Source organism: Enterobacter sp. DSM 30060, assembly GCF_013375955.1.
GTDB classification, from domain to species: domain Bacteria; phylum Pseudomonadota; class Gammaproteobacteria; order Enterobacterales; family Enterobacteriaceae; genus Enterobacter; species Enterobacter intestinihominis.
Genome location: NZ_CP056118.1, coordinates 859179 through 915630 on the forward strand (window position 1 = coordinate 859179; position 56452 = coordinate 915630).

A 56452-nucleotide genomic window follows, 5' to 3' on the forward strand; every position below is an offset into this window, starting at 1 on the left:
CCCACCGCCGCCATCACCGCCAGAAAAATCAGCCCGGAATCCATGCTGTGGGTGAAGGCGATAAGCGCGCCCATCACCGCCGGCGACAGCGCGCCTGCAAAGTTTCCCAGCCCGTTGAAAATGCCGCCCGCCGTGGCGCTCACCCGGGGATGGGTGGCCTTCGCCAGCAGGGCGAAAATGTTGGGCGCGCCGGTGCCCCACATAAAGGTGCTGAAGCTCATCGCCGCGATGACGGCGAGCGGGGTATCGAGGTGCATTACCGCCGCCAGCCCCACCGCCGCCCCCGCCATCGAGATAAAGCAGGCCGCCGCGCGCTTATCGACCCTGTCCGAGAGCCACGCGCCAATCACTTCCCCCGCCAGCATGGCGATGAACGGCATCGACGACAGCCAGCCTGCATGCTCAAGGTGAATGCCTTTGCCTTTGATCAGGTAGCCCGGCAGCCAGCCGTTGATGCCCCACAGGTAGGTCAGGAACGCGATGTTAAAGATGCAGATGATCCAGAAGTGCGGGCTGACGAACAGCTCGCGCCGCGCGGCACGCCGCTCGTCCTGTGACGCCTGCGAAGTGCCGGGTTTAGCCTCCAGACGGATCCCGCGCAGGCCGATGCGCACAAAGATAAGCACCGGCACGGTCAGCATGGCCATGACAAAGAAGGTGCTCTGCCAGCCGAAGGTGTTCAGCAGCCAGAGGGAGAGCGGGAAGCCAATTGCCGCCCCTACCGGTGTGCCCAGCAGCCACAGCATGGTGGCGCGCGCCTGCAGATGCTGCGGGAAGTTGTGGCGCACGATGGCGAAAGCCAGCGGGAACAGCGGCCCTTCCGCCACGCCCAGCAGGATGCGCAGGACGATCATCAGCGTGTAGTTATGGGTAAAGCCCATCGCCACCATCAGCACGCACCACACAACCATCATCCCGGTGAGCAGGCGCAGCGGCGCGATTTTGTCGCCTAAACCGCTCAAAAATACCGACGAAAAGCCGTAGCTCAGCAGGAAGGCGCTCATCAATATGCCGAGGCGCGTGGTGTCGAAATCAATGCCCATCGCCTGCTGGAAATGGGTATCCGAAAAGAGCGCCGCGATGCTGATTTTGTCGAAAAACGCCAGCAGCACGCAGGCCAGCAGCGACAGCGGGATGGCCCAGCGCACCGCTTTTTCGGGCGTGCGGGTCCCCTCACCGCTCGCCTCAACCGGCGCGGTGTTCGTCTCTAGTGTGGTCATCTCTCCCCCTACGGGTGCGGGTTAGCTATCGCAGTGACATCAGTGAAAATGTCGGGTCGGCAAGCGGTACGTTCGACAGATCCCGCCCCGCCGCCATCCAGCGCTTCGCCAGCTTGACGGTGCGCGCATCGTTGAACGCCACCAGCTGCGTCAGCCGCCCGTTTTCATCCAGCGAGAAGAACAGCGCATCTTCACGCACTATCGTTTTACTCTCCGGCTGCGGAATACCGAGGATCTGAATATTGTGCTGATATTGATCCGACCACAGCCACGGCGCGTCGTCATAACCTGGCGCATCGGGGTTGAGCATCGCTTTCGCCGTCGCCACCGCCTGATTCTGGGCGAAGGCCCAGGACTGGATGCACAGGCCGTAGTGATGGTGCTGGGCGACATCTCCTGCGGCAAAGATGAATGGATCCGAGGTGCGTCCCTGGGCATCCACCACGATCCCGCGCCCGGTTTTCAGCCCCGCATCAAGCGCCAGCTCCAGATTGAGATCGACGCCGATCCCGACCACGACCGTATCAAAGGTTTCACGGTTGCCGTCGCAGTGGATGACCGGCAGTCCGCCGTCGTCCTCCAGCTCCAGCGCGCCGCAGCCGGTACGGATATCCACGCCCTGCTCGCGGTGAAGGGCCTCCAGGCGCTGCGACACCTCGCCGCTCACCGAGCGCATGCACAGCGCAGGCTGCTGCTCGAACAGGGTGACCGCCATGCCGCTTTTCCGCGCGGAAGCGGCAATCTCAAGGCCAATCCAGCCGCCGCCGACGATCGCCAGTTTGTGACTTTCCGCCAGGCGACTTTTCAGGCGCTGCGCGTCCTGCCAGTGGCGCAGGGTATAAACCTGCGGATGGCTGGCCCACGCCTGCGAAGGCAGGCGCGCCCGACCGCCGGTAGCGATTAAAAGGATGTTGTAACTAAGACGTTCGCCGTTGCTTAAACGCACGATTTTCTCTTCACGATCGACTGATTCAGCACGCAGCGGGCGGTACCAGATCAGGTTCAGCGCCTGCTGTGCTTCTTCGCTAAACAGCCGCGGAAGCGCGGAGTCCGGCTCCAGCAGAGACGCTTTTGACAGCGGCGGCCGCTCGTAGAAATCCCATTCCTCTTCCGCTACCACGCAAATCTCGCCGTCGAAGCCCTCGTCACGCAGGGTTTTCGCCGCCCAGCCGCCCGCCTGGCCGCCGCCGATAATGACAATGCGCGATGTCATACCGCCTCCGGCTTTTTCTGCTGACGGCGCGTGTCGTGGTCAATCCCGCCCTCCACCGCCCATTCGGTAAAGGAGACCAGGGAGTGCTCCAGCTCGCGCGGCTGCCAGTTTTCGGTCAGGTAGTCGTCGTTGGTGTAATACTCAAACGCGCCGCCGGTCGGGCTGTTGACGTACCAGAAGTACGCCGACGACACCGGATGACGGCCCGGCCCGATAAAAGTGCTCCAGTCATGTTTATTCATCGCGATACCGCCGCCGATCACCTCGTGGATGTCGCGCACGGTGAAAGCCACATGGTTAAGGCCGCGCTTGCGGTTCGGCAGTTGCAGCAAGAACAGGTTGTGATGGCCGCCACGTGCCCCGCAGCGCAGGAACACGGCGCGGTTGATATAGCGATCCGAGACCTGGAAGCCGAGCACCTCGCGGTAGAATTTCTCTACTGCCGCCAGCTCTTCCACGAAGAACACCACATGCCCCACGTTGATCGGCTGGGCGCGATCGTAAACCGGGCTGGGTGTGTCGATACGGCGGGCGTCGCCCCACTGGTTTATTGGCTCGACGTTAAGCTCCACGTCGGTCTGCTGGGTCACCTGCACGCGCAGCGTCATGCCGTTCGGATCCAGGCATTCCAGCGCGTCGCCCACTTCACGAAAACCTGGCTGTTGCGCCAGCTTCGGGCGCAGCGCATCCAGCTCAGACTGGCTGGCAACCGCCCAGGTCATGCGGCGCAGGGTGTTGCCCGCTTCAAACGCGGGCGGCAGGTCGGGGCTGTCGATCGGGTTAAGCTCCACGCGCGCGCCGCTCAGGGTGGTGAAACGCTGGCCGCTGGCATCGCCCGTCAGGCCAAAATCACGCATAAATTTGGCGCAGTGCGTCAGGTCTTCCACACCAAATTCCAGCTTTTCAATTCCGGTTATACTCATCGTTCATTGCCTCATCTGGCCCAGATTGGGCGTAAAACATGCCCGACGCAGTCAAGCGCCTGAGGTTAACTCACTGATTTAACTGGCCTGTGACAGATACCCTAAGAAGCCAGAAATTTTATCCGCCGCGAGGCGAACCTCGTTTTGCAGGCGCTCGCGGTCGCTCTGTGGGATCTCCTCCGACGGCACCAGAATGCTGACCACCGCCGCCACGCGGCCGCTTCGGTCATACACCGGGTAGACGATGGAAGAGATGCCGTGGCGGAAGAAGGATTCGCCGATGACATACCCACGGGCTTTGTCCTGCTGCACCATCTGCCACAGGGCTTCACGGTCGTGAAGCTGCCCCGGCGTGTTGCCCGGCAGACGCTCATGCGGGAACAGCTGTTCGAAATCAGCGCGGGAAATATCGGTCAACAGCATGCGGCCCAGCGAGGTGCAGTGCACCGGCAGACGGGTACCAATGCTGACCTGGTTGATACGCGACCCGGCGGCGCTGACGCGGGCAATGTAGATAATGTCGCGCCCGTCGCGGATCGCCAGATGGCTGCTGCACTGGCTCACGTCGCGCAATTGCTCGATCACCGGCTGGCCGACCTGCGCCACGTCCAGCGAGGCGATGTACTCAAAGCCAAGACGCAGCACGTTCATGCCCAGCGAAAAGGTATTGGTGCGCGTGTTGCGCTCCAGAAATCCCATGTACTCCAGCGTCTGTACCACGCGATAGGCGGTGGCCTTCGGCATATCCACCAGCCGATGCAGTTCGGCAAAGGTCAGATCGCGATGCTGCTCGCCAAAGGCCAACAGCAGCTGTAAACCGCGCTCCAGCCCCGGCACCAGATACTTCACTTCCTGATCGTTTGCCATCATCGCCCTACCTTAGTTAAAGACAAAACCGCCGTTGACCGGGATCAGCTGTCCGGTGATGAACCGCGACAGATCGCTTAACAGCCAGACCACGCTGCCGGTGACGTCTTCCGGCTGCTGTGCCCCGGTTAACGCGCGGCCGTTTTCGTAGAGTTGATGCCGTTCGGCGGGGACATATTCCGTCGCCTCGACGCGGGTTAGCCCCGGCGCGATGGCGTTAATGCGTATACGCTTTTCACCCAGTTCGCGCGCCATTGAGCGAGTCATGGCAATCACGGCGCCCTTGCTGGCGACGTAGGCCATCAGGCGCGGCGCGCCCCACAGCGCGGTGTCGGACGCGACGTTCACGATGCCCGCCCCCTCGCGCAGCAGCGGCACCGCGGCGCGCGTCACCAGCCAGGTGCCTTTGACGTTGACGCTCATCACCCGATCCCAGAGATCCGGATCGTAATCGAGCATATTTTTGCCGCCGACGCCCGTCGCCATCGCCGCGTTGTTCACCAGACCGTCAATCTGCCCCTGCTCGCCAATCGCGCTGAACACCTGCTCAATGGACTGCGGATCGGCCAGATCGATAACGTGCGATTCGATCGCATATCCCTGCTCACGCAGCCGGTGGGCGCTCTCGGCCAGTTCGCCCTTCAGGATGTCGCACATCACCACCGCCGCGCCCTGCTCCGCGCAGGCCTGGGAAAAGTGGTAGCCCAGCCCGCGCGCGGCGCCGGTTATGACGATGCGCTTACCGCTCAGCAGCCCGTTCATCAGGCGGCCCCCTGCTGTGCTTCACGCATCGCCAGCTGCTCTTTGGCGGCCTTTTGCATCATGCGACGCAGGCGCGAGAGGCCAACGTCGTGCTGATACAGGTATTCATGATCGCGGGCGTTTGGCGCCAGGCTCTCCAGCACCACGCGGTCCTGCTCCAGCACTTCCCAGTGCAGTTTTTCCAGACGGTTGCGGTACATGAAGCGCCACATATCGCGCTGCCAGCCCTGCACCCGGCGAATGCGCCAGAAGAAGACGCGGCAGTTGTCGTTATCTTCCGGCACCACCATACCGACGATAAAGAAGTGGCCGCCCGGCCCGAAACGCTTCTTGTACGGAATGGAGAGACGCATCCAGCAGGTGCCGCTGTTGCCCAGCTCCACCCAGTCGAAGTTGACGCCGCTCTGCCCTTTCTTCTCAAAGATAAAGCCGGTTTTGGTCGGCTGGAGCACCATGTCGGCCTTGCGATCCCCTTCCGCCATCGAGTGCGAGGAGGAGTGCAGATAGGTGCCGTGCATCGGGTCCATCACGTTTTCCAGCGCGTACTGGTAATTGCATTTCCACGCGGCGGTGCAGAGGAAGTTGCTGAAGCTGTCCGTGTCGGCGAGTTCATCCGGGAAGGTCAGTTCGTCCGGCTGCTGATCCGCGGTGACGCCAAACCAGAGGAAGATGGCGCCGTGCGCCTCCTGCACGTTATAGCTGCGCACGCACTGCTGGCCGACCAGCGGACATTTATCCACAGCGGGCACGTCTTTCACCTCGCCGTTGCCCGCCACCTCTACGCCGTGATACCAGCAGGCGATGCGGTCGCCGAGGTTCCAGCCCATCGACAGGCGCGCGCCGCGGTGCGGACAGCGGTCCTCCAGCGCCTGCACCTGGCCGTCTTTGTTGCGCCAGACCACAATCTGCTCGCCCAGGCGGGTGATACCCACAGGAGCAGACTGCACTTCCCAGCTCGCCAGCACCGGATACCAGAGGCCGCGCAGGCCTTTATCCAGATAGTGTTGTACGGTCGTCGTCATCGCGTTGCCCTCAGTAGCCGTTAACCTGTAAGAATGCCTGGAAGCTGGCGTCGCTCCACGGCTCACCCTGCTGGTCGTGCATGCGCACCGCGTTCAGCCCGTTTACCAGCTCCGGCAGGGTTTCAACGCCCTGTTCGAAGAGCTCTTCCAGCGTCGCAATCAGCTTCACCTCCCAGCTTTCCGGCTCGCGGCTGCGGGTCTGCCAGATCAGGTTCTGGTACTCGCCCGGTTTGTAAATGGCGCCATTACCGCCCTCTGCCGGCGGGGTAAACTGGCGGCTTTCCGGCAGCGCCGGGTTGTAGTTCAGCGTGTCGCTCATGCCACGGTCTCCTCAACAAAGGTAATCTGAATCTGGTTTTCAAAGACCCGAACCGGGTAACGGTTGAGGTTGCGTCCTCCGGGGCCGTGCAGACATTGGCCGGTTTTGACGTCGAACACCGCCTCGTGCAGCGGGCATTCCACCTTGCCGTCTTCTACGAAGCCCTGACTCAGCAGGGCATAGGCGTGGGGGCATACGTCTTCCAGCGCGTAATATTCACCGTCGATCAGGTAAACGCCGATCTCTTTCCCGTCGACGTTGCCGCTAAAAGGGAAATCTTCCTGTACTTGTTCTGCGTCACATACGCCTATCCAGCTCATCACGATCCTCCAGGCTTTTGTTTCATATATGAAACTCTGTTTCTTATTTAATACGGTCAATATAAAAGCGATGAATGTTTCGTCAAGCGACAATGTGACGAATTTGTTAATCGATCGGCAATTAATTAACTAAGTGTGCAAGGGATCACGAAAAAATGCAGCGATATGAAATTTTCATTATTACAGCGTGAGAAATACGTTTTTTTAATGGTCTCTTATTTTGAATAAAAGATATTGACTTCCTTTCTTTTTACTCTTTAAAAATAAATTAACGTCACCTCTTTCGCGTTTCACCGGTGAAACTGATTTTTAATTTATCTTTAATAAACAATGAGTTTCATAGGTGAATCATTTTAGCTCCGTGACAATCACATTGATGAAAAATATAAGTTACAAAAAACGTAAGGCGGACATGATGACGGCAAGATGGCAAGGCACGATTGCGCTTTTATTACTCATTATTATTTCGTACGTCGATCGGGTAAATATCTCGGTAATGATTTTAAACCCGGAATTTGCCGAACATTTTCAGTTAAATGAAAACAGAATGTTACAGGGTCTACTCATGACCTGCTTTCTTCTGGGTTATGGTTTTTCCGCTCTATTATTAACGCCGGTTATTGAAAGCAAACTTCATTATCGGCAGGGATTATTAAGCAGCATTGCGATTTGGGCCGCGGTCTGCGCGGTTTCGCCTTTGTTAGGCTCGCTGACGGGAATGGTCATCGCCCGCGAAATAACCGGGGTTTGTCCACACCTTCACGCTGGCCTGGGGAATGTTGCTGCTGCGCATGCGCCGCGCAGCAGCAATCAGCGCGTAAGGCTTATTCGCCTTTTTTCGCCGCCTGGATGTAGAGCATTTCCAGCGCCAGGGTCGCCGCGGCCAGCGCGGTGATCTCGGACTGGTCATAGGCCGGAGCCACTTCCACCACGTCCATCCCGACAATGTTCAGATCCTTCAGGCCGCGCACCAGCTTGATGGCGCGGTCTGACGTCAGGCCGCCGATCACCGGCGTACCGGTACCCGGTGCGAATGCCGGATCCAGGCAGTCAATGTCGAAGGTCAGGTAGACAGGCATATCGCCGACGATCTGCTTGACCTGAGCCAGAATATCGTCCACGCCGCGATCGTTCACCTGGCCCGCGTCGAGTACGGTGAAGCCGTTGTCTTTGTCGAACTCGGTGCGGATGCCGATCTGCACGGAGTGGTTCGGATCGATCAGGCCTTCTTTCGGCGCGGTGTAGAACATGGTGCCGTGGTCGAATTCGCAGCCGTTCGCGTAGGTGTCGGTATGCGCGTCAAAGTGCACCAGCGCCATTTTACCGAAGTGCTTCGCGTGGGCGCGCAGCAGCGGCAGTGTCACGAAGTGGTCACCGCCGAAGGAGAGCATGCGTTTACCGGCCGCCAGCAGCTTCTCGGCGTGCGCCTGCAATTTTTCGCTCATTTCGCGCGCGTCACCGAAGGCGTACACCAGATCACCGCAGTCCACCACGTTCAGGCGCTCGCGCATGTCGAAGTTCCACGGGAAGCGGTTGTGCTCCCAGGCCAGGTTGGTGGAAACCTGACGAATTGCCGCCGGGCCATGACGTCCACCCGCACGACCGGACGTTGCCATGTCGAACGGTACGCCGGTGATCACCCAGTCAGCATCGCTGTCGTAAGGCTGGAAGTTCATCGGAAAGCGTAAAAAACCAAACGCGTTAGATACCAGAGAATTATCGTACTGATGACCTAAAGTGCTCATGTCCTGACCTCTTATAAAGTCGATACATTAAAAACAGATGAAAAAAAATCCCCTCCGCGTCGTTAAACCCGACGAGGAAGGGATTGATTCGTAAATCGCATAGTGGGGCGAATTATCGCCGTTAATTCATACGGGTTCAAGTGAGTATAGGGCATTGTGCGGTCTGTTGCCCTCACCCCGCCCCTCTCCCACGGGGAGAGGGAGTTTACCTACTCATCTTCCAGGTAGGTGTACCCGTACAGACCCGCTTCAAACTCTTCCAGGAACTGCTGCTGCAAGGCATCGTCCAGACCGGTGTTTTTGACCTGATCGCGGAACTGGGTGAGCAGTTTTTTCGGATCCAGCTGAACGTATTCGAGCATATCCGCCACGGTGTCTCCTTCGTCGGACAGCTCAACCTCCACGCTGCCGTCAGGGAAGACAAACACGTCAACCGCTTCGGTATCACCGAACAGGTTGTGCATGTTGCCGAGGATCTCCTGATACGCACCCACCATAAAGAAGCCCAGCATTGGCGGGTTCTCCGGATCGTACTCCGGCATTGGCATGGTCGTAGCGATACCGTCACCGTCGACGTAGTGGTCAATCGCGCCGTCGGAGTCACAGGTAATGTCCAGCAGCACCGCGCGGCGTTCCGGCGCATGATTCAACCCTTCCAGCGGCAGAACCGGGAACAGCTGGTCGATACCCCAGGCATCCGGCATCGACTGGAACAGGGAGAAGTTGACGTACATTTTGTCCGCCATACGTTCCTGCAACTCGTCGATAATCGGACGGTGTGCGCGGTTGCTCGGATCGAGCTGCTTCTGCACTTCATGGCACATGTTCAGATAGAGCTGCTCCGCCCACGCGCGTTCCTGCAGGCTAAAGGTGCCTGAAGAATAACCGACGTGAATGTCGTGCAGATCCATCTGGCTGTCGTGCAGCCATTCGCGCAGAGAACGACGCGTGCCCGGCTCGTGCATCTCCTGCCAGGTTTCCCACATGCTTTGCAGGGAACGTGGGGCATCGTCTGCCGGAGGCGTGGCTTCAGTGATTTCGCTGCGCTCAACGCCGATGATGTTAGAGACCAGCACCGTATGGTGCGCAGTGACCGCGCGGCCGGATTCGGTGATCACCGTCGGGTGCGGCAGGCCGTGCTCTTCGCAGGCATCGCCAATCGCCCAGATAATGTTGTTGGCGTATTCGTTCAGGCCGTAGTTGACCGAGCAGTCAGACTGCGAGCGTGTCCCTTCGTAATCCACGCCCAGGCCACCGCCCACGTCAAAGCACTGAATATTTACGCCAAGCTTGTGCAGCTCAACGTAGAAACGTGCCGATTCACGCACGCCGGTGGCAATGTCGCGAATGTTGGCCATCTGCGAGCCAAGGTGGAAGTGCAGCAGCTGAATGCTGTCCAGACGACCGCGCTCGCGCAGAATTTCCACCAGCTGAAGCACCTGGTTCGCCGCGAGGCCGAACTTGGATTTTTCACCGCCGGAAGACTGCCATTTACCGGAACCCTGCGACGCCAGTCGCGCACGCACGCCAAGGCGTGGGATCACGTTCAGACGCTCGGCCTCTTCCAGCACGATCGCGATTTCGGTCATCTTCTCGATCACCAGATAGACCTTGTGGCCCATCTTCTCGCCAATCAGCGCCAGACGAATGTATTCGCGGTCTTTATAGCCGTTACAGACGATCACCGACCGGGTCATGCCCGCGTGCGCCAGAACCGCCATCAGCTCCGCTTTGGAGCCAGCTTCCAGGCCCAGCGGTTCGCCGGAGTGGATCAGGGACTCAATCACGCGACGGTGCTGGTTTACCTTGATCGGGTAAACGAGGAAATAGTCGCCGTTATAACCATACGATTCCCGCGCGCGTTTGAACGCGGCGTTAATAGAACGCAGGCGATGTTGCAGGATCTGCGGGAAGCAGAACAGTGCAGGCAAGCGCTGACCCTGGGCTTCACGGGCTTTCACCAGCTTAGCGAGATCCACGCGCGCTTCCGGGACGTCCGGATCCGGGCAGACACTGATGTGGCCCAGCTCGTTAACGTCGTAGTAGTTATTGCCCCACCAGGCAATATTGTAAGTGCGCAGCATCTTGCTGGCTTCCTGGGAGCTCATCGCAACCTCCTGCATAGAACGTAGTACACCCTGTTCGCCTGCTGACGAAGGCGAAAGCGAAGACATGTCGTCAGACATAGCGAACCTCAACTCTTTGTATTAAGTGTAAAACAGTTGACTACTATCGCAGCGTTATACGGCGATAACAACCCATTAACGGCTCCATTTCCCAGCAGAGTATGCTGAAATCCAGACCGTGCGACCGGTTTCTTATTCATATCATTGTAAAACACGTATCCGAACTCTGTATGACAAGGTTCGGCGAAACCACGAGAAAACTCCTGTATTAACAAGAGCGCCCTTGTTCAGTTTTCACAAAGCGTGACCGGCTCTGGAATCCTGAGAAGCACCGAGATGGGTATAACATCGGCAGGTGTTTAGACCAGAAGTGCGGGTGGGAATCAAATGCGCGCCAGAACGACTGCGCTGAATGAGCGGAAAACAAGGGTTCATTATCTCGTATCACCTCCACGGCCGCCTCTGCTGAAACGGACCACAAGCCAAAGCTAAAAGTTCACTGCTTAACCCGGCTGGAAGTGGCGACACGATGTGTTCATCGAGCGCTTATTTTATATGAGCCGCGCGCCGCGTTTTATACCGAGAAGGTCGCTAAAAAGCAAAACAAAAATGCGCAGGTTGCCAGCGCCGTCAGGAAAAATTTCCAGCCGTGTTTTCAACGCAGTGAGAGGTGAGTCAAAAAAAACTGGAAATCGGGTGAAGAAGTGACCTAAAATAGACGTCCAGATGTTAATCCATCCATACCGATTAACACTCAGACTGCCAGTGTCAAAATCCTGCAGGCCTTGGTAGAATTATCTCCTTTGGCTATTCCACACAGCAGTTCGAGCTAACCAAATTCCTTTTAGGTGAAATAAAACATGGCAAAACACCTGTTTACGTCCGAGTCCGTATCAGAAGGACATCCTGATAAAATTGCTGACCAAATCTCCGATGCGGTGCTGGATGCGATCCTCGCGCAGGATCCAAAGGCGCGCGTAGCGTGTGAAACCTATGTCAAAACCGGCATGGTTCTGGTTGGCGGTGAGATCACCACCAGCGCATGGGTTGATATCGAAGAGATCACCCGTAACACGGTGCGTGAGATCGGTTATGTACATTCTGATATGGGCTTTGATGCCAACTCCTGCGCCGTACTGAGCGCTATCGGCAAACAGTCCCCGGACATCAACCAGGGCGTTGACCGTGCCGATCCGCTGGAACAGGGCGCGGGCGACCAGGGCCTGATGTTCGGCTACGCGACCAACGAAACCGACGTGCTGATGCCAGCGCCGGTGACTTACGCACACCGTCTGGTGCAGCGTCAGGCTGAAGTGCGTAAAAACGGCACCCTGCCGTGGCTGCGTCCGGATGCGAAAAGCCAGGTGACCTTCCAGTATGACGACGGGAAAATCGTCGGCATTGATGCCGTGGTTCTTTCCACGCAGCATGCTGAAGATATTGACCAGAAATCCCTGCAGGAAGCGGTGATGGAAGAGATCATCAAGCCGGTTCTGCCAACTGAATGGCTGAGCTCTGCGACCAAATTCTTCATCAACCCAACCGGACGCTTCGTTATCGGCGGCCCAATGGGTGACTGCGGTCTGACCGGTCGTAAAATCATCGTAGATACCTACGGCGGCATGGCGCGCCACGGTGGCGGCGCGTTCTCCGGTAAAGACCCGTCTAAAGTGGACCGTTCTGCGGCGTACGCTGCACGTTATGTGGCGAAAAACATCGTTGCTGCGGGCCTGGCTGACCGCTGTGAAATTCAGGTTTCCTACGCCATCGGCGTGGCTGAGCCAACCTCCATCATGGTGGAAACCTTCGGTACTGAAAAAGTGCCTTCTGAACAGCTGACCCTGCTGGTGCGTGAGTTCTTCGACCTGCGTCCATACGGTCTGATTCAGATGCTGGATCTGCTGCACCCAATCTACCAGGAAACCGCAGCGTACGGTCACTTTGGTCGCGAACATTTCCCTTGGGAAAAAACCGACAAAGCCGCCCTGCTGCGTGATGCTGCCGGTCTGAAATAAACGACTGCCAGCAGCTTAAACAGGCCAGCCTTTGTGCTGGCCTTTTTTATGTCGGGTGGCGGCTATGCCTTACCCGACCTACGGGTAGTGAATTTTTGTAGGCCGGGTAAGGCGCAGCCGCCACCCGGCAATGTTTGGAACCGTTTACACCTCACTCTCTATACCCCGCTTTCAGAATATTCTCTTTGCATGATCGCATTTCTTCTGCTGTTACATTCCCTTTCAGTTAAGTCTGAAATTTGTGCAAACGCGATGCATATCAATTAATTTACCTCTATATTTTCAAAGCTTTAATTATTTTTACGGTTACAAACTAGTGTAACCGATTACACCGTTGTGATTTGACTCACATATTTTTATGAGCCGCTCACCTACTCTTAATATCGTAAAAACTGATAACCCAACTGGAGGGCATAATGCCTGACAATAATAAACAGGGGCGTACGTCCAATAAGGCAATGACGTTCTTCGTCTGCTTCCTCGCCGCTCTGGCAGGATTACTCTTTGGCCTGGATATTGGCGTAATTGCCGGTGCATTACCTTTCATCACCGATGAGTTCCAGATTAGCGCACACACTCAGGAATGGGTGGTCAGCTCCATGATGTTCGGTGCCGCCGTCGGCGCGGTCGGCAGCGGCTGGCTCTCCTTTAAGCTCGGGCGTAAAAAGAGCCTGATGATCGGCGCGATCCTGTTCGTTGCCGGCTCACTGTTCTCTGCCGCTGCGCCTAACGTTGAAGTGCTGATCCTTTCCCGCGTGCTGCTCGGTCTGGCAGTGGGCGTGGCGTCTTATACTGCCCCGCTGTACCTGTCTGAAATCGCACCGGAAAAAATCCGCGGCAGCATGATTTCCATGTACCAGCTGATGATCACCATCGGTATTCTGGGGGCTTATCTTTCCGATACCGCCTTCAGCTACAGCGGCGCATGGCGCTGGATGCTGGGCGTCATCATCATTCCGGCCATTCTGCTGCTGATTGGTGTCTTCTTCCTGCCGGACAGCCCGCGCTGGTTCGCCGCCAAACGCCGCTTCCACGATGCCGAACGCGTGCTCTTACGCCTGCGTGATACCAGCGCCGAAGCCAAAAACGAGCTGGAAGAGATCCGCGAAAGCCTGAAGGTCAAACAGTCCGGCTGGGCGCTGTTCAAAGAGAACAGCAACTTCCGCCGCGCGGTGTTCCTCGGTGTGCTGTTACAGATCATGCAACAGTTCACCGGGATGAACGTCATCATGTATTACGCGCCGAAAATCTTCGAACTGGCGGGCTACACCAACACCACCGAACAGATGTGGGGCACCGTGATCGTCGGCCTGACCAACGTGCTGGCGACCTTTATCGCTATCGGTCTGGTGGACCGCTGGGGGCGTAAACCAACCCTGACGCTGGGCTTCCTGGTCATGGCCATCGGGATGGGCGTGCTGGGTACCATGATGCACATGGGCATTCACTCCCCAACGGCACAGTACTTCGCCGTGGCGATGCTGCTGATGTTTATTATTGGGTTTGCGATGAGCGCCGGTCCGCTGATTTGGGTACTGTGCTCTGAGATCCAGCCGCTGAAAGGGCGTGATTTTGGTATCACCTGCTCTACCGCAACCAACTGGATTGCCAACATGATCGTCGGCGCAACGTTCCTGACCATGCTCAATACCTTGGGTAATGCCAATACCTTCTGGGTCTACGCCGGTCTGAACCTGTTCTTTATTGTTCTCACGATCTGGCTGGTTCCTGAAACCAAACATGTTTCACTGGAACACATTGAACGTAACCTGATGAAAGGTCGTCCTCTGCGCGAAATCGGCGCACACGACTGATCCTCCTGCGGGAGGCGCCTCTTGCGCCTCCCCGCTTCCCGCTTTATGCTCTGCCCCTATGAAATCTCCCCGTCTCCCCATCGCCATTCAGCAAGCCGTTATGCGCAGCCTGCGGGAAAAACTCGCCCAGGCCAACCTGAAGCTCGGCCGCGATTATCCTGAACCGAAGCTGGTCTATCAGCAGCGTGGCACCGCGGCAGGCACCGCCTGGCTGGAATCGTATGAGATCCGCCTGAATCCGGTGTTGATGATGGAAAATCAGCAGGCGTTTATCGAAGAAGTGGTGCCGCACGAGCTGGCCCACCTTTTGGTGTGGAAACACTTTGGCCGCGTCGCGCCGCACGGCAAAGAGTGGAAATGGATGATGGAGGCGGTGCTCGGCGTTCCGGCTCGCCGCACCCACCAGTTCGAGCTGGAATCGGTACGCCGCAATACGTTTCCCTACCGCTGCCAGTGCCAGCAGCACCAGCTTACCGTCCGCCGTCACAACCGCGTGGTGCGCGGCGAGGCGACCTATCGCTGCGTAAAGTGCGGCGAACCACTGGTGGCGGAATAATCGCTCGAACTTTCAGGAACTTTCCTGATCTGACTGATTGCATACGGGAACAACATTCGTTACGTTGCGGGCTCGTTTTGACACGGAGTGTAAGATGTCCCGTAATGTTTCTCTCGCAGTCGCTTTTCTGGCGGCGGCGCTCTCCGGCCATGCTCTGGCCGACGGTATTCACAGTTTCTCACAGGCAAAAACCGCAGGCGTAAAGATTAACGCCGACGTACCGGGTGATTTCTACTGCGGCTGTAAAATTAACTGGCAGGGTAAGAAAGGGGTCGTGGATCTGGGATCCTGCGGCTATAAGGTGCGCAAGAACGAGAACCGCGCCAGCCGAATCGAATGGGAACACGTTGTTCCGGCCTGGCAGTTTGGCCACCAGCGCCAGTGCTGGCAGGACGGTGGACGTAAAAATTGCGCAAAAGATCCGGTCTACCGCCAGATGGAAAGCGATATGCACAACCTGCAACCCGCCGTGGGTGAAGTCAATGGCGACCGCGGAAACTTCATGTACAGCCAGTGGAACGGTGGCGAAGGCCAGTACGGTCAGTGCGCCATGAAGGTCGATTTCAAAGAGAAACTCGCCGAACCGCCTGCCCGCGCGCGCGGCAGCATCGCCCGCACTTACTTCTATATGCGCGACCGCTACGATCTCAACCTTTCCCGCCAGCAGACGCAGCTCTTCAATGCCTGGGACAAGCTCTACCCGGTGACGGACTGGGAATGCCAGCGCGACGAACGTATCGCCAAAGTCCAGGGGAATCACAACCCTTACGTCCAGCGGGCTTGCCAGGCGCAAAAGAGCTAACCTACACTACGGCAATTCGCTTATATCGCATGACACATGGAATTTCTGACTATGCGCATCCCTCGCATCTATCACCCTGAACTGATTACCCCAGGCGGCGAAATCGCCCTGTCTGATGATGCCGCAAACCACGTAGGCCGCGTGCTGCGCATGGGCGCAGGCCAGGCGATTCAGCTCTTTGACGGCTCTAATCAGATTTTTGACGCTGAAATTACGCGCGCCGATAAAAAAAGCGTGCACGTGAAGGTGCTGCGTGGCGACGTGGACGACCGGGAATCCCCGCTGCACATTCACCTTGGCCAGGTGATGTCGCGCGGGGAAAAGATGGAGTTCACCATTCAGAAATCCATTGAACTGGGTGTAAGCCTCATTACGCCACTTTTTTCTGAGCGCTGCGGCGTTAAACTGGATGCGGAACGTCTGAACAAGAAGATCCAGCAGTGGCAGAAAATTGCCATTGCAGCCTGTGAACAGAGTGGCCGCAACCGCATCCCGGAGATCCGCCCGGCGATGGATCTGGAGGACTGGTGTGCAGAAGAGGAAAGCGGGCTTAAGCTTAATCTTCATCCGCGCGCCAGCGCCAGCATCAATACGCTGCCGCTGCCCGTTGAGCGCGTACGCCTGCTGATTGGCCCGGAAGGCGGCCTGTCGGCTGACGAAATCGCCATGACGGCGCGTTACCAGTTTACTGATATTCTGTTGGGACCTCGCGTTCTGCGCACTGAGACAACGGCACTCACCGCCATTACCGCCCTACAGGTGCGATTTGGCGATCTGGGTTGAAGCAAAGCCTGACCCATAACCGGAGAAGAACATGATTAAGCTCGGCATCGTGATGGACCCCATCGCAAACATTAACATTAAGAAAGATTCCAGCTTCGCTATGCTGCTGGAAGCGCAGCGTCGCGGCTATGAACTCCACTATATGGAGATGAACGATCTGTACCTGATCAACGGTGAAGCCCGCGCACGTACCCGCATCGTTAACGTCGAGCAGAACTACGAAAAATGGTACGAATTCGGCACCGAGCAGGATATTGCCCTGGCCGACCTTAACGTCATCCTGATGCGTAAAGATCCGCCGTTCGACACCGAATACATTTACTCCACCTATATCCTTGAGCGTGCCGAAGAGAAAGGCACGCTGATCGTCAACAAGCCGCAGAGCCTGCGCGACTGCAACGAGAAGCTCTATACCGCATGGTTCTCTGACCTGACGCCGGAAACGCTGGTCACCCGCAGCAAAACGCAGCTGAAAGAATTCTGGCAGAAGCACGGCGACATCATCATGAAGCCGCTGGACGGCATGGGCGGCGCATCGATCTTCCGCGTGAAAGAGGGCGACCCGAACATTGGCGTGATTGCCGAAACGCTGACCGAGCTGGGGACCCGCTACTGCATGGCGCAAAACTATCTGCCGGCCATTAAAGACGGCGACAAGCGTGTGCTGGTTGTAGACGGCGAGCCGGTGCCGTACTGCCTGGCGCGTATCCCGCAGGGTGGTGAAACCCGTGGCAACCTGGCGGCCGGAGGTCGTGGCGAACCGCGTCCGTTAAGCGAAAGCGACTGGGAAATTGCCCGCCGCGTCGGCCCTACGCTGAAAGCCAAAGGCCTGATCTTCGTTGGCCTCGATATCATCGGCGATCGTCTGACCGAAGTGAACGTCACCAGCCCGACCTGCATTCGTGAGATCGAAGCGGAATTCCCGATCTCGATCACCGGAATGCTGATGGACGCTATCGAAAAACGTTTACAGAAATAACCTGTGACAGCGCCTGTGTTTATCCCCATACTGGGCGCTGTCGCTTTTTAAACCAGGAAACAGTACCTCTGACAATGAATTTACAGCATCACTTTCTTATTGCCATGCCTGCTCTCCAGGATCCGATTTTCCGCCGCGCCGTGGTCTATATTTGCGAATACAACGAAGACGGCGCAATGGGGATTATCATCAATAAGCCGCTGGAAAACCTTCAGGTCGAAGGCATTCTGGACAAGCTGAAAATCCCTGCTGAAGCGCGGCTGCCGGAAATCCGTCTTGATAAACCGGTGATGCTCGGCGGACCGCTTGCAGAAGATCGTGGCTTTATCCTGCATACCCCGCCGGTTTTCTCGTCCAGCATTCGTATCTCCGATAACACCGTCGTCACCACCTCTCGCGATGTGCTCGAAACACTGGGCACGGCAAATCAGCCTTCTGAGGTGCTGGTTGCGCTCGGCTACGCTTCCTGGGAAAAAGGGCAGCTGGAACAAGAAATTCTGGACAACGCCTGGCTGACGGCCCCTGCGGATATGAATATCCTGTTTAAAACCCCTATCGCCGATCGCTGGCTTGACGCGGCAAAACTGATTGGCATTGATATTCTGACCATGCCTGGCGTTGCGGGGCACGCGTAATGAGCGGCACCCTTCTCGCCTTTGACTTCGGCACCAAAAGCATCGGCGTCGCTGTGGGTCAACGGATCACCGGCACCGCCCGCCCGCTCACGGCGCTGAAAGCTAACGACGGCACGCCGGACTGGAACCTTATTGAGCGCTTGCTCAAAGAGTGGCAGCCGGACGACGTGATTGTCGGTCTGCCGTTGAACATGGACGGCACCGAGCAGCCGCTTACCGCCCGCGCGCGCAAGTTCGCGAACAAAATTCATGGCCGCTTTGGTGTCTCCGTTAAGCTGCACGATGAACGTTTGAGCACCGTCGAGGCACGCGCTGGCCTGTTCGAGCACGGTGGCTTCCGGGCGTTGAACAAAGGCAGCGTGGATTCAGCTTCAGCCGTCATTATCCTCGAAAGCTATTTCGAACAGGGTTACTGAGCGCCGGGGCCTACAGCCGCCCCTGCGCCCGTCGCTCCGCCAGACTCTGCTCAAAGTTCTGCATCCCCGCCTGCTGCCCCGTTTGAATAATGCCCGGCAGTTGCCAGGTTTTGCCTTCGCGGATCAGGTTTGCCGCCGCCGACGTATTCACCAGTAGCTCATACAGCGCCACGCGCCCGCCCTGGACATCCTGACGCAGCTTCTGCGCCAGTACCGCACGCAGGCTTCCCGCCAGCTGATTACGAACCGGATCTTTCTCCTGCGCCGGGAAGGTATCGACCAGGCGCTCGATCGCCTGCGCCGCACCGCGCGTGTGCAGCGTGGCCAACACCAGATGGCCAGTCTCAGCCGCCGTCAGCGCCAGGCGTATCGTCTCGCTGTCGCGCAGCTCACCAAGCAGAATCACATCCGGATCTTCACGCAGCGCACTGCGCAGGGCCTCGGCAAAGGACGGGCTATGCTGGCCTATCTCCCGCTGCCGGATGAGGCAACGTTCACTCTGGTACATAAACTCCACCGGATCTTCCAGGGTCAGAATGTGCCCGTCCGTATGGTGATTGAGAAAATCGACCATCGCGGCCAGGGTGGTCGATTTCCCGCTGCCGGTGGCGCCGGTGACCAGAATCAGGCCGTTGTCATTGGACAAAAGCTCCGGGATCGCGCGCGGCACGCCTAGCGCAGAGAGCTGCGGACACGTTAGCGGCAACAGGCGTAGCGCGATCGAAACGCCGTGCATATGCTTAAACGCACTGCCGCGCAGCCGCTGACCGCCTGTGAGGGTAACGGCAAAATCTACCTGCCCGTTTGCCCACCAGGCACCCTGCTGCTCGTCGTTGAGCCACGCTTTTAATAACGCCTCCACATCGGGGGGCGGAAACGGCGCAGGTTCAAGACGGCCTGACCTGCGCCAGCGCGGTGGTGAATCACTGCACAGGTGTAGATCGGAGACGTTATGCTTTACACTAAGGGCCACAATTTCTTCCACATCCATAGACAACTCCTCGGAAAATGAACGACATTGCGCATAACCTGGCACAGGTCCGGGACAAAATCTCAGCCGCGGCAACGCGTTGCGGCCGTGCTTCAGAAGAAATTACGTTGCTTGCAGTCAGCAAGACCAAGCCTGCGAGCGCCATCGCAGAAGCGATAGCCGCCGGTCATCGTGCCTTTGGTGAAAACTATGTGCAGGAAGGCGTAGATAAGATTCGCGCTTTCCGGGAGCGGGGAAATACAGACCTGCAGTGGCACTTTATCGGTCCGCTACAGTCGAACAAAAGCCGTCTGGTAGCAGAGCACTTCGACTGGTGTCACACCATCGATCGTCTGCGTATCGCTACCCGTTTGAGCGACCAGCGCCCTATGGAGATGCCAGCGCTTAACGTGCTGATTCAAATCAACATCAGTGATGAAAACAGCAAGTCCGGCATTACGCTGAGCGAACTGGATGCGCTGGCGGCGGACGTGGCGGCGCTGCCGCGCTTAACCCTGCGCGGACTGATGGCCATTCCGGCACCAGAGTCAAGTTATGAAAGGCAGTTTGCCGTAGCACAGCAAATGGCTGTAGCATTTGAGGCGCTTAAAGCGCGCTATGACACGGTAGACACGCTTTCTCTGGGCATGTCGGACGATATGGAAGCCGCCATCGCGGCAGGCAGCACCATGGTGCGCATCGGCACAGCAATTTTCGGTGCGCGCGATTACACCCAATAATAAGGAAACCTGAGGAACGCCATGAAGACGTTGACTTTCCTGCTTTCAACGGTCATTGAACTGTATACGATGGCGCTGCTACTGCGCGTCTGGATGCAGTGGGCCCGTTGTGATTTTTACAATCCATTCTCACAATTTATCGTGAAAATCACGCAGCCCATTGTGGGGCCGCTTCGCCGCATCATTCCGGCAATGGGGCCGATTGACAGTTCATCTCTGCTGATGGCGTTTATTCTGAGCGTTATCAAAGCGATCGTGCTGTTTATGGTCATCACTTTCCAGCCGATTATCTGGATTTCAGCCGTTCTGATCCTGGTTAAAACCGTCGGCTCGCTGATCTTCTGGGTCCTGCTGGTGATGGCGATTATGAGCTGGGTAAGCCGGGGCCGTAGCCCGGTGGAGTACGCGTTGATTCAGCTGACTGAACCATTGCTGCGTCCGATCCGTAGCCTGCTGCCTGCGATGGGCGGAATCGACTTCTCCCCGATGCTTCTCGTTCTGCTGCTGTACGTGCTGAATATGGGTATCGCGGAACTGTTACAGGCGACGGGTAATATGCTGCTGCCGGGGCTGTGGATGGCGTTATGAGTGCAGTTAGCCCCTGCGCCGACGGGTTGGTTTTACGGCTGTACATTCAGCCGAAAGCCAGCCGCGACAGCATTGTTGGGCTGCATGGCGACGAGCTAAAAGTCGCCATCACTGCCCCGCCCGTTGACGGCCAGGCGAATGCGCATCTGACTAAATATCTGGCAAAACAGTTTCGCGTCGCTAAAAGCCAGGTCATCATTGAGAAAGGTGAACTTGGCCGGCATAAACAGGTAAAAATCCTTAACCCGCAATCTATCCCGACGGAAGTCGCGGCTCTGACAAAACAGGACTAAACCATGCAGAAAGTTGTTCTCGCCACCGGTAACGCCGGTAAAGTGCGCGAGTTGGCCTCGCTATTACATGATTTTGGGCTGGACGTGGTGGCTCAGACCGAGCTGGGCGTGGACTCCGCCGAAGAAACCGGCCTGACGTTTATCGAAAACGCCATTCTGAAAGCGCGCCATGCGGCGCAGATCACCGGGCTGCCCGCGATTGCCGATGACTCCGGTCTGGCCGTGGATTTTCTGGGCGGTGCGCCGGGGATTTACTCCGCCCGCTATTCCGGGGTGGACGCCACCGACCAGCAGAACCTGGAAAAGCTGCTTGTGGCCCTGAACGACGTCCCTGACGAACAGCGTACCGCGCAGTTCCACTGCGTGCTGGTCTACATGCGTCACGCGGAAGATCCCACGCCGATTGTCTGTCACGGCAGCTGGCCGGGCGTGATCACCCGTGAAGCGGCGGGCAACGGCGGCTTTGGTTACGACCCGATTTTCTTTGTCCCGACCGAGGGCAAAACCGCTGCGGAACTCACCCGCGAAGAGAAAAGCGCGATCTCCCACCGTGGACGCGCCCTGAAACTGTTACTGGAAGCACTGCGTAATGGCTAATTTGCCACCTCTGAGTCTTTATATTCACATCCCATGGTGCGTGCAGAAATGCCCGTACTGCGATTTCAACTCGCACGCGCTGAAGGGCGAAGTGCCGCACGATGATTACGTCGCGCATCTGCTGGCCGATCTGGATGCCGATGTACCGTACGCACAGGGACGTGAAGTGAAGACCATTTTTATTGGTGGCGGTACGCCGAGCCTGCTTTCAGGCCCGGCGATGCAGACGCTGCTGGACGGTGTGCGCGCACGCCTGAAGCTGGCAGCGGATGCTGAAATTACGATGGAAGCCAACCCGGGCACCGTTGAGGCCGACCGTTTTGTCGAGTATCAGCGCGCGGGCGTGAACCGTATCTCCATCGGCGTGCAGAGCTTTAGCGAGCCAAAGCTGAAGCGTCTGGGGCGCATTCACGGCCCGGAAGAGGCAAAGCGCGCGGCAAACCTGGCAACGGGGCTTGGGCTGCGCAGTTTTAACCTCGATTTGATGCACGGCCTGCCGGATCAGTCCCTCGAAGAAGCGCTGGACGATTTGCGTCAGGCAATTGAACTGAACCCGCCGCATCTGTCGTGGTATCAGTTGACCATTGAACCGAACACCCTGTTTGGTTCCCGTCCTCCGGTGCTGCCGGACGATGACGCGCTGTGGGATATCTTCGAGCAGGGCCACCAGCTTTTGACCGCGGCGGGGTATCAGCAATACGAAACCTCGGCGTATGCGAAGCCGGGCTATCAGTGTCAGCACAACCTGAACTACTGGCGCTTTGGTGATTATCTGGGGATTGGCTGCGGGGCACACGGCAAAGTGACCTTCCCGGACGGGCGCATTCTGCGTACTGCCAAAACGCGTCATCCGCGCGGGTTTATGGAAGGCCGCTACCTGGAGCGTCAGCATGACGTCGAGGCGGTGGATAAGCCGTTTGAGTTCTTTATGAACCGCTTCCGTCTGCTGGAAGCCGCACCGCGCGCGGAGTTTGCGCTCTACACCGGGTTGTCAGAGTCGGTGATTCGTCCGCAGATTGACGATGCGCTGGCGCAGGGGTATCTGACCGAGTGTGATGAGTACTGGCAGATCACCGAGCACGGTAAGCTGTTCCTAAACTCCCTTCTTGAGCTGTTCCTCGCTGAAAATCCTGAAGGCTGATTCAGGATTTTACATCCCGTTCTGCTGGTTGAGGGAAAGGCTGGCAGAGTGTGGGGATGGAAAAATCAAAACAACTCCGCAAACAAATGACACCCGAAGAATTACGCCTCTGGTATCTGCTCAGAGGTCGCCGCTTCTTTGGGTATAAGTTTCGCCGACAGATGCCGGTTGGGCCGTACATCGTGGATTTTGCCTGCTTTAAGGCGAAACTGATTGTTGAGCTGGACGGGGGGCAACATCAGGATAAAGAGGCCTATGACTCTCGTCGCACCGAGTTTTTGAATGCGAACGGCTGGGAAGTCGTACGGTTCTGGAATCATGAATTCAGGGCTAATGAGGAGGAGATGCTGATGGCTATTCTGCAACGATTGCAATGCCTGATGCCCTCACCCTAACCCTCTCCCACAGGGAGAGGGAACTGGTTACCCCCTCTCCCCTGGGGAGAGGGCCGGGGTGAGGGGCCCTACGCGCAGAGGCGTTACTTCAGCGTCCCCACCAGCGCCTTCCGGCTGTCTTCCAGGGACACCACGCGTTTACACACGTCTTTGCCGAACTGCTGGAAATCGGCTTCCTGATTCTTCCACTCGTTCTGAATCGAGGTTTGCAGTCCGCCCAGGCTACCCAGTACACCCTGCAACGGATTACCGCCGCCTTTCAGCACCGCTTTGGCGCCCATCTCGTTGATGCTGTCCTGGAGAATGCCGCCCATCGCCTGGTTCACCAGCTGCTGACCGTCGGCTCGCACCTGATCGATCGCCTTATAGTGGAACGTCAGGCCATCAGAGCGCGTCTCAATAATGCGGTTCATCTGTTCTTTCAGCTGTTTATCCAGCTTCGTCAGGCGGGTGCGCATATTGCTGCTCTCCCCCACCTCTTTGGTGATGATTTTATCCAGCGCCACGCGGCCCTTCTCAACGCGGGTCAGCGCGCCATCGTTTATCCATGGCAGCGCGGTACGCAACTCGGCCTGGTAGTCCATCGCCTGCTCGCGCTGGGCGGCCGTCAGGTTTTGCTGTTTGCCGTTAAACGTCACGTTGCCATCCGGCGTGATCACCAGATTGCCATTCTCGCCCTTAACCTGCACGGTTTGCGGGCTTAATACCACGTCGTCACGCGGGGTGACGCTACATTTATACTCCGCATGGGCGGTGGTTCCGATTGCCAGTAAAGCAACCGCCAGCAACGTTTTACGCATCTTCAACACTCCCTCAGACAAAATGGGCCAGCTAATGCTGGCCCCGTTCTTGCTTTATTAGTCCCACCAAACGTCGAAAAGTTCGCTGACGCGGACATCTTCCAGTTTGTGGTCTTCAAGCCATTTGCGTACCAGCGCCTGATGTTCTTCGGTGCATTTCCCTACTTCCTGGGTGCAAATCAGACCTTCCCACGCCAGATAGCCGCTACCGTCGAAGGCCAGCTTGTTGGGTTCGATCACCTCGTTGATGAACGCATCAACGTCCTGATCGATCTGCTCAACGCTGGTGCCTTCCGGGAAACGCCAGGCAACGGAGAAACCCACTTCCTGGAATTCTTCGATGTGCATCTTTTTACGCAGACGACGGCTACGATTCTTTGCCATTATTTCACCCTCTCGAACATTAAGTCCCATACGCCGTGACCAAGACGATGGCCACGCTGTTCAAATTTTGTCACCGGACGTGAATCCGGACGCGGTACGTAGTCGTTGCTTTCAGACTGGTTTTTATACCCGTCCAGCGACGACATCACTTCCAGCATGTGTTCCGCATAAGGTTCCCAGTCGGTCGCCATGTGGAAGACGCCGCCCAGCTTAAGCTTACTTTTCACCAGCTCGGCAAACGGTGCCTGAACGATACGGCGTTTATTATGACGCGCTTTGTGCCACGGGTCAGGGAAAAAGAGCTGAACCATGTTCAAAGAATTGTCAGGAATCATTTTGTGCAGCACTTCCACCGCGTCGTGACACATAACGCGCAGGTTCTCAACGCCCTCTTCATGGGCCGTTGCCAGACACGCACCGACGCCTGGCGAGTGCACTTCAATACCGAGGAAGTTCTGCTCCGGTCGCGCTTTCGCCATAGTGACCAGCGAGGTGCCCATGCCAAAACCGATCTCCAGCGTCACTGGCGCATCGCGGCCAAACAGCTCGGTAAAGTCGAGCGGCTGCTCGCTGAACTCAACGCCCATCACCGGCCAGTAGTTATCCAGCGCGTGTTGCTGCCCTTTTGTCAGGCGGCCCTGACGGCGGACAAAGCTGCGAATACGGCGCAGCGGGCGACCGTTTTCATCAAATTCCGGTGAAATGACGTCGTTTTTCATAAAAGAGTTGTCTGCTTGTGAGAGTGTACGGGAAACGGGCATTATCCAAAGTTAAGGCTTCTATGCAAGCATGGGAAAGATCCGGTTTACAGCAGATTGACGCTGTGCTGCAATCTGCCTCCCTGATTAAGCGAATCGATGACCATGCAAGCCTCTCAATTTTCAGCCCAGGTGCTGGACTGGTACGACAAATACGGGCGTAAAACCCTGCCCTGGCAAATTGAAAAAACGCCTTACAAAGTATGGCTCTCCGAGGTGATGTTGCAACAAACGCAGGTCGCGACGGTCATTCCTTACTTCGAGCGTTTTATGGCGCGCTTCCCGACAATCACCGATCTGGCCAACGCGCCGTTAGACGAGGTACTGCACCTGTGGACAGGCCTCGGCTATTACGCCCGCGCGCGCAACCTGCACAAAGCCGCACAGCAGGTCGCCACCCGCCACAACGGTAAATTCCCGGAGACCTTTGACGAGGTGGCGGATTTGCCCGGCGTCGGGCGTTCAACCGCAGGCGCAATCCTTTCCCTGTCTTTAGGCAAGCATTTCCCTATTCTCGACGGCAACGTCAAGCGCGTGCTGGCACGCTGCTACGCCGTAGAAGGCTGGCCGGGCAAGAAAGAGGTTGAGAAGCGCCTGTGGGAGATCAGTGAAGCGGTCACTCCGGCGAAAGGGGTGGAGCGTTTTAACCAGGCGATGATGGATCTGGGCGCGATGGTCTGCACCCGTTCAAAACCGAAGTGCGAACTCTGCCCGGTAAATAACCTCTGCGTGGCCTATGCGAACCACTCCTGGGCGCAGTATCCGGGGAAAAAACCGAAGCAGACGCTGCCTGAACGCACCGGGTACATGCTGCTGATGCAGCATGGCGACGAGGTGTTTCTCGCCCAGCGCCCGCCGAGTGGCCTGTGGGGTGGTCTATACTGCTTCCCACAGTTTGAGGATGAAGCTTCGCTTCGGGCATGGCTTGAACAGCGCGGCATTGCGGCCGATACCCTGACGCAACTCAACGCGTTCCGTCATACCTTCAGCCATTTCCATCTGGATATTGTGCCTATGTGGCTTCCCGTGTCCTCATTCACCTCCTGCATGGATGAAGGCACCGCTCTCTGGTATAACTTAGCGCAACCGCCATCAGTCGGGCTGGCGGCTCCCGTGGAGCGCCTGTTACAGCAATTACGTGTCGGTGCAATGGTTTAGCATCGGCAAGACAAAGAGGAATGAGTATGGCCAGAACCATTTTTTGTACTTTCCTGCAGCGCGACGCTGAAGGCCAGGATTTCCAGCTCTACCCGGGCGACCTGGGTAAACGCATTTACAACGAGATCTCCAAAGAAGCCTGGGGACAGTGGCAGAAAAAACAGACCATGCTGATCAACGAGAAAAAGCTCAGCATGATGAACCCGGAACACCGCAAGCTGCTGGAGCAGGAGATGGTGAACTTCCTGTTCGAGGGTAAAGACGTCCACATCGAAGGCTATACGCCACCGGAAAAATAATACTCTGCGGCTGCTGCCCGGCGGCGCTGCGCTTGCACGGGCCTACGGTTATGTAGGCCGGGTAAGCGCAGCGCCACCCGGCAACAGCAACCTCAAAGCAAACACAACACGCACTCCCGGAATGATGAAAAAACTATTAGCGCTAGCACTTGTTGCGCCGTTGCTTGTGTCTTGTTCTTCCAAAAAGGGCGATAGCTATAACGAAGCCTGGGTTAAGGACACCAACGGTTTTGACATTTTGATGGGGCAGTTTGCCCATAACATCGAGAACATATGGGGATTTAACGAAGTTCTTATTGCCGGACCGAAGGACTACGTTAAGTATACCGACGCCTATCAGACCCGTAGCCACATCAACTTTGATGACGGTACGATTACGGTTGAAACCATCGCGGGGACTGAACCTGCGGCGCATTTACGTCAGGCCATCATCAAAACCCTGCTGATGGGCGACGATCCGGGATCTATCGATCTCTACTCTGATGCCGATGACATCACTATCTCCAAAGAGCCATTCCTGTATGGGCAGGTCGTTGACCAGACCGGTCAGCCGATTCGCTGGGAAGGGCGCGCGACGAACTTCGCAGACTATTTGCTGCAAACGCGCCTGAAAAGCCGCACCAATGGCCTGAAGGTGATCTATAGCGTTACGATCAACCTGGTGCCGAACCACCTCGACAAGCGTGCGCATAAGTATCTGGGCATGGTGCGTCAGGCGTCGCGTAAGTATGGCGTGGATGAGTCGCTGATCCTGGCGATTATGCAGACCGAATCCTCGTTCAACCCGTATGCGGTGAGCCGTTCCGACGCGCTGGGGCTGATGCAGGTTGTGCAGCACAGCGCCGGTAAAGACGTGTTCCGCGCGCAGGGGAAATCCGGTACGCCGAGCCGCAGCTACCTGTTTGACCCGCAAAGCAACATTGATACCGGTACCGCATATCTGGCGATGCTGAACAATGTTTATCTCGGCGGGATTGATAACCCGACTTCACGTCGCTATGCGGTGATCACCGCCTACAACGGCGGCGCGGGTAGCGTCCTGCGCGTCTTCTCGAACGATAAAGTTCAGGCCGCTAACATCATCAACAGCATGGCGCCGGGGGACGTGTACTCCACGCTGACCACTCGCCACCCGTCTGCGGAATCCCGCCGCTATCTGTATAAGGTGAATACGGCGCAGAAGAACTATCGTCGTCGCTAGAAACCAACACCACCCCTCACCCTGCCCTCTCCCCAAAGGGGAGAGGGTGTTCAAGTTCCTTCTCCCCTTTGGGGAGAGGGTTAGGGTGAGGGGGCATCAGACCGCACCCATCTCATCCCACCCATACAAAAATGCTATTTGCATCACAATCCAAACTGCAAATTAATGTGGATTGCATTTTTTTGCGGGAGGTAACAAAACATATCGTTGCCAACTGATAGAATTGCATCAAATAACAACCCTGAATGTTCCTATAACAACATATCTCCCGCTCACTTGTGAGGAAAGTAACATGAACCTTAAGCTGCAGCTTAAAATCTTGTCGTTTCTGCAGTTCTGCCTGTGGGGTAGCTGGCTGACTACACTCGGCTCCTATATGTTTGTGACGCTCAAGTTCGATGGTGCGTCAATCGGTGCCGTCTACAGCTCGCTGGGTATTGCGGCTGTTTTCATGCCAACGCTGCTCGGTATCGTGGCAGATAAATGGTTAAGTGCGAAATGGCTGTATATGCTTTGCCATCTGGTGGGTGCGGGGACGCTGTTTATGGCGGCCGAAGTGACCACGCCGGGGGCGATGTTTATGGTGATCCTGCTTAACTCGCTGGCGTATATGCCAACGCTTGGCCTGATCAACACCATCTCCTACTACCGCCTGAAATCTGCCGGTCTGGATATCGTCACCGACTTCCCGCCAATCCGTATCTGGGGCACCATCGGCTTTATCATGGCAATGTGGGGCGTGAGCTTCGCGGGCTTCGAGCTGAGCCACATGCAGCTGTATATTGGTGCCGCGCTCTCCGTGCTGCTGGCGCTGTTCACCCTGACGCTGCCCACCATTCCGGTTTCTAACCAGCAGAAAAACCAGAGCTGGAGCACCATGCTTGGCCTGGACGCCTTCGCCCTGTTCAAAAACAAGCGCATGGCGATCTTCTTTATTTTCTCCATGCTGCTGGGCGCGGAACTGCAAATCACCAACATGTTCGGTAATACCTTCCTGCACAGCTTCGATAACGATCCGCTGTTTGCCGGGAGCTTTATCGTTGAACACGCGTCGGTGATGATGTCCATCTCGCAGATCTCTGAGACGCTGTTCATCCTGACCATCCCGTTCTTCCTGAGCCGCTACGGCATCAAGAACGTCATGCTGATCAGTATCGCTGCCTGGATGTTGCGCTTCGGTCTGTTCGCCTACGGCGACCCAAGCGCGTTCGGCACCGTGCTGCTGGTTCTGTCGATGATTGTTTACGGCTGCGCCTTCGACTTCTTCAACATCTCCGGCTCGGTGTTTGTAGAAAAAGAGGTGAAACCTGAAATTCGCGCCAGCGCGCAGGGCATGTTCCTGATGATGACCAACGGCTTCGGCTGTATTCTGGGCGGCGTGGTGAGCGGTAAAGTGGTTGAGATGTATACCACCAACGGCATCACCAACTGGCAGCCAGTGTGGCTGATCTTCGCCGGGTACTCACTGGTGCTGTTCTTCGCGTTCATCGTGCTGTTCAAGTACAAGCACGTACGCGAACCACACGGTGCGCAGCCGATCGCGCATTGATTGTTGTGCCCGGTGGCGCTGCGCTTACCGGGCCTACAAAACCAGATCGTAGGCCGGGTAAGGCGTAGCCGCCACCCGGCTATTTTATTGCAGACAGCACCCACCCCACCGACAGCAAATCCGCGCTGCCGCCCGGGCTCAGGTTGCGTTCAATCAATGCCTTATCCATCTTCAGCAACGCCTCGCAGTCCCAGCCGTTAGCCAGTAATTCCCGCGCGTAGCCCTTAACGTAGCGCAGCCCCTCAATGCCGCCGCGCGAAACGAGATTGCTGTCCTGATTTACCGCCATCAGGCGCAACAGCAGGCCGTGAAGCGACTGACCGTTCCACGCATCCAAAGCCTTACGCACCGTGGCAAAGCCGCTTTCTGCCTCACCGCGCGCGCCGGTTAAACCGTACTGCTGAAACTGTCGCTCTCCCGCCGTTGCCTGCCCGCTGCGCCCGCCCAGTTCCCGCGCCACCAGCCCACGACAGATGTTACTTACCTCACAACAGAGGCTATCCGCAGAGATATTTTTTACACGTCCGGCGGCGAAGCAGAGCAAACCAAGGGCAAAAATCCCGCCCTTGTGCGTGTTCACCCCGCCCGTGGCGGCGTACATTGCCTGCTCACAGGCCATTCCCATCGGGCGGATAATCCGCAACTGCTGATCGGCAGGTTTGGCCGCATGTGCTTCACCCAGTTCCGCAAAACGGGCAAACCACGGCGTAATCGCCGCAATGCTGCGGAGGAATAAGGTATGGTCCATATCGCGATGGGAGCCGTTATTGAGCCTGTCCACCAGCCCCGGTTTGGGCGTCAGCTCCAGCTCCTGCCACAGCGCCTCTGCGGCAAGCGCAGGAACATCAACCGGGCGCGGTTTAGTCGCGAGCAAACCAGTCATCTATCATTTTCTCCACGCGGGAAACCACCTGCTCAACGGGATGGTGCCGAGAACGGGAACAAGCGTGGGCAGGCTCGTCGCAAATCAGACAGCGCCTGAGGTGTGAACCCAACGACTGACGGCCAACGTGGCCGTTTTCAGGGCAGATCACATCCAGATCCCACAGTCTGCCGAGCGGGTGCGTCTGCTCCAGTTCAGCACAGTGCGCTTTAATTTCCGCCGCCGGATGCGCGACGCACCACAGCGCTTCAGGTCCGGTGGGTAGCCAGAGCACCTGGCGGTCCAGCACCTGCCAGCGGTTTTCCCACAGCAGCTGGTCGCACATCTGTAACGCCACGCCCATGGTGTTGCGATAGCGCAGGCTGTCTTTAATTTGCCCGGGCGTGACCAGCGTTAGGGAGATCACCGGTTGTTGATGGTGCGTAAGCCAGTCAGCCTGACGGGCTGCGCGGCGCTCTTTCGCCGCCAGCAGCGCGTCCAGGCTGACACCCGTCCGCACAGGTATCGCAATAGTCATATTCACTCCTTTACCTGTCGAACGGTGTCGATCACGCTGCCGTCGCGGTAGCGGATCACCCCGACAATTTTGTCGGTGAACTCAATCGGTTTCGGTACGCCGGTCAGGGAAATCGCCCGCTCATAGAGCGCGTTGATATCTACAACCTTCAGGCCTGCTTCCATGAGTCGTTCGCGGATCTCCGGGCGCGCCGGGTTGACCGCAATACCGTGGTCGGTGACCAGCACGTCAATGCTCTCCCCCGGCGTGAGGCGCGTGGTAACGCGCTTCACGACGGTCGGGATGCGGCTTCGCAGCAGCGGCGCGACCACAATGGTCAGGTTGGCTGCCGACGCCACGTCGCAGTGCCCGCCGGATGCGCCGCGCATCACGCCGTCGGATCCGGTGATGACGTTGACGTTAAAATCGACGTCGATTTCCAGCGCGCTGAGGATCACCACGTCGAGCTGGTCGCAGCTTGCCGCCTTGCTGCCGGGGTTGGCGTAGACGTTGGTGGAGATCTCCACGTGGTTCGGGTTGCGCGCCAGCGAGGCCGCCGCCTGGCCGTCAAAGCACTGGGTGTCGAGCAGCTTTTCGATGAGCCCCTTCTCGTGCAGATCCACCAGGCTGCCGGTAATACCCCCGAGCGCAAAGCGCGCCTTCACGCCGCTGCGCTCCATCTTCTCTTCCATAAAGCGGGTGCAGGCGGTGGCCGCCGCGCCGGAGCCGGTCTGCATCGAGAAGCCCGGTTTAAAGTAACCAGAGTGTTCAATCACGTCCGCCGCATAGCGGGCAATCATCAGCTCGCGCGGGTTGCTGGTGACGCGCGCCGCACCGACGCTGATTTTCGCCGGGTCGCCCACGCTCTCCACCTGCACGATGTAGTCCACCTGATCCTGCACCAGGCTGGCGGGCATATTCGGGAACGGCACCAGTTCTTCGGTCAGCAGCACCACCTTACGGGCAAAGTGTGCGTCCACCATGGCGTAGCCCAGCGAACCGCAACACGATTTGCCCTGCGTGCCGTTGGCGTTGCCAAACTCATCGCTGCACGGCACGCCAAGAAATGCCACGTCGATATTCAGCTCGCCATCCTGGAGCAGCTTCACGCGCCCGCCGTGGGAGTGAATTTGTACCGGCTCGTCCATCAGCCCGTGGGAGATGGCCTCCGCCAGCCTGCCGCGCATACCGGAGGTGTAAATTCGGGCGATCACGCCGCTTTGAATATGCTCGATCAGCGCGTCGTTGCAGGTCATCAGCGAGCTGGAGGCCAGGGTCAAATTTTTAAAACCCATCCGCGCCAGCAGCGCCACAACGGTGTTGATCACCCGGTCGCCTTCGCGAAAGGCATGGTGGAAAGAGATGGTCATCCCGTCCTGCAAGCCGCTGCGCATGACGGCTTCTTCGAGGGAGGCGCAAAGCTTACGGTTGTGTTTCGCCTCGCTGTCCGCCAGCCACGGCGTCGCGCTGTGGGCGGTATCAAAAGGCTTCAGATCCCGCAGATGGGGGAAATTCACATGGAGAAGTTCTGTCTGATTCATTATGTCATCCTTACCGACGCACGCCGGAGGCCGCCGCGCGCTCCAGCACCACCTGCGCGTGGTTAATAATCGGTGCATCCACCATTTTGCCGTTGAGCGACACCACGCCCAGGCCGTTACGCTCGCCCTCTTCTGCCGCTTCAATCACCCGTTTGGCGTGCTCCACCTCTTCCCGTGTCGGGGCGTAGGCGTTGTGCAGCAGGTCAATCTGGCGCGGGTTAATCAGCGATTTGCCGTTAAAGCCCATCTTGCGGATCAGATCGACCTCGCGCAGGAACCCGGCTTCGTCATTAACGTCTGACCACACCACGTCGAAGGCGTCGATGCCTGCCGCGCGGGCGGCGTGCAGCACGGCGCAGCGGGCGTAGAACAGCTCGGTGCCGTCGCCGCGCTCGGTCTGCATGTCCATTACGTAGTCAAAGGCGGCCAGCGCGATGCCGATCAGGCGCGGGGAGCTGCGGGCAATCGCCACGGCGTTGATGACGCCAATGGCCGATTCAATCGCCGCCATCACGCGGGTGGAACCCACTTCGCGCCCGCACTCCTGCTCAATGCGCTCCAGGTGGCCTTCCAGCTCGTAGATATCGTCCGGGGTGTCGGTTTTCGGCAGGCGAATCACGTCTACGCCCGCGCGCACGGCGGCCTCCAGATCCAGCAGGCCAAACGGCGTGCTCAGCGGGTTAATACGCACCACGGTTTCGATATCCTGATACATCGGGTGCTGCAACGCGTGGAACACCAGCATGCGTGCGGTGTCTTTCTCGCGCAGGGCCACGGCGTCCTCAAGGTCAAACATGATGGAGTCGGGGCGGTAGATAAAGGCGGTGGAGAGCATGGCGGCATTGGCGCCCGGCAGGAACAGCATACTGCGGCGGAGTTTGCTCATTTCAGCGCCCCCCAGTTGATGACCTGTTCATCGGCGGCACGCAGAAGCGCGCTTTGCAGGCGGGCGCGGATCACACAGTCCAGCGCCCCTTTGTCTTCAATAATGATTAATCCCTGGTGCACGTTCATGGCGCGCAATGTGTCGTTGACCACCTGGCGTATTTGCTCGCCAAACTGCTTAATCACTTCACTGTGGATGACAATCTCCAGCTCACCGTGAGCGGGGGCGATTTTCACCATCAGGTCGCTGGACTCCTGCGTTCCGGCCAGCGCCTCCCTTACAATATTCATGATAAATTCCTGATAGTTATGCGACTTCCGCACTCGCACGATAATGTGCTTCGAGGTGCGCGAAGGTGGAGTCCGGAACAATCTCCCGGATCCGGGAAAACTGCTGTGTCTTGAGTAAACGGCGCACTTCCGAGGCCGAAATGGCGTTACCGGTGGCCTTGATGCGCGGCATCTCCACCACGTCAATATGCGAGGCCAGCAGGTCGTGCAGCGTCTGGTTGTACTGGCGGGTGATATCGCAGAACGGCTCCGAGCCGATGAAGCGGTGCGTGATGCCCAGCGCCGGGGCGATGAAGTCCCGGAAGATCAGCACGTCGATCTCGCTCCACGCCTGCTGCACTTTACCGGTCTCCTTCAGGAAGTAGGCCGGAAACGTGGCGCGGGAGATGATGTACTGCGAGCCTTCATGCACCACCACGTTCGACAGGTGCGCCACGCCCGCGCGCACCATCTCAAGGCGCGCGCTGAACGGGAAGAACGAGGCGTCTTCACGCACCACGAACAGATGCAGAGCATCGCACTGCGCCGCCGCCTGCTCCACCAGATGACGGTGACCGAGGGTGAACGGGTTGGCGTTCATCACGATGGCACCAATCTTCTCCCCACACTTGCGGCTAGCGCGCAGGGATCGGCAGTAGCGCACGATCCCTTGCGGAGTGTTCTCCATTAGCACCGCGTTGTTCCCGCTCTGGGCAACCGGCCAGAAACCGCTGCGGCCAAAGCGTTCCTTATTGCACGGACGGGTGCAGAGGAAGAGGTGAAAATGGCCGCGCTCCAGCGCCGCATTTTCCACCTCTGCCAGCAGACGCGCGCTGAGGTTTTCCCCACGAAGCTGCTCGTTGACCGCCACGCACTTGATGACGTTGGCAGCAAGCCCGGCGCAACCCACCAGCTGCGCGCCGGACCAGGCTTCAACAAACAGCGTGATGTCGTTGTCCAGGCCAAGGCCGCTGTCTGCCAGCAGGTAGCGGATCTGGCTTAAGCGTTCCGGGTGTTTCGCCACAACGGTGTGGCGAAAATCAATGGGTTGCGATTGCATGCTGCCGCCTTACTCAGTGCGCTGCCGCGAGCCCGACGGCTGGCGCTTCCACGATCACGTTGCTCAGATGACCGATATGCTCGATCTCTACCTCAATGCGATCCCCCTCCTTCATAAACAGTGGCGGGTTGCGCTTTTTACCCACCCCGCCAGGCGAGCCGGTGATGATCACGTCGCCCGGGCTGAGACGGGTGAAGGTGCTGATGTATTCGATCAGCTCCGCCACCTTGTGGATCATGCTGCTGGTGTTGTCCTCCTGCACCATGCGGCCGTTCAGCCAGGTGCGGATCGCCAGGCTGTGCGGGTCCAGGATCTCATCCGCCGTCGCCATCCACGGGCCGAACGCCCCGGTCTGCCGCCAGTTTTTCCCGGCGGTGAACCAGGTGTGCTGCCAGTCGCGGGCGGAGCCGTCCATGTAGCAGCTGTAGCCCGCCACGTGGCGCAGGGCGTCGTCGCGGCTGATGTTCTCCCCGCCTTTGCCGATGATCACCGCCAGCTCGCCTTCGTAGTCGAATTCGCTGGAGTGGCGCGGCTTCAGCACCGGTTCGTTGTGGCCGGTCTGTGAATCCGGGAAGCGGACAAACAGCGTCGGGGCCGGGTTGTGCTGGTCAAACTCCTTGCGCTTGTCGGCATAGTTCATGCCCACGCAGAGAATTTTTTCCGGCTGGACAATCACCGGTAAGAAGGTGATGGCGTTCAGCGGTACATCCACCGCGTCGTTCAGAAAACGGGTGGCCTGCGCCAGCCCGTTCCCCTGCAACAGCGCTTTAAGGTCGCCATAGCGGTCGCCCAGGCGGCGGCCTAAATCAATCACGCCCCCGGCCTGAACGATGCCGTAGCTGCGTTTACCCTGGTATAAAAAGCTTGCGAGTTTCATTGTTCTTTCCTGAAAACTTAAACGAGGAAGTTGCCCAGAATCAGCAGTGAGACAGAGACGTTAATCGCCCCGCCGATACGGGTAGCAATCTGGGCGAATGGCATCAGGCTCATGCGGTTGCCTGCGGTCAGGATCGCCACGTCACCGGTACCGCCCTGCCCGCTCTGACAGCAGGAGACGATGGCGACATCAATCGGGTGCATACCAATCTTTTTGCCAACGAAGAATCCGGTTGCCACCAGCGCGGAAACGGTGCTGATAATCACCAGCAGGTTGCTGACGGTGAACGCCGCCACCAGTTCATGCCATGGGGTAATCGCCACGCCAACGGCGAAGAGAATCGGGTAGGTCACGGAGGTCTGGAAGAATTTGTACACCACCTGAGAACCCTCCAGCAGACGCGGAGAGGCGCCATTGCAGAGCTTCACCAGCACCGCCATAAACAGCATACCGACCGGCGCTGGCAGACCAATCAGCTTGTGGCCGAGCATGCCCAGCATGTACAGCAGCACCGCCAGCAGCGCGCCGGAGGCGATGGTGGTCACATCCGCTTTGCCGGAGAACGCGGGTTGAGAGACGGTGGCATCGGCGTTGGCGCGGTTAGGCATCAGCTGGCCTTCACCGGTCAGGTGCGGGTAGCGTTTCCCGAGCTGGTTGAGGCAACCGGAGATGATGATCGCCGTCAGGCCGCCGAGCATTACCATCGGCAGCACGCGGCCGAGCGCCACGCCCTGATCCATGTGCAGCAGGGTGGCATAGCCGATAGAGAGCGGGATCGCCCCTTCCCCGACGCCGCCCGCCATGATCGGCAGAATGATAAAGAAGAAGATCTGGAACGGCTCAAGGCCCAGCGCCAGTCCAACGCCCATGCCGACAATCATGCCGACGATTTCACCGCACAGCATCGGGAAGAAGATGCGCAGGAAGCCCTGGATCAGCACGGTGCGGTTCATGCTCATGATGCTGCCGACAATAATGCAGCAGATATAGAGGTAGAGAATATTGGTGGATTTATAGAATTTGGTCGTGGACTCAACCACCACGTCCGGCAGCAGGCCGTAATAGACCAACGCGGAAGGGATAAAGGTGGCGCAAATTGCCGCCGCGCCGAGCTTGCCGACAATCGGCAGGCGTTTGCCGAACTCACCGCAGGCAAAGCCGAAGAAGGCCAGCGTGGCCACCATGACTACGATGTCGCTCGGCAGTTTTCCGCCCAGGCAATCTATCGCAATCAGCGCGCCCGCCAGAACGAACAGTGGCAGAGGAATAATGCCGATTTTCCAGGTATCCATAATATGCCACCAGCGCTCTTTGAGCGATGGCCGCTGAATATCAATCGGGTCGTGGGTAACAGAGAATGAATCGTCAGTTGTGCTCATAATAAGCCCCTTAGTTATTTTGTGCGTTCAGCTTAGAGTCACAAAGGCTTACTTTATGTGAGGAATGGCATATTAAAAGCGAAGTTTTAATGGCCGCTATGGTTTTAATGGTTTCTTTTATTTAATGTGATTTATGCCTTATTTATTGCCGTGGTTTTTATGGTTTCTTTTCTTAACTCAACAAAGAAATAACATTTATTCATTTAGCCTTAAGAGGATGAGACTTTCGGAAAAATCTTTTACAGGCTGCGCTGTGCAAGGGATCACAAGTTTTCGGCAAAGCGGGCATCCTGGCCTTAAAAGATGATATATTCTGCCGACCTGTTGATATCTCGCGTGATAGTTATGAAAGTATCGTTTCAGATCAAGCTGTTTATTTCGCTGGTCGCCTTTTTCTCAGTGCTGTTCGCATTACTGGGCGGATATTATTATGTCGATGTCGGCAGGCAGCTTTATCAGGAAATGAGCGCGCGCGCAAAAATACAGGCCGAAGAAATTGCGCTTATTCCTTCTTTGCGAAAAGAAGTCGAACAAAAGGATATCCAGGGCATCCATGACTTTATGCAGAAAATAGCTGCCCGCAGCGACGCCAGTTTTATTGTGATTGGTGACAATAAAGGGCTGCATCTTTTCCATTCCGTGTTTGCCGACCGGGTAGGCAAAACGCTGGTTGGCGGAGACAACGACGAGGTATTACACGGCAAAAGCACCATCACCATCCGCAAGGGCGGGTTAGGCATTTCGCTGCGCAGCAAAGCGCCCATTTTTAATGATGCCGGGCAGGTGGTGGGGATTGTTTCGGTAGGCTATCTCACAAGCTATCTGGACACCATCACCGTCAGCAAGGTGGTTAATATCCTGATTGCCGCCGTGCTGCTGCTTATCGCCCTGTTTATTTTCTCCTGGTTCTTCACCCGCAGCATCAAGAAGCAGATATTCTCTCTGGAGCCGCGCGAAATCGGCCTGCTGGTGCGTCAGCAAAAGGCGATGATGGAATCCATTTATGAAGGGGTGATTGCCATCGACGACGATCTCCGCATTGAGGTGATTAACCAGGCGGCGCGTAAATTATTAGGCTTACGCCAGCCCGCCCGCGAACTGCGGGGTCAACTCATCAGCCAGGTTATCGCGCCCGTCCCGTTCTTTAACGCGCAAACCATGCTTGCGAAAGACACCCACGATGAGATCTGTCGCTTTAACGATCTCACGGTCATTGCCAGCCGGGTGCGGATCATGCTGGAAGATGCGTTGCAGGGTTGGGTGATCACCTTTCGCGATCGCAACGAGATCGACTCGCTCAGCGCCCAGCTCAGCCAGGTGAAGCGCTATGTTGATAACCTGCGCATCATGCGCCATGAACAGCTGAACCGCATGACCACGCTGTCCGGCCTGCTGCATATGGGCCGTTATGACGAGGCGATCCGCTACATACAGGCGCAGTCGGAACACGCTCAAGAGCTGCTGGACTTTATCTCGTCCCGCTTTAGCTCCCCGACGCTGTGCGGTTTGCTGCTTGGAAAGGCCGCCCGCGCGCGTGAAAAAGGCGTTGAGCTGAGCTTCGATCCAGCCTGCCGAGTGGACAAACCCTTCCTGCCGCTGCTCGAATCGGAACTAGTCTCGATCATCGGGAACTTGCTGGATAACGCCATCGAAGCGACCCAGCGCGCCCCGCTCCCGCATGCCCCGGTAGACGTGCTAATAAAGTTGAACGAGCAGGAACTGATTATTGAAGTCGCCGACCAGGGCGTCGGCATCACACCGGAGATCCGCGACCGGATCTTTGAGCGCGGCATCACTACCAAAACGCGCGGCGATCACGGTATTGGCCTGTATCTGATTGAAAGCTACGTCACGCAGGCTGGCGGTGCAATTGAAGTTGCCGATAACACCCCACGCGGTGCCATTTTCTCACTGTTTATTCCCGCCACGGGAACGGTCCGGCACCCCGTACAGGAACTGGAAGATACCGACTATGCAACATGAACTTATCGACGTACTGATTGTTGAAGACGAGAACGAACTGGCGCAACTGCACGCGGAGCTTATCGGTAAACATCCGCGCCTGAGGCTGGTGGGGATTGCCGCGTCACTGGCCGACGCGCAGGTACAACTGGAGAGCAAACAGCCGAAGCTGATGCTGCTGGATAACTATCTGCCGGACGGCAAAGGCATCACCCTTATCAGCAACCCGATGCTCACCCGCGCCAACTGCTCGGTGATTTTCATCACCGCCGCCAGCGATATGGACACCTGTAGCCAGGCCATTCGTAACGGCGCGTTCGACTACATCCTCAAGCCGGTTTCCTGGAAACGCCTGAGCCAGTCGCTGGAACGTTTTGTGCAGTTTGCCGAACAGCAGCGCGTCTGGAAGATTGTCGACCAGCAGAACGTGGATTCACTCTATCAGCTACAGGCGAAAAATTATCGACTGGACAACGGCAGCAAAGGGATAGAGGAGAACACGCTGGCGCGGGTGCAAACGCTGTTTAACAACAAGGCGGCGCACTGCTTTACGGTGGATGAGGTGGTGAGCGAGACGGGCCTGAGTAAAACCACCACCCGGCGCTATCTGGAACACTGCGTGGAGGTGGGTTTTCTGACGGTGGAGATGCTGTACGGGAAGATTGGGCATCCGAGAAGGATGTACCGGCGTAGTGCGACTTAACTCCCCTCACCCCGGCCCTCTCCCCAAAGGGGCGAGGGTGAAAAGACGGCTCCGTGCAATCCCCTCTCCCCTTTGGGGAGAGGGTTAGGGTGAGGGGCCCTACTTTAACACGTACCCATACAGTCGCTTGATCCCGTCGGCATCCTTCTCGCTGTAAACGCCCTGCAACTCTGGCGAGAAACCCGGCAGCATATTAATGCCCTCTTCCAGCGCCAGGAAGTAGCGCTGTACTGCTCCACCCCAGACTTCCCCCGGTACCACGCACAGCACGCCCGGCGGGTATGGCAGCGCACCTTCGGCGGCAATGCGTCCTTCGGCGTCACGAATACGCACCAGTTCGACGTTCCCGCGAATGTACTCCTGGTTGGCATCCTGCGGGTTCATCACCACGGCAGGCAGGCTCTCCTGGCGGAACATCGCCTTCTGTAAATCCTTCACGTTAAAGCTGACGTAGAGATCGTGCATCTCCTGGCACAGCTGACGGATCGTATAGTCGCGGTAACGCACCGGGTATTTCTGATAGATGGTCGGCAGCACATCCACGAGCGGCGTATCGTCTTCAATATGCTGTTCAAACTGCCCCAGCATCGCCACCAGCTGCATTAGCTTCTCCGCGCTCTCGGCTGGCGTCAGCAGGAACAGGATGGAGTTGAGATCGCACTTCTCCGGCACAATGCCGTTTTCGCGCAGGTAGTGGGCGAGAATGGTCGCCGGAATGCCGAAATCGGTATAGTGCCCTGTTTCCGCATCAATGCCCGGCGTGGTCAGCAGCAGCTTGCACGGATCGACGAAATACTGCTCGCGGGCATAGCCTTCAAAACCGTGCCATTTTGCACCCGGTTCAAAACTAAAGAAGCGACGCTCGCTGGCGATAGCCTGCGTGGGGTGATCCTGCCATGGCCGCCCCGCCACCACCGGTGGGATAAAGGGTTTGATCATATTGCAGTTGGCGATAATGGCTTTGCGCGCTTCAATGCCCAGCTCGACGCACTCAGCCCACAACCTGCGTCCGCTCTCACCCTCGTGGATCTTGGCGTTCACGTCCAGCGCCGCAAACAGCGGGTAAAACGGGCTGGTGGAGGCATGCAGCATGAACGCATTGTTCAGCCGCTTGTGCGGGCAGAAGCGCGATTGACCGCGAATATGGTTATCCTTTTTATGGATCTGTGAGGTTTGCGAGAACCCGGCCTGCTGTTTGTGGACCGACTGGGTCACGAAAATTCCCGGATCGTTCTCGTTCAGTTCCAGCAGAAGCGGAGACGTTTCCGCCATCATCGGGATAAATTGCTCGTAGCCGACCCAGGCGGAGTCAAAGAGGATGTAGTCGCAAAGGTGACCGATCTTGTCGATCACCTGACGGGCGTTGTAGATCGTGCCGTCGTAGGTGCCGAGCTGAATGATCGCCAGACGGAACGGGCGCGCCTCGGCGGCTTTCTGCGGCGCGACGTCACGGATCAGTTCCCGCAGCCAGGCCTCATCAAAGCAGTGTTCATCGATCCCGCCGATAAAACCAAACGGATTACGGGCTGCCTCAAGATAGACAGGCGTTGCCCCGGCCTGGATCAGCGCCCCATGATGGTTGGACTTATGGTTGTTACGATCGAACAGCACCAGATCGCCACGGGTCAGCAGCGCATTGGTCACCACTTTATTGGCCGCCGACGTGCCGTTCAGCACGAAGTAGGTTTTATCCGCGTTGAACACTTTCGCCGCGAACTTTTGCGCGTGCTTGGCAGAACCTTCGTGGATCAGCAAATCACCGAGCTTCACGTCGGCATTGCACATATCGGCACGAAACACGTTTTCACCGAAGAAGTCGTAAAACTGCCGCCCGGCGGGATGTTTTTTAAAAAAGGCGCCGTGCTGGTGACCCGGACAGGCAAAGGTGCTGTTTCCCATCGCCACATACTGGCTCAGGGTGTCAAAAAAGGGTGGCAGCAGGTTCTCTTCATACCGGCAGGCGGCAGATTCCAGTTCCAGCAATTCTTGTGCTTTACCCGAGATGATCGCCGTGACACCCTCTGGCACCTCTCCTGGCTCTGTTGAGAACATAAATACTGGTAGCTGAAAGCCCGTACGCTTCAGCAACGCAAGAATGCCGCTGTAGCTTTCAACAACCGTAATGACGACTGCCGCCACATCGGTGAAATCGGTGTTATCCAGCATAACCTTTTCGCGATGCGTAGAAACTTTGGATACCAGCTCACGGCTGACGGCAATTTTCATGGTTTTCATAAGCGCAAATACCCTCACCGAACGGTGAGACAGGAAGGAGAAAATTCGCGCAATCATGTCACCTTTTATTTTCAGGTGCAAGAAGGAATCAGTATGCGTTACGCCTCCCAAAGCTAAGCATAATCAGGGACGGACGTGCCATAATCATGCAATGCCAGTGCTTAAATAACAGGAGTTAAACGTGGTGATTGGACCCTTTATCAATGCGGGAGCCGTATTGCTGGGCGGTGTACTTGGGGCAGTATTAAGTCAGCGGTTGCCGGAGCGTATTCGCGTCTCCATGCCCCCCATTTTTGGCCTGGCGTCGTTAGGGATTGGTATCCTTTTAGTGGTGAAATGCGCCAACCTGCCGGTGATGGTACTGGCGACGCTGCTCGGCGCGCTGATCGGCGAGTTTTGCTATCTGGAAAAAGGCATTAATCACGCGGTAGGCAAAGCCAAAAATCTGATTGCCCGACCGGGCAAGGCAAAGCACGGCACGCACGAGTCGTTTATTCAGAACTACGTTGCGATCATTATTCTGTTCTGCGCCAGCGGCACGGGGATATTCGGTTCGATGCAGGAAGGGATGACCGGCGATCCCAGCATATTGATTGCGAAAGCGTTTCTGGATTTCTTTACTGCCACCATCTTTGCCACCACCCTCGGCATCGCCGTGGCGGCGATTTGTGTACCGATGCTGCTTATACAGCTGGCGCTGGCCACCTGCGCCACGCTGATCCTGCCGCTGACGACGCCTGCGATGATGGCGGACTTTACCGCCGTCGGCGGCCTGCTGCTGCTGGCGACAGGGCTGCGCATCTGTGGCATCAAGATGTTTGCAGTGGTGAACATGCTCCCTGCCCTGCTGCTCGCGATGCCGCTTTCCGCGCTCTGGACGCACTTTTTCGCTTAAGTTTGCGACGAAATGGTGAGAGAGTGTGCAGTCTGCAACGAAAACAACAAATTTCGTTGACGTCGGAGGGAGGATCGGGTTTAATGCGCCCCGTTGCCCGGATAGCTCAGTCGGTAGAGCAGGGGATTGAAAATCCCCGTGTCCTTGGTTCGATTCCGAGTCCGGGCACCACTTATTTATAACCCTCGCTTCGGCGGGGGTTTTTGCTTTCTGAGTCAGCAACTCGTTGTTTGAACAGTAGTTACCGCCCTTATCTCTCCTCCGGCCCCGCTTCCCGGTGGTACAACTGGCGTTGTTTACCGCCTTACCGCCACACAGAAGCAGAAAAACCTGACCTTCACCGATCTATTTGAGCATTACAAATGCACATATCAATTGGACAGAGCCCGACAGAGCGGCATCACGTATCCGTGATTACCCCCCATCGGCTAACTGTTTTATTAGATTCATCGGTGGTAAATCCATCCGGGACATCCTGAAAAGTGACCTTTCGGCGTTCCGTACACTGCTGGAACAGGCCCTGGCTAACCGCAGTAAAGTAGGCCGAGGAACGAAGCTGTAAAAAGCGACTTCTACTTCAGACACCGTAACCACATTGCTACTATATTGTGTGTGCGTTGGCACGCATGGCTGTCATGGGGGCGTTTATCAGTCTAAGCAGAGGCCGGTAAAGCAATTGAGAGGAACTACAATGGATGCAGCATTACTTAACATGATGCGCTCAGATGGAAGAAATAAAGCCTGGGCGGAAACTATGGTGAATATGGAAGCCAGGAAACTGGTAAATACAGCCAACACTCTGTCGGCTTTTCATCTCAGCGATAGTTTGACTCGAATGAAGTTTGTTCAGGTAATTCGGGACCTCATAGAACATCAGTTTACGTTAGCTCGTCGGGCTAAATCAGATGAAGAATGCATGGAATGCGTTAAAATTCTCAGAGAAGAAAACAGTAACCTGCTGGAACAAGCGCGTTTATTAAGAACGAAGGCAGCGAAGCTTTACGCTAAAGTCGAGTTTATCCGAGAGAATAACAAAATTGTTGGGTATGTGATCTCGGCTGTTAGTGTTGTCCTGGCTGGTGCTGAAATAGCCGCAGGATTTACCCTCATAGGCACTATGACCCCTCTCGGGGTTCTTGCTGGTGCGATTCTGGTTACTGACGGGACAAACAGCATCAGTAAAGAAGTGGCTCGCTACGCAACTAACAACACTACCAGTGAAGGGCTGGTCGCGAATGCCGCGATGTCTACAGCTGAGTTTATGGGCTTTAGTCGTGAGAATGGGTTAGGTGTCTACAAATCAATTTCACTGGCCGCTAATGCGTACACCATTTTTGGCTTGTTACGGCGACCTGGTACCTGGCGACTGTTTCGTTATCTCCCTGCTGACTATTACCGAAAGGTGAGCACACTGAGCCGCCCGCAGCTTACAATGAAAATAGCGGGTTATGGCGTGAAAGCTAAGATTATTTTTGATCTGTTGTCCGTCAGCGACCCGTCCCAGAATTAGTCAGCATTTTACGATAACGCCAGGATTTGTAGCCAAGTTTTGCTGGCGTTATATACCAGATGAAAGGTAGTACAATCAATAATGTGAGCGCAAGTGTCAGGCTTGTATCCTTGGATGCAAGTAAAAGAGTTAAAGCCAGTATGATGAAGGCAATAATAGTTATCCACTTCATAGCCTTAAAACGATTGGCCAGATCATGAGTTACGCTATCAAACGAACCACCGTAATTTTCAATATTGTTTTTTAACTTTTGAAGATCTCGTTTGCTAAAACCTGATTTTAAAAGTGCCTCTTCGCTGGTCATTCTGTTATCCGTCCCATAACTCACTGAAACCTGTGACGAAGTTTAACTTAATTTGGCGGATAAATCGCTACCTGACGATATTCGTCAAATTTATATATATCAACGAGTTGAAGATATCTTAGAGTATACGCTCGAAAACTGACATTATTGCCCACTGCGGAACTTCGCTGGTAGCAACTCTAATGACTCCTTCGGGGCCGTTTCCAACATCTCCCGCCCTGCCCGGTAGAAGCAACATGCAGATCACCACAGGAGGCTGAATCATGCACGATGAAATCATTAATCAGGCCCGCGAAATCCTCCCTCAGCGGCTCAACCATACCGACACATTGGCATCACAGCAGGACACCGCGTACTATCTGGCCCTACAGTGAAGCGCAATGCTGCTATTATCTATTCCCCTATCCACGACACCCTGACCATTGCGTCAGCAGCGCATGCAGTTTAGCCGGCTCCAGAGGCTTGCGCAGCACCAGATACCCTTCCTGCTCCGCCTCCAGCAGAACCGGTGAATTAAATTCGCCGCTGACTATCGCGCCGCTCATATCCGGCAGACGGTCAAAAAGCGCTTTCAGGATATCGAAGCCGCTTTCGCCGGATCGCAGGCGCTGGTCGCACAGCACGGCGAACGGCGTAAAGCCGTCGTCGATGATGGCAAACGCTTCTTCAGCGGAGGCCGCACAGCGTACATCGATTCCCCAGACGCTCATCAGGCTCTCCCAGGCAGACGTCACCAGCGGGTCATCATCGACGACCAGGCAGGAACCGTGCAGCGGTGCATAGCGTACCGGCGTGGCGGTGTTATCAGCGGCGGGCGGGGTGTCCAGCGCGCTATCTTCGCCAGCATATTGGGTAAAGCGCATCCAGAAGCGGGAGCCTTTACCTTCAATGGATTGCATCCCGTATTTCACCTTCATCAGCTTGGCACAACGGGCCACTACGGCCAGTCCCAGCCCGTGTCCGGCGCTGTCGATCTTCCATGCCAGCTCGGGGCGGTAGTAAGGTGAGAAGATTTTGCCCTTCTCTTCATCGGCGATACCGACTCCCGTGTCCCACACCTCCACCATACACTCGTCACCGCGCGGTCGGATGGCGACCAGCACCCCGCCCTGGAGCGTGTAACGAAGGGCGTTTTGAATCAGGTTAATCAGGGACTGTCGCACCAGCAGCGAATCGCCCATCACGTAGATACGGCGTTTAGGCCGCCGGATGCACAGCCTAAGCGCGCGGCTGTTGGCCTCTTCGCGAAACAGCGTGATGACCGAGTCGAGCAGAGCACCGATATCCACTTTGGCCGGGGCAGAGAGGACATTCCCGGATTCTATTTTGCTGAGATCGAGCAGAGAGTTGAGCATTAAATGTACCGAGCGAACGCTCTGCTGCAGGTCAAGAAGCTGTGGCGTCAGGCTATCGTCCCGGTTTCGGTGGAGGATGGCTTCGATCAGAAAGCCCATAGCGTGTACGGGCTGGCGCAGATCGTGGCTGGCGGTGGTCAGAAACTGATTTTTATCCAGCAGTGCCTGCTCCGCGTCCTCTTTGGCCTGACGAAACTGTTCCGCCAGGCGTGAGCTTTTTTCCTCAAGCAGTGCCTGCTGAATAAAGAACGCATGGGAAGTTAACGCATGGCGGTAAATTGCGAAGCCGTAAAGCAGATTCAGCATGAGCACGTTGAACATCAACTCATCCAGCCGCCAGATAATACCGAGGTTCAGCACCCCCCAGGAGGCGAAGAAAAAGCGCGTAAAGGTGCTGATGACCGGCGTCAGATGCGTCGCATTGGCGGCGACGATAGCGGCGATGCTGATATTAAGTAACAGGAAAAAGTCAAAATTCTGCGTCTGTGGAGTAATTAAATAGAGCGAAGAAATGCCCAGCCCGTGAATAAAGGCGATATTATTAATACGCGGAAGCCAGCGTCGCAGGACGTCCCTATCACCGTTTTCTTTCGCTTCACGCTGATAGCGTCGGTGCAATAGTCGTATCGCCACGGCACATAGCAGATAAATAATTATCCAGATAATCGTTGGGCCGAGGTCGTCCCCAAGCATATAAATCCAGATGGCGAAAGGAATACCCACAAAGGGCACAGCACTAAAGCTAAATACCAGCCGCAGAAAGGTGTTGTTTAGCAAACGGATCTGCGCCGGAGCAGAGATACCTTCGTTTTGTAAGCTCTGGAAAAACCTCATTCCGACGGTTCCTGCTTGCCGTGCAGAAGCGTGATGGCTTCGACCCGGCTGTTAACACCTATCTTTTTCAATATATTGCTGATGTGTTCTTTGACCGTGGGCTCAGAAATTGAAAGCTGCGCGGCGATTCGTTTATTTGGCAGGCCGCGCATAATCATATTTAATACGTCTATTTGTCGCGGCGTTAAGTTAAATTTACTTAACTTCTCATTATTTGCCTTAACGGAAATTTCGTTTCCCTCAGGAAACCAGGTCTGATTATCAGTGAGTGCGAAAACGGCCCGCGAGAACATCTCAGGTGGCTCGCTTTTCAATACAAAACCGTGTCCCCCGGCGGCATTAACTTTGCGCCAGATGTCATTATTGTCATCCCCGCTGACCACCAGGAGTCGTACCTGTGGGTAAAGTTGTTTTACTTCTTTGAGTAATTTCAGGGCCGTTCCGGAAGAGAGCCAAAAATCGATTACCAGCAAACGTGGCGGGCCATGATCCCTAATTTGGCGGTAGCAATCATCCTCATTCGTCACCACACACGCCTGTTTAAACTGGCAATGTGTAATCAGAAAATTGGCGATGCCGCTTGCTACCAATGGATGGTCATCAACGACTAACGCATAATTCTGTCCCAAAGGAGCCTCCTTTTACCTTCGCATATCTTAGAGTACAGATGAATTATTATCTACCCACCCTACTTTAGGAGGGTTTTTTCGATTAGGAAAGAGAAATATATTATTCGCTGATTTGGGTAAAAGAAAACATAAATACAATCAGTGAAATTAACTGGTTGGATATCAAGGATAATTTATGAAAAAACCACTAATCGTTTTAACCGTTACGTTGATGCTAGCCGGTTGTTCCACGTTGAAAACCGATCAGGCTATTCCACTCCTGCAAGCGGAGACCGCTAAAATGCTGGGACTGGGATCATCGGATGAAATAACCGTGACCAACGTTAATGGCGCCCAGCCGGACGCACTGGGAGGACAAAAACTGTCTTATCGCGCCACGACAGAAAAAGGGCGTATTTTCGATTGTTCATCAATGATGATGCCGGGGATTTTAGGATCCGCACCGACGCTAAGCGCGCCAACCTGTACACCTGTTGTCACACATAAATAATTAACGCCGCATCAAAAGGCGTACATAAATAACGCCTTTTACATTTTCTGACTTATCTGAGTTTTCATAAAAACGATTTTCCAGACATCACGCTAATGAGTACGGAGATAGCCCGTGAATAACTCTACATCGCATGCTTTAGCGGTTAAGACGCCGCTTTCCAGACTTTACCTCGCTCTATTTTCCGCGCCGCTGTTAGTGTTTTTACCTGCCGATATCGCGCGTGCAGCCGATGCCTTTTTTGATGGCGACTCGCGTATTACCGAAACGCTGGGTTACACCGGAGATGTTTATGTTGGACGTAATCAACGCGGAAACCTGCTGATCGATAATGGCAAAATCACCGCCTATAACATCAATATCGGTCGGCTGTTCGACGGCAAAATTTATGAAAGCGTGGTCACGGTCCGTGGGCCAGACGCTGAGCTTAACGCGGTGAACGATCGGTACGTCCTGCGCGGCGACCTGAATCTTGGCCTCGGCACCCTGCGAGTCGAAGAGGGCGCGCTGGCCAGCGCAAAGGAGATTGTTGTCGGCACCACCCGGGGCTACGACAGCCACCTTATCGCCACGGGTGCCGGCTCTCGCGTGACCAGTAATTTTCTGAGCGTAGGCACCGATCTGGGCGCACGCTCCACGCTGGCAATTGAGGACGGCGCGGCGCTCAATACCGCCTACGATGCGCGCATCGGGAATGGTACCGGGCCGGGTGAAACCGACACGCTGAGCCCGAAAGCCACCGTCACGGGGAGTGGCTCACAGTGGAACGTTGGCCGTACGTTGACGCTTTATGGCGACCTGGACGTACTGAACGGCGGAGCGGTTAACGTTGGCGGCGTGCAGGTGGCGGGCGTCTCCGGCGCAGGGAAAACCGCCGAGTTGGTTATTGCGGGCAAGGACTCGCGCTTTACCAGCGGCAGCAGCGTGAGCGTGGGCGATTACGGCAATGGCGTGCTGTCTGTGATTGACGGCGGTTCATTTTCCGCTGGCAGCAATGCGCTGATCGTGGGGACATCGGGTTCCGGCTCGAACCGGGGTGCGCTCATCATCGGCAGCCGCGGCAATATGGACACCGGCACGGGTTTAACTGAGCCAACACCTGGCACGGCGGGCGGCGCAGGTACCCTCGATGCGAAGACGGCAATCAGCCTGCGTGGCGGACTGTTCGGCAGCTATGTCTACTTCAACCATACCGACGGAAATTACATCTTCAGCAACACGATGAGCGGTGAAGGTGATGTGATCAACACCTCCGGGCAAACGACGCTGAACGGCGATCTTTCCGCACTCAAGGCGAACGTAACCGCGCGGGGCGGTAAAGTTATCATTGCCAGCAATATTAATACCCAGCCAGAAGACGATATTTTTGATGTTCAGACGCTTAGCGCCGAGAACGGCGGTACGCTGATCCTCAACGCGACGGCGGGTTCAGACGTCAGCGACGGGGTCGGTTACAGCAGCGCCGCGTCAATCAAGTCCGGCGGCACGCTGGGCGGCAACGGCACGCTGGGCCAGACCGAGATCCAGTCTGGCGGGCATATCTCGCCTGGCGACGGCAATATCGGTACGTTGACGCTGAAACGCTATCTGAACTTTATCGGCGAATCCTTCTATGACGTGGATATCGCGGGCGATGGCAGCAGCGACCAGCTACTGGTATCGGGCAAAACCACCATCAGCGATCGGGCTAAGGTACAGGTCACCGCGCTGGATCCGCAAACCAGCTATAAAACGGGCCAAAGCTACCGCATTTTGACCTCCGACGGGGGAATTGACGGTGAGTTCGCCGGAGCGATTTCCAAATCCGCCTTCCTGGACGTGGCGCTTGAGCAAAGCACCAACGCCGTCGATCTGACCATCGCGCAGAAAGAGACCGGAGGTGAAAATCCTGGGGGCGAGAACCCGGGCGGTGAAAATCCCGGAGGCGAGAACCCGGGCGGTGAAAACCCCGGAGGTGAAAACCCGGGCGGTGAGAATCCTGGCGGTGAAAACCCGGGTGGTGAGAACCCGGGTGGAGAAAACCCGGGCAGCGGCAAGCCGGGCATTTTCCAGACCGTGGCCCAAAGCAGCAACCAGTGGAATACCGCTGGCGCGCTCTCCACTCTGACGCAAAGTGGCCCGTCGCTGGCGCTGTATAACTCGCTGTTGCTGCTGAGCGCGCCGGAAGCGCGCGAGGCGTTCAACCAGCTGTCTGGTGAAGTTTATCCATCAATGCAGTCCAACCTGATCGCTGGCAGCACGCAGGTGTTTAACGTGTTAAACCAGCGTATGCAGCGCGCGTTTGATAACGACAGCCTGCCGATCCCACCGTTAGCCATGTCGCTGGTGCAGCAGCCGGAGCCGCAAAACAATGGCGTCTGGGGCCAGACCTTCGGCTCCTGGAGCCGAAACAGCGGCGACGGAAACGTGGGCAAGCTGGACGGCAACACCACCGGCTTCCTGCTGGGGGCAGATCGCAAGCTGGCGGATCATAACGTGCGTGTCGGCGGCTACTTCGGCTACAGCCGGGGTGATTACGACGTCGACAGCCGTCGCTCCTCAACGGATACCGACAACTATCACCTTGGCCTGTATGCGGCGGGTCAACAGGATGCGTTCTCCCTTCGCGGCGCGCTGGGTTACACCTGGCACAAGATCGAGGGCGAGCGCAATGTTGATTTCAGCGGCTTCTCGGATCGGCTGAAGTCAGATTACGACGCTAACTCGCTGCTGGCGTTTACCGAAGCGGGCTACCGTTTCGGCCAGCCAGACAGGAATATTGAGCCGTTCGTCAATTTATCGTACATCCGGCTGCATACCGACAGCTTCAGGGAAGACGGCGGTGCCGCTGCGCTGAGCGTCCGTAACGAAACGATGAACACCTTCTATTCCACACTCGGGGTGCGCGGTGTGACCGAGCTGCCGAAGAACGTTAACCTCTACGGTTCGCTGGGCTGGCAGCACGCTTATGGCGATAAAAATACCTCTTCGCGCATGGCGTTTGCGGGCAGCGACGCGTTCATTACTCAGGGGCAAGCCGTGGATGAGGACGTAATGGTGGGTGATATCGGCGTGAGCGTACAGCTGTCGCGTGCTGCGACGCTGGATGTGGGTTATCAGGGACAATATGGTGCGGATACCCGCGTCAACTCGGTGAACGCCAATCTGCGCTGGTCGTTCTGAATTATTTCCATTAAAAGAACCCGCCCTCGTGGCGGGTTTGTGCTTTTGGCTTCTGACGAAGCTAGGGATCGTTCCCAGCCGCGTCCAGCAGTTTGTTTTTAAAGATAAACAAACACGCCTCGTTGAAGTTCCCTGCCCCTAACCGCTCCGATAGCGCCGTTCGCTTGCGATAGAGGCTTTTAACCGACATATTCAGCTTATCTGCAATCTCTTCCATTGACCTCCCTGCCTTCAGCAACCGGAGCATTATCGCTTCATGTCTACTCAGCCGTAAGTTAAGCAGCCATTTGGTTGTCAGACGCCAGCCTTTCATATCAAGCACCAGATTGAATAACGACGCCATATCCGGAGGCGTAAGCGACGTGTTCATAAACAGCTTCATACTGTGCAGATCCTCCTCTCGAGGGCGCATATCCAGCATAACGCAGCAGATGGTTTTTCTCGTTCTGGCCGGATGGCGTATCAGGTAATCATATAAACGGAGCGGCGTACGGCTATCAATCAGTACAGTATATTCATTTGCGTCGGTATCAAATATGTTTCTGTCTATCGAACAGAGGCAAATTATATCCGGGAAAAATAGCCGCATCCCCCTGACAAGGAAACAATCCTGAGTCACTAACACTATTGAAGTCGCCACTAATCATCCCTTTTAGATTAAAGCAAGCCCGCCTCTTAAGAAACAAGGACGCTTTCGTTTATAGCGCTTTACATTAACGGCAAATGTTTTCTGGCTTTGATCATCCCTCAATATGACATTGGTGAGCTAGACTTTTTGCAGACTATCACTCAATGCCTGTCGTTAATTATAAATAAAAAAGAATTTCAGAAAAGTCACTTCTCTGAACATTAAGAATTTTTGTCATGAAACTTCCCAAACATGCCCCAGAAAGTACTTTAATTAACTCAGCAGAACTTCATTCCAAATATAAAAAAACTGCAAACAGCAAAAGGAAAAACATTTAATATCAATCAGTTAAAAAGAACAACCCTGCACTGAATTATCTAAAAAACTTACTTCTTCCAGAATTATCTCAAAACCTCCCGGCCGCTTTTCAACTTATTTATCCCCCAACACATCGGGTGTACATTAAGTCCAATCAGACCACTGAGTTGAGGGCGCATAATTACCTTTAAGTAAGTACCCCATAACGTAGCATCATTCAGATTTAATGTTCTCCTTTATGCCCTTTAACGCAGAGTTAAAAGGCGGCCGTGTTATGCAATGGATTCACGATAAACAAATGGCAAATAGATATGGAAAGATCGCTTAGCTTCACTACGTTATTCTTTTATCGCACCACAATATTATTGTTCCTGCTTTTACTCTTTCCTGTTCTGGTTCAGGCTGATGAATCCGTTTATGAGCATCAGATACAACAGGCACGTAACGGTAATTACGCTCTGTTTCTTGATTACCTACAGCGCTATGAGCAACAGCATGCTTTAACACCTGGACAGGTTGCGGACTGGTTACAGGTAGCCTCCTGGGCAGGACGCGATGATGAGGTTATTCGAGTCTGGCAGCGTTATGGTATTTATATGCCGCTGCCCGCTCGCGCCATCGCTGCTGTCGCCCAGTCCAGAAGAAACCAAAAAGCCTGGCCATCCGCCTTATCGCTGTGGAAAGAGGCGCTCAGCCTTGCGCCGGATAACGACGATTACCGCATCGGCTATGTTAAGACACTGGCCGATGCCCGCAGAGATCGCCTCGCGCTTTCGAAAGCCCGGCAGTTGGTTAAGGACGATCCTTCTCCCACGCACCTTGAGACGCTCTCCTATGTCTGGATGCGCCAGGGAAAAAACGGGGACCGGCTGCTGGCGGACATGCGCGCGCTAAACGCCGCACCAGGGAATAACGCCCTTCTTCGCGAGACGATCGATGCGTTAACGGATAACCGGGTAAGCACGCCCGCACTCTGGCTGTCGCAAAGCGCAGCGATGTCCCCCGCGGAGCGTCGCCGCCTTGAGCGTAACGCCGCGGCTGAAAAGGTACGCCTGGCGGATGTGCCTGGCAGAACGGAGAAAGAGCGGCTGCGGCTGGCACAAAACGCATTAGATCGCTATCACGTCCTGCTTTCCCGCTGGCAAAACGAACCGCAGGCGGCTGAAGACATCATCCTTGCCCGTATCGATCGGCTTGGCGCGCTGTATGCGCAGGGTGATTACCGGCAGGTTATTAGCGAATATGAGGCGCTGACGACCGCACAGCATCCGGTGCCGGACTGGGCCATCGGCTGGGTGATCTCTGCATATTTGCAGGAGAAAAACACCGTCGCCGCCTTCTCGCTTGTACAACGCTATCCACACTACGCCTCCGATCCGCAGGATGAGGAGCATGCGCTTTTCTACGCCTGGCTGGATACGGGGCAGTATCAGGCCGCCCGCCGCTACGTTGAGCGCGAGACCCGCAGTGTTCCCTGGACCCGCTACGATTTCGGATCCCCGACCGCTCAGCCGAACGATCGGTGGCTCACCGGACAGTCACTCAAACTTAACTATTTGCTGGCGACCAACGCCCTGCCCGAGGCCGAAAAGCTGTCGTATCGTCTGGCGTCAACGGCGCCGGGAAATCAGGGATTACAGATTGATTATGCCGCCCTGCTTCAGGCCAGGGGCCTGCCGCGCGCGGCCGAGCAAAAGCTTAAACGAGCAGAGGCGCTCGAACCCACGAATCTGGAGCTTGAAAAACAGCAGGCTTACGTCGCAATGGACCTTCAGGAGTGGCGCCAGATGGATTTACTGGCTGATGACGTAATTGCTCGCGCCCCCGCCGATCGCAGCGCCCGTCGCCTGGACAGGCTCAGAGCGGTCCACCATATGTCAGAGCTGCGTCTGAACGCGGGTAAAGGATTGCACTCAGATAACCCCGTCAGCGGTAGCCACGACATGAGCTGGGACGCCACGCTCTATGGCCCACCCGTGGCGGATAACTGGCGGCTATTTGCTGGCGCCCGCTATGCACAGGGGAATTTCGACGAAGGTAAAGGCATCAGCCGCCACCTGTTGGGCGGCGTTGAGTGGCGCCCACGTGACCTCACGCTCGAAGCCGAGCTCTCCAGCAACCGCTATCACGGCACAAACAGGCCGGGTGCACGGCTCTCAACAACCTACAGCCTGAGTGATAACTGGCAGGTCAGCGGTAGCCTCGAGCGCTTATCACGCGCGACACCCTTACGGGCATTACGCAATGGGATCAGCGCCAACCGGGGTGAAGGTGGGGTGCGCTGGTATCAAAACGAGCGACGTGAATACCAGTTCAACGCCGCCGTCAGCCGCTTCTCAGACCACAACCGCCGTCAGGAATACACCCTCTCTGGGAAAGAGCGTCTCTGGCAGACCCCGACCCTGACGCTGGATCTCGAACCGGGGATCGCCGCCAGTAAAAACAGCCTGCGGAATACGCTCTATTACAACCCGGCACGGGATCTGTCCGTGACGGCAGCCCTGTCCGTTGACCATGAGATGTACCGCCACTACGACACCCTCTGGAGCCAGCAGTTCGTGGCAGGCGGCGGCAGCTACTGGCAGAAAAATCAGTCGCCTGGCGCCATTACCCTGCTGGGTTACGGGCAACGCATTCAGTGGAACAACGTTGTCGATACTGGCGTGATGCTGAACTGGGATAAACGCCCTTACGACGGCAAACGCGAGAGCAATCTCTCCGTCACGTTAGATGCGACTTTACGCTTTTAAGGATGAATATGCTGAATACACGTTTTTCTGTAAGCCTGATCGTCATCGGCTGGCTCTGCCTCAGCGCGAGTCTCTGCGCGCAGCCGCTCTCCTTTATGGCTCCTGAAGAGAGGCCGCAGCTGGAGGCCAGCAAACCCTGGCCGGAGAATCAGTTTCTGGTCCTGGCCTACCACGACGTCGAAGATGATGCTGCCGATCAGCGCTACCTCTCCGTTCGCACCAGCGCGTTAAACGAGCAGATAAGCTGGCTTTTGCACAACGGCTATCACGCCATCAGCGTGCAGGACATTGTGGATGCGCATGAAGGAAAAAAAGCGCTGCCGCCGAAAGCCGTTTTGCTCAGCTTCGACGACGGCTACAGCAGCTTTTACACCCGCGTCTGGCCCCTGCTTCAGGCCTGGAACGTTCCTGCGCTGTGGGCGCCGGTGGGCAGCTGGGTGGATACGCCGGCAAATCAAAAAGTTAACTTCGGCGGTCTGATGACGCCCCGCGATCGGTTCGCGACATGGGACATGGTGCGCGAGCTCAGCCGCTCCCCGCTGGTTGAAATCGGCTCGCATACCTGGGCCTCGCATTACGGCATCCCGGCCAACCCGCAGGGAAGCCGTGAACCCGCTATCGCCAACCGTTTTTTCGATAACGCGACGGGGCATTACGAAACCGATGAACACTTCAACCAGCGGATCGCCGCAGACGTACGGAAAGTCACCGAAAAAATCACCCAGGTGACGGGAAAAGCGCCGCGTGCCTGGGTGTGGCCCTATGGGGCTGCCAACGGTACATCGCTCGCTATCGCCCAGAAACAGGGCTATCAGCTGGCCTTTACCCTGGAGGACGGGCTGGCAAACGTGCGCGACCTCGGCAACATCCCGCGCCTGCTGATTGCCGGAAATCCGTCGATAAAAACCTTTGCCAACACGGTTAGCCGCGTTCAGGAGTTTGACCCGGTGCGCGTCATGCATGTTGATCTCGATTATGTCTACGATCCCGATCCGGCCCAGCAGACGAAAAACATCAATAAACTCGTCCAGCGGGTCTACGACATGAAAATCAGCCATGTGTTTCTCCAGGCGTTTTCGGATCCGCGGGGCGACGGCAGGATCGGCGCGCTCTATTTCCCCAACCACCGGCTTCCGGTCCGGGCCGATCTTTTTAATTTTGTCGCCTGGCAGCTACAAACCCGCGCGGGAGTGAAAGTCTTTGCGTGGATGCCGGTCCTCTCTTTCGATCTCAGTCCAGCCCTGCCGCGCGTGCAGCGCCGGGATCGTCAAACGGGAGAGTTGACCGTGGCCGCCGAGCCCTATATCCGGCTCTCCCCCTGGAGTCCGCAGGTTCGCCAGCAGGTGACGGAGATCTATGAAGATCTGGCCCGCTATGCCAGCTTCAACGGGATCTTGTTCCATGACGACGCGGTGCTGACGGACGTTGACGATGCCGGGCAGGAGACGACGCGCCAGAAAAGCCAGCAGCTTATCGGGTTTACCCAGGCCCTGAGCCAGGCGGTGAAAAACATCCGTGGCCCGCAGATCAAGACCGCGCGCAATATGTTCGCCCTCCCCATTCTGCAGCCCGAAAGCGAAGCGTGGTTTGCGCAAAATCTGGATGATTTTCTGGCGGCCTACGACTGGACGGTGCCGATGGCAATGCCACTGATGGAGTCCGTCCCGGCAGAAGAGAGCAATGCCTGGCTGACGCGTTTAGTCAACGCCGTCGCCGCACGCTCCGGCGCGCTGAATAAAACGATTTTTGAGCTACAGGCCAGGGACTGGGCGCAGAAACCGCAGCGTGCCGTAGCCGATGAACGTCTGGTGGAGTGGATGCAGGTGCTCCAGCTGAACGGCATCAAAAATTACGGTTATTACCCCGACGACTTCCTCAACAACCAACCTGATATTT

The 56452-nt window shown here is 56.5% G+C and carries 54 protein-coding genes, 1 tRNA gene and 1 pseudogene (2 of these 56 only partly in view); 28 read left to right on the top strand and 28 right to left on the bottom strand.

Annotation, left to right across the window (positions count from 1 at the left end):
• The 8 genes from HWQ15_RS04045 to HWQ15_RS04080 all read right to left on the bottom strand — a co-directional run.
• On the bottom strand, window positions 1-1220 hold the 5' portion of the coding sequence (locus HWQ15_RS04045; protein WP_063148694.1) for an MFS transporter. Its footprint begins 37 nt before the window's first position; 1220 of the gene's 1257 nt are visible here — the first part of the coding sequence; its start codon is at window positions 1218-1220; the stop codon falls past the left edge of the window.
• A gap of 25 nt (window positions 1221-1245) precedes the next feature.
• Window positions 1246-2433: an NAD(P)/FAD-dependent oxidoreductase gene (locus HWQ15_RS04050; protein WP_063148695.1), complete on the bottom strand. Its 1188-nt coding sequence runs from the start codon at window positions 2431-2433 to the stop codon at window positions 1246-1248.
• Entirely contained in the window at window positions 2430-3356 is a 927-nt protein-coding gene (locus tag HWQ15_RS04055; protein ID WP_038416706.1) for a VOC family protein, read from the bottom strand. The genes HWQ15_RS04050 and HWQ15_RS04055 overlap by 4 nt, the downstream gene beginning before the upstream one ends.
• 78 nt (window positions 3357-3434) lie before the next feature.
• Window positions 3435-4223: an IclR family transcriptional regulator gene (locus tag HWQ15_RS04060; RefSeq protein ID WP_003860053.1), complete on the bottom strand. Its 789-nt coding sequence runs from the start codon at window positions 4221-4223 to the stop codon at window positions 3435-3437.
• A gap of 12 nt (window positions 4224-4235) precedes the next feature.
• Window positions 4236-4985 (bottom strand): SDR family oxidoreductase, encoded by a 750-nt coding sequence (locus HWQ15_RS04065; RefSeq protein WP_063148696.1) that lies wholly within the window; start codon window positions 4983-4985, stop codon window positions 4236-4238.
• Window positions 4985-6007: an aromatic ring-hydroxylating dioxygenase subunit alpha gene (locus tag HWQ15_RS04070; protein ID WP_003860047.1), complete on the bottom strand. Its 1023-nt coding sequence runs from the start codon at window positions 6005-6007 to the stop codon at window positions 4985-4987. Before HWQ15_RS04070 ends, HWQ15_RS04065 begins: the two co-directional genes overlap by 1 nt.
• A gap of 10 nt (window positions 6008-6017) precedes the next feature.
• Complete coding sequence (locus tag HWQ15_RS04075; RefSeq protein WP_063148697.1) at window positions 6018-6326, bottom strand: recombinase-like helix-turn-helix domain-containing protein; 309 nt, start codon at window positions 6324-6326, stop codon at window positions 6018-6020.
• Window positions 6323-6646: a non-heme iron oxygenase ferredoxin subunit gene (locus HWQ15_RS04080; RefSeq protein WP_003860044.1), complete on the bottom strand. Its 324-nt coding sequence runs from the start codon at window positions 6644-6646 to the stop codon at window positions 6323-6325. Before HWQ15_RS04080 ends, HWQ15_RS04075 begins: the two co-directional genes overlap by 4 nt.
• Window positions 6647-7061: 415 nt before the next feature.
• Here HWQ15_RS04080 and HWQ15_RS04085 point away from each other — a divergent pair.
• A pseudogene (locus HWQ15_RS04085) lies at window positions 7062-7394 on the top strand (MFS transporter); the annotation flags it as partial.
• A gap of 76 nt (window positions 7395-7470) precedes the next feature.
• Here the strand turns inward: HWQ15_RS04085 and speB are convergent.
• The 3 genes from speB to yqgB form a co-directional block, all read right to left on the bottom strand.
• Complete coding sequence (gene speB / locus HWQ15_RS04090) at window positions 7471-8391, bottom strand: agmatinase (RefSeq protein WP_063148698.1); 921 nt, start codon at window positions 8389-8391, stop codon at window positions 7471-7473.
• Between the two features lie 209 nt (window positions 8392-8600).
• Window positions 8601-10577 carry a biosynthetic arginine decarboxylase gene (gene speA, locus HWQ15_RS04095; protein WP_022649348.1) on the bottom strand — a complete coding sequence of 659 codons (1977 nt, stop codon included), beginning with the start codon at window positions 10575-10577 and terminating at the stop codon, window positions 8601-8603.
• A gap of 8 nt (window positions 10578-10585) precedes the next feature.
• Window positions 10586-10717 (bottom strand): acid stress response protein YqgB, encoded by a 132-nt coding sequence (gene yqgB, locus HWQ15_RS04100; protein ID WP_057979949.1) that lies wholly within the window; start codon window positions 10715-10717, stop codon window positions 10586-10588.
• A gap of 660 nt (window positions 10718-11377) precedes the next feature.
• Between yqgB and metK the strand changes: the two genes are divergently transcribed.
• The 8 genes from metK (at window position 11378) to ruvX (ending at window position 18517) form a co-directional block, all read left to right on the top strand.
• Window positions 11378-12532, top strand: a complete 1155-nt coding sequence (gene metK / locus HWQ15_RS04110) for a methionine adenosyltransferase (protein WP_022649349.1) — start codon at window positions 11378-11380, stop codon at window positions 12530-12532.
• Window positions 12533-12948: 416 nt separating this feature from the next.
• Entirely contained in the window at window positions 12949-14346 is a 1398-nt protein-coding gene (galP, locus tag HWQ15_RS04115; RefSeq protein WP_023306911.1) for a galactose/proton symporter, read from the top strand.
• A gap of 58 nt (window positions 14347-14404) precedes the next feature.
• Window positions 14405-14902, top strand: a complete 498-nt coding sequence (locus tag HWQ15_RS04120) for a SprT family zinc-dependent metalloprotease (RefSeq protein ID WP_032621896.1) — start codon at window positions 14405-14407, stop codon at window positions 14900-14902.
• Between the two features lie 94 nt (window positions 14903-14996).
• Window positions 14997-15704, top strand: coding sequence for a deoxyribonuclease I (gene endA, locus HWQ15_RS04125; protein ID WP_023306912.1), 708 nt, complete (start codon window positions 14997-14999; stop codon window positions 15702-15704).
• 51 nt (window positions 15705-15755) lie between these two features.
• A complete protein-coding gene (gene rsmE / locus HWQ15_RS04130; protein ID WP_003860033.1) occupies window positions 15756-16487 on the top strand; it encodes a 16S rRNA (uracil(1498)-N(3))-methyltransferase in 732 nt (243 codons plus the stop codon).
• A 31-nt stretch (window positions 16488-16518) separates the two neighbouring features.
• Window positions 16519-17466 (top strand): glutathione synthase, encoded by a 948-nt coding sequence (gene gshB / locus HWQ15_RS04135; RefSeq protein WP_003860032.1) that lies wholly within the window; start codon window positions 16519-16521, stop codon window positions 17464-17466.
• Between the two features lie 74 nt (window positions 17467-17540).
• A complete protein-coding gene (locus HWQ15_RS04140) occupies window positions 17541-18101 on the top strand; it encodes a YqgE/AlgH family protein (protein ID WP_063216174.1) in 561 nt (186 codons plus the stop codon).
• Window positions 18101-18517: a Holliday junction resolvase RuvX gene (ruvX, locus tag HWQ15_RS04145; protein ID WP_006811925.1), complete on the top strand. Its 417-nt coding sequence runs from the start codon at window positions 18101-18103 to the stop codon at window positions 18515-18517. Before HWQ15_RS04140 ends, ruvX begins: the two co-directional genes overlap by 1 nt.
• Window positions 18518-18527: 10 nt before the next feature.
• Here the strand turns inward: ruvX and HWQ15_RS04150 are convergent, their stop codons facing one another.
• Window positions 18528-19508 (bottom strand): type IV pilus twitching motility protein PilT, encoded by a 981-nt coding sequence (locus HWQ15_RS04150; protein WP_022649354.1) that lies wholly within the window; start codon window positions 19506-19508, stop codon window positions 18528-18530.
• 17 nt (window positions 19509-19525) lie between these two features.
• On the opposite strand from HWQ15_RS04150, the gene HWQ15_RS04155 reads away from it, so the two are divergent.
• The 6 genes from HWQ15_RS04155 to HWQ15_RS04180 are packed head-to-tail and all read left to right on the top strand — an operon-like array spanning window position 19526 to window position 23241.
• Window positions 19526-20227, top strand: coding sequence for a YggS family pyridoxal phosphate-dependent enzyme (locus tag HWQ15_RS04155; RefSeq protein ID WP_023298569.1), 702 nt, complete (start codon window positions 19526-19528; stop codon window positions 20225-20227).
• Between the two features lie 21 nt (window positions 20228-20248).
• The gene (locus tag HWQ15_RS04160; RefSeq protein WP_003860024.1) at window positions 20249-20815 is read left to right on the top strand and encodes a YggT family protein; all 567 of its coding nucleotides are present in this window, start codon (window positions 20249-20251) and stop codon (window positions 20813-20815) included.
• On the top strand, window positions 20812-21108 hold the full coding sequence (yggU, locus tag HWQ15_RS04165) for a DUF167 family protein YggU (RefSeq protein ID WP_022649356.1): 297 nt from the start codon (window positions 20812-20814) through the stop codon (window positions 21106-21108). The genes HWQ15_RS04160 and yggU overlap by 4 nt, the downstream gene beginning before the upstream one ends.
• A gap of 3 nt (window positions 21109-21111) precedes the next feature.
• Window positions 21112-21705, top strand: coding sequence for an XTP/dITP diphosphatase (locus HWQ15_RS04170; protein WP_022649357.1), 594 nt, complete (start codon window positions 21112-21114; stop codon window positions 21703-21705).
• Window positions 21698-22846 carry a radical SAM family heme chaperone HemW gene (gene hemW, locus HWQ15_RS04175; RefSeq protein WP_063148699.1) on the top strand — a complete coding sequence of 383 codons (1149 nt, stop codon included), beginning with the start codon at window positions 21698-21700 and terminating at the stop codon, window positions 22844-22846. Before HWQ15_RS04170 ends, hemW begins: the two co-directional genes overlap by 8 nt.
• Window positions 22847-22902: 56 nt before the next feature.
• Window positions 22903-23241 carry an endonuclease domain-containing protein gene (locus HWQ15_RS04180; protein ID WP_023298571.1) on the top strand — a complete coding sequence of 113 codons (339 nt, stop codon included), beginning with the start codon at window positions 22903-22905 and terminating at the stop codon, window positions 23239-23241.
• A gap of 83 nt (window positions 23242-23324) precedes the next feature.
• On the opposite strand, the gene HWQ15_RS04185 is transcribed toward HWQ15_RS04180, so the two are convergent.
• From HWQ15_RS04185 to trmB, 3 genes are read right to left on the bottom strand one after another with little or no spacing between them, the layout of a single operon-like run.
• Window positions 23325-24041, bottom strand: coding sequence for a DUF2884 domain-containing protein (locus tag HWQ15_RS04185; RefSeq protein WP_022649360.1), 717 nt, complete (start codon window positions 24039-24041; stop codon window positions 23325-23327).
• A 57-nt stretch (window positions 24042-24098) separates the two neighbouring features.
• Window positions 24099-24425 carry a YggL family protein gene (locus HWQ15_RS04190; protein WP_003862421.1) on the bottom strand — a complete coding sequence of 109 codons (327 nt, stop codon included), beginning with the start codon at window positions 24423-24425 and terminating at the stop codon, window positions 24099-24101.
• Window positions 24425-25144 carry a tRNA (guanosine(46)-N7)-methyltransferase TrmB gene (gene trmB / locus HWQ15_RS04195; protein WP_022649361.1) on the bottom strand — a complete coding sequence of 240 codons (720 nt, stop codon included), beginning with the start codon at window positions 25142-25144 and terminating at the stop codon, window positions 24425-24427. Before trmB ends, HWQ15_RS04190 begins: the two co-directional genes overlap by 1 nt.
• A 144-nt stretch (window positions 25145-25288) precedes the next feature.
• Here trmB and mutY point away from each other — a divergent pair, with 144 nt between their 5' ends.
• The 4 genes from mutY (at window position 25289) to HWQ15_RS04215 (ending at window position 29390) form a co-directional block, all read left to right on the top strand.
• Window positions 25289-26341, top strand: a complete 1053-nt coding sequence (mutY, locus tag HWQ15_RS04200) for an A/G-specific adenine glycosylase (protein WP_023306917.1) — start codon at window positions 25289-25291, stop codon at window positions 26339-26341.
• 26 nt (window positions 26342-26367) lie between these two features.
• Complete coding sequence (locus tag HWQ15_RS04205) at window positions 26368-26640, top strand: oxidative damage protection protein (protein ID WP_003862425.1); 273 nt, start codon at window positions 26368-26370, stop codon at window positions 26638-26640.
• 124 nt (window positions 26641-26764) lie between these two features.
• Entirely contained in the window at window positions 26765-27841 is a 1077-nt protein-coding gene (gene mltC, locus HWQ15_RS04210) for a membrane-bound lytic murein transglycosylase MltC (RefSeq protein WP_063146828.1), read from the top strand.
• 292 nt (window positions 27842-28133) lie between these two features.
• Entirely contained in the window at window positions 28134-29390 is a 1257-nt protein-coding gene (locus HWQ15_RS04215) for a nucleoside permease (protein WP_022649364.1), read from the top strand.
• 79 nt (window positions 29391-29469) lie between these two features.
• Here HWQ15_RS04215 and citG read toward each other — a convergent pair whose 3' ends face one another.
• From citG to HWQ15_RS04255, 8 genes are read right to left on the bottom strand one after another with little or no spacing between them, the layout of a single operon-like run.
• Entirely contained in the window at window positions 29470-30273 is an 804-nt protein-coding gene (gene citG, locus HWQ15_RS04220) for a triphosphoribosyl-dephospho-CoA synthase CitG (RefSeq protein ID WP_063148700.1), read from the bottom strand.
• Window positions 30251-30790, bottom strand: coding sequence for a citrate lyase holo-[acyl-carrier protein] synthase (gene citX, locus HWQ15_RS04225; RefSeq protein ID WP_063148701.1), 540 nt, complete (start codon window positions 30788-30790; stop codon window positions 30251-30253). Before citX ends, citG begins: the two co-directional genes overlap by 23 nt.
• Before the next feature lie 2 nt (window positions 30791-30792).
• Window positions 30793-32310, bottom strand: a complete 1518-nt coding sequence (citF, locus tag HWQ15_RS04230; protein WP_045308348.1) for a citrate lyase subunit alpha — start codon at window positions 32308-32310, stop codon at window positions 30793-30795.
• Window positions 32311-32320: 10 nt separating this feature from the next.
• Window positions 32321-33196 carry a citrate (pro-3S)-lyase subunit beta gene (gene citE, locus HWQ15_RS04235; protein ID WP_032626185.1) on the bottom strand — a complete coding sequence of 292 codons (876 nt, stop codon included), beginning with the start codon at window positions 33194-33196 and terminating at the stop codon, window positions 32321-32323.
• Window positions 33193-33486 carry a citrate lyase acyl carrier protein gene (gene citD, locus HWQ15_RS04240; protein ID WP_023295418.1) on the bottom strand — a complete coding sequence of 98 codons (294 nt, stop codon included), beginning with the start codon at window positions 33484-33486 and terminating at the stop codon, window positions 33193-33195. Before citD ends, citE begins: the two co-directional genes overlap by 4 nt.
• 16 nt (window positions 33487-33502) lie before the next feature.
• Window positions 33503-34525, bottom strand: coding sequence for a [citrate (pro-3S)-lyase] ligase (gene citC, locus HWQ15_RS04245; RefSeq protein WP_023306922.1), 1023 nt, complete (start codon window positions 34523-34525; stop codon window positions 33503-33505).
• 13 nt (window positions 34526-34538) lie between these two features.
• On the bottom strand, window positions 34539-35402 hold the full coding sequence (locus HWQ15_RS04250; RefSeq protein WP_063216175.1) for a fumarylacetoacetate hydrolase family protein: 864 nt from the start codon (window positions 35400-35402) through the stop codon (window positions 34539-34541).
• A gap of 17 nt (window positions 35403-35419) precedes the next feature.
• Entirely contained in the window at window positions 35420-36781 is a 1362-nt protein-coding gene (locus tag HWQ15_RS04255) for a 2-hydroxycarboxylate transporter family protein (RefSeq protein ID WP_022649371.1), read from the bottom strand.
• Between the two features lie 345 nt (window positions 36782-37126).
• On the opposite strand from HWQ15_RS04255, the gene HWQ15_RS04260 reads away from it, so the two are divergent.
• Both HWQ15_RS04260 and HWQ15_RS04265 read left to right on the top strand, forming a co-directional pair.
• Window positions 37127-38764, top strand: a complete 1638-nt coding sequence (locus HWQ15_RS04260; protein WP_022649372.1) for a sensor histidine kinase — start codon at window positions 37127-37129, stop codon at window positions 38762-38764.
• Window positions 38754-39446 (top strand): response regulator, encoded by a 693-nt coding sequence (locus tag HWQ15_RS04265; RefSeq protein WP_022649373.1) that lies wholly within the window; start codon window positions 38754-38756, stop codon window positions 39444-39446. The genes HWQ15_RS04260 and HWQ15_RS04265 overlap by 11 nt, the downstream gene beginning before the upstream one ends.
• 99 nt (window positions 39447-39545) lie before the next feature.
• Here HWQ15_RS04265 and HWQ15_RS04270 read toward each other — a convergent pair whose 3' ends face one another.
• On the bottom strand, window positions 39546-41681 hold the full coding sequence (locus HWQ15_RS04270; protein ID WP_022649374.1) for an ornithine decarboxylase: 2136 nt from the start codon (window positions 41679-41681) through the stop codon (window positions 39546-39548).
• A gap of 181 nt (window positions 41682-41862) precedes the next feature.
• Between HWQ15_RS04270 and HWQ15_RS04275 the strand changes: the two genes are divergently transcribed.
• From HWQ15_RS04275 to HWQ15_RS04285, 3 genes are all read left to right on the top strand, one after another.
• Entirely contained in the window at window positions 41863-42576 is a 714-nt protein-coding gene (locus HWQ15_RS04275) for a DUF554 domain-containing protein (RefSeq protein ID WP_063148702.1), read from the top strand.
• A 95-nt stretch (window positions 42577-42671) separates the two neighbouring features.
• Window positions 42672-42747 (top strand) — tRNA-Phe (locus HWQ15_RS04280).
• A gap of 520 nt (window positions 42748-43267) precedes the next feature.
• A complete protein-coding gene (locus HWQ15_RS04285; protein WP_063148703.1) occupies window positions 43268-44086 on the top strand; it encodes a DUF4225 domain-containing protein in 819 nt (272 codons plus the stop codon).
• Here the strand turns inward: HWQ15_RS04285 and HWQ15_RS04290 are convergent.
• The 3 genes from HWQ15_RS04290 to HWQ15_RS04300 all read right to left on the bottom strand — a co-directional run bounded on the left by HWQ15_RS04290 (window position 44064) and on the right by HWQ15_RS04300 (window position 47208).
• Window positions 44064-44390 (bottom strand): hypothetical protein, encoded by a 327-nt coding sequence (locus HWQ15_RS04290; RefSeq protein WP_023298582.1) that lies wholly within the window; start codon window positions 44388-44390, stop codon window positions 44064-44066. The genes HWQ15_RS04285 and HWQ15_RS04290 overlap by 23 nt on opposite strands.
• Before the next feature lie 401 nt (window positions 44391-44791).
• Entirely contained in the window at window positions 44792-46579 is a 1788-nt protein-coding gene (locus tag HWQ15_RS04295) for a hybrid sensor histidine kinase/response regulator (RefSeq protein WP_176587381.1), read from the bottom strand.
• Window positions 46576-47208, bottom strand: a complete 633-nt coding sequence (locus tag HWQ15_RS04300) for a response regulator transcription factor (RefSeq protein ID WP_003862456.1) — start codon at window positions 47206-47208, stop codon at window positions 46576-46578. Before HWQ15_RS04300 ends, HWQ15_RS04295 begins: the two co-directional genes overlap by 4 nt.
• A 175-nt stretch (window positions 47209-47383) precedes the next feature.
• Here HWQ15_RS04300 and HWQ15_RS04305 point away from each other — a divergent pair, with 175 nt between their 5' ends.
• Window positions 47384-47698 (top strand): lipoprotein, encoded by a 315-nt coding sequence (locus HWQ15_RS04305; RefSeq protein ID WP_003862457.1) that lies wholly within the window; start codon window positions 47384-47386, stop codon window positions 47696-47698.
• 114 nt (window positions 47699-47812) lie between these two features.
• Window positions 47813-50860 carry an autotransporter outer membrane beta-barrel domain-containing protein gene (locus tag HWQ15_RS04310; RefSeq protein ID WP_063216177.1) on the top strand — a complete coding sequence of 1016 codons (3048 nt, stop codon included), beginning with the start codon at window positions 47813-47815 and terminating at the stop codon, window positions 50858-50860.
• A 61-nt stretch (window positions 50861-50921) separates the two neighbouring features.
• On the opposite strand, the gene HWQ15_RS04315 is transcribed toward HWQ15_RS04310, so the two are convergent.
• On the bottom strand, window positions 50922-51449 hold the full coding sequence (locus tag HWQ15_RS04315; RefSeq protein ID WP_045308383.1) for a LuxR C-terminal-related transcriptional regulator: 528 nt from the start codon (window positions 51447-51449) through the stop codon (window positions 50922-50924).
• A gap of 668 nt (window positions 51450-52117) precedes the next feature.
• Here HWQ15_RS04315 and pgaA point away from each other — a divergent pair.
• A complete protein-coding gene (pgaA, locus tag HWQ15_RS04320; RefSeq protein ID WP_063148706.1) occupies window positions 52118-54556 on the top strand; it encodes a poly-beta-1,6 N-acetyl-D-glucosamine export porin PgaA in 2439 nt (812 codons plus the stop codon).
• A gap of 8 nt (window positions 54557-54564) precedes the next feature.
• On the top strand, window positions 54565-56452 hold the 5' portion of the coding sequence (gene pgaB, locus HWQ15_RS04325) for a poly-beta-1,6-N-acetyl-D-glucosamine N-deacetylase PgaB (protein WP_063148707.1). Its footprint extends 50 nt past the window's final position; only the first 1888 of its 1938 coding nucleotides appear in the window; the start codon lies at window positions 54565-54567; the stop codon falls past the right edge of the window.

Excerpts from the sequence above, each read along its gene's own strand:
- HWQ15_RS04260 (WP_022649372.1), top strand. The coding sequence starts at position 37,127 with ATGAAAGTATCGTTTCAGATCAAGCTGTTTATTTCGCTGGTCGCCTTT.
- HWQ15_RS04255 (WP_022649371.1), bottom strand. The coding sequence starts at position 36,781 with ATGAGCACAACTGACGATTCATTCTCTGTTACCCACGACCCGATTGAT.
- speA (WP_022649348.1), bottom strand. The coding sequence starts at position 10,577 with ATGTCTGACGACATGTCTTCGCTTTCGCCTTCGTCAGCAGGCGAACAG.
- HWQ15_RS04290 (WP_023298582.1), bottom strand. The coding sequence starts at position 44,390 with ATGACCAGCGAAGAGGCACTTTTAAAATCAGGTTTTAGCAAACGAGAT.
- citX (WP_063148701.1), bottom strand. The coding sequence starts at position 30,790 with ATGACTATTGCGATACCTGTGCGGACGGGTGTCAGCCTGGACGCGCTG.
- gshB (WP_003860032.1), top strand. The coding sequence starts at position 16,519 with ATGATTAAGCTCGGCATCGTGATGGACCCCATCGCAAACATTAACATT.
- HWQ15_RS04205 (WP_003862425.1), top strand. The coding sequence starts at position 26,368 with ATGGCCAGAACCATTTTTTGTACTTTCCTGCAGCGCGACGCTGAAGGC.
- HWQ15_RS04065 (WP_063148696.1), bottom strand. The coding sequence starts at position 4,985 with ATGAACGGGCTGCTGAGCGGTAAGCGCATCGTCATAACCGGCGCCGCG.
- HWQ15_RS04070 (WP_003860047.1), bottom strand. The coding sequence starts at position 6,007 with ATGACGACGACCGTACAACACTATCTGGATAAAGGCCTGCGCGGCCTC.
- HWQ15_RS04215 (WP_022649364.1), top strand. The coding sequence starts at position 28,134 with ATGAACCTTAAGCTGCAGCTTAAAATCTTGTCGTTTCTGCAGTTCTGC.
- HWQ15_RS04185 (WP_022649360.1), bottom strand. The coding sequence starts at position 24,041 with ATGCGTAAAACGTTGCTGGCGGTTGCTTTACTGGCAATCGGAACCACC.
- citG (WP_063148700.1), bottom strand. The coding sequence starts at position 30,273 with ATGACTGGTTTGCTCGCGACTAAACCGCGCCCGGTTGATGTTCCTGCG.
- HWQ15_RS04265 (WP_022649373.1), top strand. The coding sequence starts at position 38,754 with ATGCAACATGAACTTATCGACGTACTGATTGTTGAAGACGAGAACGAA.
- trmB (WP_022649361.1), bottom strand. The coding sequence starts at position 25,144 with ATGAAAAACGACGTCATTTCACCGGAATTTGATGAAAACGGTCGCCCG.
- mutY (WP_023306917.1), top strand. The coding sequence starts at position 25,289 with ATGCAAGCCTCTCAATTTTCAGCCCAGGTGCTGGACTGGTACGACAAA.
- HWQ15_RS04285 (WP_063148703.1), top strand. The coding sequence starts at position 43,268 with ATGGATGCAGCATTACTTAACATGATGCGCTCAGATGGAAGAAATAAA.
- HWQ15_RS04180 (WP_023298571.1), top strand. The coding sequence starts at position 22,903 with ATGGAAAAATCAAAACAACTCCGCAAACAAATGACACCCGAAGAATTA.
- HWQ15_RS04155 (WP_023298569.1), top strand. The coding sequence starts at position 19,526 with ATGAACGACATTGCGCATAACCTGGCACAGGTCCGGGACAAAATCTCA.
- HWQ15_RS04170 (WP_022649357.1), top strand. The coding sequence starts at position 21,112 with ATGCAGAAAGTTGTTCTCGCCACCGGTAACGCCGGTAAAGTGCGCGAG.
- HWQ15_RS04120 (WP_032621896.1), top strand. The coding sequence starts at position 14,405 with ATGAAATCTCCCCGTCTCCCCATCGCCATTCAGCAAGCCGTTATGCGC.
- citE (WP_032626185.1), bottom strand. The coding sequence starts at position 33,196 with ATGAGCAAACTCCGCCGCAGTATGCTGTTCCTGCCGGGCGCCAATGCC.
- mltC (WP_063146828.1), top strand. The coding sequence starts at position 26,765 with ATGAAAAAACTATTAGCGCTAGCACTTGTTGCGCCGTTGCTTGTGTCT.
- rsmE (WP_003860033.1), top strand. The coding sequence starts at position 15,756 with ATGCGCATCCCTCGCATCTATCACCCTGAACTGATTACCCCAGGCGGC.
- citC (WP_023306922.1), bottom strand. The coding sequence starts at position 34,525 with ATGCAATCGCAACCCATTGATTTTCGCCACACCGTTGTGGCGAAACAC.
- HWQ15_RS04055 (WP_038416706.1), bottom strand. The coding sequence starts at position 3,356 with ATGAGTATAACCGGAATTGAAAAGCTGGAATTTGGTGTGGAAGACCTG.
- HWQ15_RS04315 (WP_045308383.1), bottom strand. The coding sequence starts at position 51,449 with ATGCGGCTATTTTTCCCGGATATAATTTGCCTCTGTTCGATAGACAGA.
- ruvX (WP_006811925.1), top strand. The coding sequence starts at position 18,101 with ATGAGCGGCACCCTTCTCGCCTTTGACTTCGGCACCAAAAGCATCGGC.
- HWQ15_RS04080 (WP_003860044.1), bottom strand. The coding sequence starts at position 6,646 with ATGAGCTGGATAGGCGTATGTGACGCAGAACAAGTACAGGAAGATTTC.
- HWQ15_RS04060 (WP_003860053.1), bottom strand. The coding sequence starts at position 4,223 with ATGGCAAACGATCAGGAAGTGAAGTATCTGGTGCCGGGGCTGGAGCGC.
- hemW (WP_063148699.1), top strand. The coding sequence starts at position 21,698 with ATGGCTAATTTGCCACCTCTGAGTCTTTATATTCACATCCCATGGTGC.
- citF (WP_045308348.1), bottom strand. The coding sequence starts at position 32,310 with ATGAATCAGACAGAACTTCTCCATGTGAATTTCCCCCATCTGCGGGAT.
- HWQ15_RS04250 (WP_063216175.1), bottom strand. The coding sequence starts at position 35,402 with ATGAAACTCGCAAGCTTTTTATACCAGGGTAAACGCAGCTACGGCATC.
- HWQ15_RS04140 (WP_063216174.1), top strand. The coding sequence starts at position 17,541 with ATGAATTTACAGCATCACTTTCTTATTGCCATGCCTGCTCTCCAGGAT.
- metK (WP_022649349.1), top strand. The coding sequence starts at position 11,378 with ATGGCAAAACACCTGTTTACGTCCGAGTCCGTATCAGAAGGACATCCT.
- HWQ15_RS04190 (WP_003862421.1), bottom strand. The coding sequence starts at position 24,425 with ATGGCAAAGAATCGTAGCCGTCGTCTGCGTAAAAAGATGCACATCGAA.
- HWQ15_RS04050 (WP_063148695.1), bottom strand. The coding sequence starts at position 2,433 with ATGACATCGCGCATTGTCATTATCGGCGGCGGCCAGGCGGGCGGCTGG.
- yggU (WP_022649356.1), top strand. The coding sequence starts at position 20,812 with ATGAGTGCAGTTAGCCCCTGCGCCGACGGGTTGGTTTTACGGCTGTAC.
- citD (WP_023295418.1), bottom strand. The coding sequence starts at position 33,486 with ATGAATATTGTAAGGGAGGCGCTGGCCGGAACGCAGGAGTCCAGCGAC.
- yqgB (WP_057979949.1), bottom strand. The coding sequence starts at position 10,717 with ATGAATAAGAAACCGGTCGCACGGTCTGGATTTCAGCATACTCTGCTG.
- galP (WP_023306911.1), top strand. The coding sequence starts at position 12,949 with ATGCCTGACAATAATAAACAGGGGCGTACGTCCAATAAGGCAATGACG.
- HWQ15_RS04270 (WP_022649374.1), bottom strand. The coding sequence starts at position 41,681 with ATGAAAACCATGAAAATTGCCGTCAGCCGTGAGCTGGTATCCAAAGTT.
- speB (WP_063148698.1), bottom strand. The coding sequence starts at position 8,391 with ATGAGCACTTTAGGTCATCAGTACGATAATTCTCTGGTATCTAACGCG.
- HWQ15_RS04075 (WP_063148697.1), bottom strand. The coding sequence starts at position 6,326 with ATGAGCGACACGCTGAACTACAACCCGGCGCTGCCGGAAAGCCGCCAG.
- HWQ15_RS04150 (WP_022649354.1), bottom strand. The coding sequence starts at position 19,508 with ATGGATGTGGAAGAAATTGTGGCCCTTAGTGTAAAGCATAACGTCTCC.
- HWQ15_RS04295 (WP_176587381.1), bottom strand. The coding sequence starts at position 46,579 with ATGAGGTTTTTCCAGAGCTTACAAAACGAAGGTATCTCTGCTCCGGCG.
- HWQ15_RS04160 (WP_003860024.1), top strand. The coding sequence starts at position 20,249 with ATGAAGACGTTGACTTTCCTGCTTTCAACGGTCATTGAACTGTATACG.
- endA (WP_023306912.1), top strand. The coding sequence starts at position 14,997 with ATGTCCCGTAATGTTTCTCTCGCAGTCGCTTTTCTGGCGGCGGCGCTC.
- pgaA (WP_063148706.1), top strand. The coding sequence starts at position 52,118 with ATGGAAAGATCGCTTAGCTTCACTACGTTATTCTTTTATCGCACCACA.
- HWQ15_RS04305 (WP_003862457.1), top strand. The coding sequence starts at position 47,384 with ATGAAAAAACCACTAATCGTTTTAACCGTTACGTTGATGCTAGCCGGT.